Raw genomic sequence first — 57,671 nt, forward strand, 5'->3', positions numbered from 1 at the left:
CCGCGGTCTGCATCGACGCCATCCTGAACCAGAAGGCCAACTGGGAGACCGGCGACCCCACCAAGCAGGTTCGCTGCATCTACGTCGCGATCGGTCAGAAGGGTTCGACCATCGCCGGCGTCAAGTCCGCCCTCGAAGAGGCGGGCGCGATGGAGTACACCACCATCGTCGCGGCTCCCGCCTCGGACTCGGCCGGCTTCAAGTGGCTGGCCCCGTACACCGGCTCGGCCATCGGCCAGCACTGGATGTACCAGGGCAAGCACGTCCTCATCGTGTTCGACGACCTGACCAAGCAGGCCGAGGCCTACCGCGCCATCTCGCTGCTGCTGCGTCGTCCGCCGGGCCGCGAGGCATACCCCGGTGACGTCTTCTACTTGCACTCCCGTCTGCTGGAGCGTTGCGCGAAGCTGTCCGACGAGCTCGGCGGCGGCTCGATGACCGGTCTGCCGATCATCGAGACCAAGGCCAACGACGTCTCGGCGTTCATCCCGACCAACGTCATCTCGATCACCGACGGCCAGGTCTTCCTGGAGTCGGACCTCTTCAACAAGGGTGTTCGACCGGCCATCAACGTCGGTACCTCGGTGTCGCGCGTCGGTGGCGCCGCCCAGACCAAGGGCCTCAAGAAGGTCTCGGGATCGCTGCGTCTGGAGCTGGCCCAGTTCCGTGAGCTGGAGGCCTTCTCGGCCTTCGCCTCCGACCTCGACGACGCCTCGAAGGCACAGCTCGAGCGCGGTGCCCGCTGGGTCGAGATGCTGAAGCAGGACCAGTACAGCCCCTTCTCGGTCGAGGATCAGATCGTCTCGATCTACCTCTGCGGTGAGGGCCACTACGACTCGGTCCCGGTCGACGACGTGCGCAACTTCGAGACCCAGCTGCTGAGCCACCTGCACCACAACGCGACCGGTGTCTACGACTCGATCGCCGGCGGCAAGGTGCTCAGCGACGACCAGGCCGAGGCCCTGATCGCCGAGACCAACAAGTTCAAGAACGGCTACCTCACCCACGACGGCCGTCGCGTCGTCAACGAGGCCGAGGCCGAGGCGATGGATGCCGACAACGTCGAGAACGAAGAGATCAAGATCCGCAAGTGATCTCAGACGTCAACGGACATCGCGAAAAGGAAGGGGTGAGGGCTCATGGCCAGCATTCGTGAGCTGCGCTCACGCATCCGGTCGGTCCAGTCGACCAAGAAGATCACCAAGGCTCAGGAACTGATCGCGACCTCGCGTATCACCAAGGCCCAGGGACGGGTGGCGGCGGCCAAGCCGTACTCGCAGGAGATGACCGCCGTGCTCTCGGAGCTGGCGAGCAACTCGGGATCGCTGGACAACCCGCTGCTCAACGAGCGGGAGAACCCGAAGCGCGCGGCGATCCTGGTCGTGACCAGCGACCGCGGTATGTGCGGTGGTTACAACGCGAACGTGCTCAAGGCGACCCGCGAACTCATCGCGCTCCTGCGCGACGAAGGCAAGGAAGCGGTCCTGTTCGTCATGGGTCGCAAGGGTGTCGGGTTCTTCAGCTTCCGGGGTCTGGAGATCTCGGACTCGTGGACGGGCTTCTCGGAGTCACCGCAGTACTCGGACGCGGCGACGGCGACCAGCTTCCTGGTGGACCTCTTCCAGGCAGGATCGGGCACCGAGGTCGAGCGCCCAGAAGGAGACGGCACCCTCGAGGGTGTCGACGAGCTGCACCTGGTCTACACGCGGTTCCAGTCGATGCTGGCGCAGGTGCCCGAGGTCCGGCGGATCGCCCCGCTGGTCGTGTCGCACGACGAGGATTCGTCCGACGACACGCCGTCGCGCAACTACACCTTCGAACCCGGGGCCGACGCCCTGCTCGACGCGCTGCTGCCGAAGTACGTGGCGACGCGGGTCTACGCGGCGCTGCTGGATTCGTCGGCATCGGAGTCGGCCGCGCGCCGCACCGCGATGAAGGCCGCGACGGACAACGCCGAAGAACTGTCCAAGTCGTTGTCGCGCGAGGCCAACCAGCTCCGCCAGGCCCAGATCACCCAGGAAATCAGCGAGATCGTCGGCGGCTCGAGCGCACTGGCGAACTAGCGTGCGCGCCAGCCGAGTCCGGATCGACGAGAACCCATACTTCGATAAAGAGGAAGTGACCCAAGCACCATGACCGCAGCAGTAGAAACCCCCTCCGCGCAGTCGGCGGGTTCCGCCGACGGGCGGGTCGTCCGCATCATCGGCCCCGTGGTCGACGTCGAGTTCCCGCGGGGCTCGATTCCTGAACTGTTCAACGCCCTGCACGCCGAGGTCGCTCTCTCCTCGGTCGCCAAGACCCTGACCCTCGAGGTCGCGCAGCACCTCGGTGACAACCTGGTGCGCACGATCTCGATGCAGCCGACCGACGGCCTGGTCCGCGGCGCGGCCGTGTCCGACACCGGCAAGTCGATCGTCGTGCCGGTCGGTGATGTCGTCAAGGGCCATGTGTTCAACGCCCTCGGTGACTGCCTCGACAGCCCGGGCCTGGGTCGCGACGGCGAGCAGTGGAGCATCCACCGCAAGCCGCCGGCCTTCGACGAGCTCGAGGGCAAGACCGAGATCCTCGAGACCGGCATCAAGGTCATCGACCTGCTGACCCCGTACGTCAAGGGCGGCAAGATCGGTCTGTTCGGTGGTGCGGGCGTCGGCAAGACCGTCCTCATCCAGGAGATGATCACGCGTATCGCGCGTGAGTTCTCCGGCACCTCGGTGTTCGCCGGCGTCGGTGAGCGCACCCGTGAGGGCACCGACCTCCACCTCGAGATGGAGGAGATGGGCGTTCTCCAGGACACCGCGTTGGTGTTCGGTCAGATGGACGAGCCGCCGGGCACGCGTATGCGCGTGGCGCTGTCGGCGCTGACCATGGCGGAGTACTTCCGCGATGTGAAGCACCAGGACGTGCTGCTCTTCATCGACAACATCTTCCGCTTCACGCAGGCGGGCTCGGAGGTCTCGACCCTCCTCGGCCGTATGCCGTCCGCGGTGGGTTACCAGCCGACCCTGGCCGACGAGATGGGTGAGCTCCAGGAGCGCATCACCTCGACCAAGGGCCGTTCGATCACCTCGCTGCAGGCGATCTACGTCCCCGCCGACGACTACACCGACCCGGCACCGGCCACGACGTTCGCGCACCTCGACGCGACCACCGAGCTCTCGCGTCCGATCTCGCAGCTGGGTATCTACCCCGCCGTGGACCCGCTGACCTCGACCTCGCGCATCCTCGAGGCGTCGATCGTCGGCGACGAGCACTTCCGCGTCGCCAACGAGGTCAAGCGCATCCTGCAGAAGTACAAGGAACTGCAGGACATCATCGCCATCCTCGGTATGGACGAGCTCTCCGAAGAGGACAAGGTCACGGTGCAGCGTGCGCGCCGTATCCAGAAGTTCCTCGGCCAGAACTTCCTCGTCGCCGAGAAGTTCACCGGCCAGAAGGGCTCGGTCGTCCCGCTCGCCGACACCATCGAGGCCTTCGACCGTGTCGCCAAGGGCGAGTTCGACCACCTGCCCGAGCAGGCGTTCAACAGCTGCGGTGGACTCGACGACGTGGAGGCCGCCGCCGCCAAGATCAGCGGAAAGTAGCGGTTCGCCATGGCTGAGAAGTCCTTCCACGTCGAGGTTGTCTCCGCGGATTCGAGCCTGTACTCGGGAGAGGCCACGTTCGTGATCGCGCAGACCACCGTCGGTGAGCTGGGTGTCCTGGCCAACCACGAGCCGCTCCTGGGCCAGTTGGTCCCGGGTGGTTTCGTGGTCATCGTCGAGGAGAACGGCAACCGTCGTGCGGCAGCGGTCGAGGGCGGGTTCCTCTCCGTCACCGGCGAGGCCGTCACGGTGCTGGCGGAGTCGGCCGACTGGGCCGACGACGTCGACGTCAACGCGGAGAAGACCGCGCTCGACGAGGCGGAGCCGGATTCGCCCGAGTACCACCGTGCTCACGCGCGTCTGACTGCGGCACAACACCTTTCCCGGTAGAGCGAGCCGCGCGAGCGGTTCGGGTCAACGACCGACCTCGGCCGGCCATCGGAATTCTCCGATGGCCTGCCGAGGTCGTTTGGCGTCTCATGTGCACGTTCTGGCATGCTTGTTCCACAGCCCCCTGTCCCGCGTGTATGCAGCCCAAGCCGTCTGGAGCCCTACCGGGTTCGACGCTTCGCCTATCCGCGGTGACTGCACGAAGGAGTAGGTGATGTCGCTGGCGGTCGTGATGCTCAGTGTGCTGCTGGCGGTGGCGCTCCTGTTGTGTGGCTTCCTGGCGCTGCGTCTGGCGCAACTCCGACGCGCGGGTACTCCGGTCCTGCTGCGCACGGTGCCGGCCGGCGTCGACCAGGGATGGCGTCACGGCACCGTGCACTACAGCGACGACTCTCTGCGCTACTACCGGCTCACGTCGCTGAAACCGGGGCCGAACGTGACGTTCGCACGACAGGGCATGGAGATCTCCGGTCGTCGCGCCCCCGAGGGCACCGAGACGGATATCCTCGACGGCATGCTCATCCTGCAGGTGCAGACCGCCGGCCGCGCCGAGGACGACTACGAACTGGCGATGGGCCCGGGTGCGGTGACCGCGTTCCAGTCCTGGCTCGAATCCCGGCAGTCCGCGAGATCGCAGCGGCGCCGCAGCGCCTAGGATTCCGGCCGCGCCGGGGGACGTTGCCGGTTGCCGCCCGGAACCCACTTGACGTCGCCGGGCGAGTTCGCGCCCTGCTGGTCGCCTCCCGCGGCGGGGCGAGTGCGGTTCGCCACCCGCGACAGGATGAACAGCAGATCCGACAACCGGTTCAGGTATTTCGCGGGCAGCAGGCTGGTGTCGTCGGGGTGGGCGGCGACCGCGGCCCACGCCGAGCGCTCGGCCCGTCTGGTCACCGTACGTGCCTGATGCAGCAGGGCAGCCAGCGGTGTGCCGCCCGGCAGGATGAACGAGTCCAGTGCGGGCAGATCGACACCGAAGGAGTCGCACCAGCGCTCGAGGGCATCGATGTAATCCTGCGCGATGCGCAGCGGTGGGTACTCGGGGTCGTCGACGACCGGCGTGGAGAGGTCGGCGCCGGCGTCGAAGAGGTCGTTCTGGACGGTCGTGAGCACTTCCCGGAGGTCGTCGGGGACGTCACCCCCGAGTGCCAGGGCGAGACCGATGACGGCGTTCGCCTCGTCACAGTCGGCGTAGGCGACGACACGCGGATCGGTTTTGGGCACCCGGGAGAAGTCGCTCAGCCCGGTGGAGCCGTCGTCGCCCGTTCGGGTGTAGATCCTCGTCAGGTGTACCGCCATGCGTCGAATGTACTGCGCCGGACCCACGGGATCGGACGCACGGTCGGAGGACGTACTGGCCGGTGGGCCGGTGACCCCGGACGGTTAAGGTGGCAGTCGTGAGCGATCGGTTTCTGGTGTCCGGGGGAGCGCGTCTGTCCGGCGAGGTGGCAGTGGGGGGCGCGAAGAACAGCGTCCTGAAACTCATGGCCGCGGCCCTCCTTGCCGAGGGGACGACCGTGCTGACCAACGCACCCGAGATCGCCGATGTCCCGCTGATGGCGGACGTTCTCCGCGGTCTCGGTGCGGTCGTCGACATGGACGGCGAGACGGTCACCATCACGGCGCCGGCGGAGCCGAAGTTCCACGCCGACTTCGCGGCGGTCCGGCAGTTCCGCGCCTCGGTCTGTGTCCTCGGCCCGCTGATGGCGCGTTGTCACCGAGCCGTCGTGGCGCTGCCCGGCGGAGACGCGATCGGGTCGCGGCCGCTCGACATGCACCAGGCGGGTCTGCGCGCCCTGGGCGCCACCAGCTCGATCGAGCACGGCTGCGTGGTGGCCGAGGCCGACACGTTGGTCGGCGCACCGATCGCGCTGGAGTTCCCGTCGGTGGGGGCGACCGAGAACATCCTCATGGCCGCCGTGCTCGCCGAGGGACAGACCACCATCGACAACGCCGCCCGCGAGCCGGAGATCGTCGACCTGTGCGTGATGCTGCAGCAGATGGGCGCACAGATCGACGGCGCCGGCACCTCGACGCTGACCGTCGTCGGTGTGGACCGGCTGCATCCGACGACACACCGGGTGGTCGGAGACCGCATCGTCGGTGCCACCTGGGGGATTGCGGCCGCCATGACGCGCGGTGACGTCACCGTGCGCGGCGTGAAACCCGAACACCTGCAGCTGGTTCTGAACAAATTGGGCGACACCGGCGCGGTGGTCGACACCTTCGACGACGGCTTCCGGGTCCGGCACGATCGCCGGCCCACCGCCGTCAACGTCTCGACCCTGCCGTTTCCCGGATTCCCCACCGATCTGCAGCCGATGGCGATCGGCCTCGCCGCCATCTCCGACGGCATGTCGGTGATCACGGAGAACGTCTTCGAGGCCCGGTTCCGCTTCGTCGAGGAGATGGTCCGTCTCGGTGCGGATGCGCGGACCGACGGCCACCACGCCGTCATCCGCGGGATCGACCGCCTGTCGAGTGCGCCGGTCTGGTGTTCGGACATCCGGGCGGGCGCCGGCCTCGTGCTGGCCGGGCTCGTCGCCGACGGCGTGACCGAAGTACACGACGTCGAGCACATCGACCGCGGGTACCCGCACTTCGTGGAGATCCTGCGCAGTCTCGGCGGTGAGATCGAGCGCGTGCGCGACTGAACCCTGTCCGATCGGACAGGTACCGGCCCGTCCGGCCGGGTGCACTCTGGTCGAGGACGGGCAGGACCCCTTGTCCCGGTTGTGATCTGGACGACATTCTCGTTGTGACAGACCAACCGTCACAAGGAGTTCACCACCATGGCCATTGAGCTGAACCAGATCTGGGACTTCCCGATCAAGGAGTTCCACCCGTTCCCGAAGGCGAAGCTGGGTGTCGGCGCGCACGACATGCTCGGTGTCGAGGCCAAGGACCTGGGCATGACCCGTGCGCTCCTGATGACGACGGGTCTACGCGGCTCCGGCATCATCGAGGAGCTGATCGGCAAGATCGAGTACCAGGGCGTCGACGTGGTGCTCTACGACCAGGTGGAGTCCAACCCCAAGGACTACAACTGCATGGACGCCGCGGCCCTCTACCAGTCGGAGAAGTGCGACGGCATCATCTCGGTCGGTGGCGGCTCCAGCCACGACGCCGCCAAGGGTGCACGTATGGTCATCGCCCACGACGGCCGCAACATCAACGAGTTCGAGGGCTTCTCCAAGGCCACCAACAAGGAGAATCCGAAGCACATCGCGGTCTCGACGACGGCCGGCACCGGCTCGGAGACCTCCTGGGCCTACGTCATCACCGATACCTCGGACATGAACAAGCCGCACAAATGGGTGGCCTTCGACGACACCTGCCTCGTCGACCTGGCGATGGACGACCCGCTGCTCTACTACACGTGCCCCGAGCACTTCACCGCCTTCTGCGGTTTCGACGTGCTCGCGCACGCGAGCGAGCCCTACGTGTCGCGTCTGGACTTCGCACCCTCGCTGGGCAATGCCAAGTACTCGATCGAGCTGATCCGCGACCATCTGCGCACCGCCGTGTACGACCCGCGAAACCTGGCGGCCCGCACCGGGATGATGTACGCGCAGTACATCTCCGCGCAGGCGTTCAACTCCGGCGGCCTCGGTCTCGTGCACTCGCTGTCGCATGCGGTGAGCGCGTTCTATGACAGCCATCACGGGCTGAACAACGCCATCGCCCTTCCCCGCGTCTGGGAGTACAACCTGCCGTCTCGCTACGAGCGTTACGCCGAGATCGCCGCGCTGCTCGGTGTCGACACATCGAAGATGACGACGGTCCAGGCCGCCGACGCCGCCGTCGAGGAGGCCATCCGCTTGGGCAAAGACCTCGGCATCCCCGACAACTTCGGTCAGCTGTCGACGAGCAGCTACGACAAGAACCGGATGAACACCGGCAAGTACGAGGGCCGCGGCGAGACCATGGACACCTCGGACAAGCAGATCCGCGCCATCGCCGAGCACATGATGGACGACTGGTGCACGCCGGGCAACCCGCGGGAGAGCACCGTCGAGTCGCTGATCCCGATGGTGGCGCACGCCTTCACCGGCAGCTACTGATCCGCCCGCTCGCCCGCCTAATCCGAGATCCTGACTGTTCCGAGAACCGCAGGCCGACAAGGAGTCCGACATCCGATGACGCACGTGTGCGCACCTCGGGAAACCGCCGAGGACATCACCCGGGACATCACCCCGGACAGCCGTTCCTTCCCGTCCGTGGAGGAGCTGACCGACGCGTTGGGTGAGCAGGGCTACCTGATCGGTCCGGAACTGGCGGTCGTCGTCCATCTCGCGACGCTCCTCGACCGGCCCCTCCTGCTGGAGGGGCCGGCCGGGGTCGGCAAGACGGAGCTGGCGAAGGCGTTGGCGGCGGCTTCGGGGCGCGAGCTGGTACGGCTGCAGTGCTACGAGGGTCTCGACGAGTCGCGTGCCCTCTACGAATGGGATTACGCACGACAGCTTCTCCATGTGCAGATGCTGCGCGATCGCATCAGTGCGGAACTCGCCGCCGAGACGACCCTCTCGGCCGCGAGTTCGGCGCTGGCGCGCGCCGAGGTCGGCGTCTACACCGAGGACTTCCTGGTGGCCCGGCCACTGATGGCGGCCATCACGTCGCCCTCGCCGACGGTCCTGCTCGTCGACGAGATCGACCGCACCGACGAGGCGATGGAAGCGGTGATGCTCGAGGTCCTCGCCGAGCGCCAGGTGACGGTCCCCGAACTCGGGACGTTCACGGCACGGTCGTCGCCGTGGGTCATCCTGACCTCCAACGACACCCGCGAACTCTCGCCCGCGCTCAAACGTCGCTGCCTGCACTTCCAGGTCGACTACCCGGATCCGCAGACCGAGCGGGACATCGTCGCGGTCCGCGCCCCCGACGTCGAGGAGACGATCATCGGCGAGGTCGTCGACCTCGCCCGGCGGCTTCGCGATCTCCCGTTGCGCAAGAGCCCGTCCATCGCGGAGGTGATCGACGCCGCGCGGGCCGCCTCGTACCTCGGAGCACGGGACGGACAGGTGGGCACGCCGATCGACGCCGAGCATCGCAGCGCTCTGCTGGCGTTGCTCGTGAAGTTCGGTTCGGACGGCGAGATCGCCCGTCGCGCTCTGTCTTCCGAACACGGAGGACCGCCGGCGGAAGGCTCGCCGATCGGCGTGGACGGGACCACGCCCGGCGGGTCGGTGACCGCGCGCGCCTTCGGTGCCGGGCGCGCCCGCAGTGCGGGTGTCCGACCGGGACGATGACGCCGATGACTGCGGCGTCGGCCACCCCGGTACCCGTCGCCGCCGCGAGGCGGGCGGACCCGCTCGACCTGCTCGCGGTCGCGTTCGGAAGGGTCCTGCGGAGCTCCGGGATCGCGGCCTCGCCCGCCGAGGTCATCGAGATCCGGCGGACCCTGTCGATGATCGGCGCCGCCGAGCCGGCGGTCCTGCGTGCGGCGCTACAGAGCGTGTGCGTCAAATATGGCTACGAGACAGCGGGTTTCGAGCGGGCCTTCGAGCTCTTCTTCCTCGGCGCCGAACCCGATCGCGCCGACGAGGACGACCTTCCACGGGCCCGCGGCGTCGCGGCCGATCTGCCCGATGACGTGGTCTGGGACGAGGAATTCGAGGGCGCGGCCCGCCAGATCGGCGCCGACGAACACACCGACGAGATCGGCCACCTGATGGCCGACGATCCCGACGCCGCGCACCGGGACGCCGAGAGCGCTCACCGGGAGGAGAACGACTTCAGCGTCTCGGCCGGCGCCGAGCAGCTCGGCGTCGACCCGGACGGCGGCACGACCGGTGGGGGAGTGACCTACACGGTCGAGGTCGACACCGCCGACTCGTCGACCGTCGGCGAACTGACCGGATCGGCAGCCCGGGTCTCGAGCCGGCCGCTCGGGCTGACCGGGGCCCACGCAATCCTCGCCGCACTCGACGCCTACGATCCGCGCAAGGCATACGGCACCGACGGCAACGACGACCTCGGCGACGCCCGGAGGACCGAACTGGAACGGGCACTGGGTGCTTTCGTCGACGCGCTGGTCGCACGCCTGGACGCCGACGGCGGCGCCGAGGCGGTCTCCGGCGCCGACCGGTCGGCCGAGGGGTATGTCGACCAAGCTGAGATCGATCGCGCCTGCCACCGGCTGATCCAGCGCATGCGCGGCGCCCCGCGCCGGGTGGTCCGCCCGGTCGACCGGGGTGTCCTCGACATCCGGGCGACGATGCGCGCGTCGGTCGCGACCGACGGTGTGCCCGCCGAACTGTGGCGGCGCCGCAGGCGGCCCGGCCCGGTCCGGCTGCTGGTCCTCGTCGACGTGTCGTTGTCGGTCCGGCCGGTCACCGGGTTCATCCTGCGTCTCGCGCAGACTCTGCATCGCTTCGGCGACCGTTGCGAGGTCGTCGCGTTCGTCGATCGGCCGGTGCGCGTCACGACCGCACTGCGGTCCGCGGCGGCCGACTCGGCTCTCGCGGCGGTGCTCGCCGCCGACGGTCTGGATCTTGCCGCGACGAGCGACTACGGGCGCATGTTCGGCGAACTGCTGGGCGGCTGCGGGGACCTGATCAGCAGGCGGACATCGGTGCTCGTCGTCGGGGATGCGCGCAGCAACGGTCTCGATCCGCGTGTCGACCTGGTGGCCGAGGTCGGTCGTCGATCGCACCGAATCGCCTGGATCACACCGGAACCCGAGCGCTATTGGGCGCAATCCGGGTGCGCGATGGCCGACTACGCCGAGCACTGCAGCGGAGTCGTCAGCGTGCGTGACGGCGCCGAGATGCTCGCGCGTTGTGACGAGCTGGGTGCGGCGCTGAGGTGACCTGGGTAGCGTCGGGGTACCGCCGGGGCGAGGTGGTCGGACGGTGCGGTCGGAGTGGATGGAACGGAGGCGGGACGAATGGTGGGTGACGTCCGTCGGCGCGCATCGGGCCAGGTCGCCAAGTTCCACACCCCGGAGATCGTGCTGGGCCCGGGCGCCTTCGGGGAGGTGCCGGTCGCGACGGCGGGACTCGGGATGCGCCGACCGTTCGTGGTCAGCGATCGTTGTCTGGAACGCACCCCCTGGTACGCACAGCTGATGGCCGGGCTGCGTGCCGGCGGCCTCGACGCGGCGTCGTACCTGGATGTCTCGCCCAACCCACGGTCCGGCGAGGTCGCGGCGGCGTTCCTCGCCTACAAGGCACACGATGCCGACGGCCTCGTCGCCCTGGGCGGCGGTTCGGTGATCGACGCCGCCAAGGGTGTCGCGGTGTTGGCGGCCAACGGCGGTCACATCCTCGAGTACGAGGGAATCGACCGTGCCCGACGACCGCTCCCGCCACTCATCGCGGTGCCGACGACGGCCGGCAGCGGCGCCGACGTCTCCCAGTTCTGCATCATCAACGACGCCGAGCGGCGTACCAAGGTGACCATCATCGGGCGTTCACTCGTGCCGGACGTGACGGTGAGTGACCCGACCCTGCTGATGACCGCGCCCGCCGCGGTCACCGCCCAGGTCGGCATGGATGTACTCACCCACTGCGTCGAGGCCTACGTCTCGCTCGCGCACGGACGACTCACCGATTCGCTTGCGCTGGAATCCATTCGTGGCGTGTGGACGCATCTCGAACGCCTCGTCGACGATCCGCGGGACCGGGTCGCGGCCGAGGAGATGTCGCTCGCGGCGCTACGGGCGGGGATGGCGTTCACCAACGCGATCCTCGGCGCCACGCACGCGATGAGTCACCCGGTCGGCGGGCACTGTGACGCCCCGCACGGCGCGATCAACGCCGTCCTGCTGCCGCACGTGATCCGCTACAACGCCCATGTGTGTGCCGACGGCTTCGTCGACCTGGCCGACGCCATCGGGGTCGAGACATCCGGCGACGCCCGGACCGTCGCCGACCGACTGGCCGATGCGATCGCCGCGCTCGGCGCCCGGGTCGGCATGCCGGCGTCGCTCGAACCGCTGGGCGTGCGCAGCGCCGACCTCGACCGCCTCACCGCCCACGCGCTGGCCGATTCGTGCATGACAACCAACCCGCGGCGTCCGCAGGCCGCAGGCATCCGGGACCTCTACGCCGAAGCGCTGTGATGACCGGTCCGTCGCCCGAGCGAAGCGCTCTCCCCGAACAGGCCGACCTCGAGAGCCTGGTCGGACTCCGCAGCGTGAAGGGCAGCCACTACGCGGCGCTGCGCGGGGTCGAGGCGCGGCTGAGTCGGGTGGTCGGTGCGCTGGAGCGGATCTCGCGTGCTCTCGTCCGTACCGCCGAAGGGCCCGAGGCGTTGGTCATCGCGGTCGTCGAGGCGGCGCGGGACCATCTGGGCGCGGACTGGGTCGTCTTCGCGCTCGCGGACGGCCGGCTCGAGCAGTCGGCCCCGCGACACCTGATCAGCGCGAGCGGTGGTCGGCTCTACGCCTTCGAAGGGTCCGAGCGGGCCGCCACACCCGACGACCTGCCCGACGAGGTGCTCAACCGGCTCAACGACATACTCCGCGGACACGAGACCGTCCTGCACGGCGCGATCCTCCAGGAGGACCACGTCCACGTCCCCGTCGAACTCGACGGCAACGTCGTCGGGGGACTGTCGGCCTGGACACCGGTCGGTCGCATGGTCGATCCCACCGATCTCGTCGTGCTGCGCATCCTGGCCAGCCAGGCGATCGTCGCACTGCTCAACGCCGAGCTGTTCTCCGAGACCGACCGCCACGCAATGGAACTCGCCGAGCGCAACACCGAACTGGAACGTACCCAGCGCGAACTGTCGGCGGCGATGCGGGCGACCGTGCTCAACGAGGAGCGCGGACGGATCGCCCGCGAGCTCCACGACTCGGTCACCCAGTCGGTGCTGTCGGCGGGGGTGCAGATCGAACTGTGTCGCGGCCTCGTCGAAGGTCCCGCACTCGATCGCCTGGAGATGGCGGGCCGGCTGACCAAGGAGGCCGTGGAGCAGTTGCGGTCGTTCATCTACGCGCTCAACAACGCCACGAACGCGCCGTCGCCGAGTGTGCGCGACGTCCTGACCGAGCTGTGCTCGTTGCACATGCCGCCGGACCTGCGCACGGCGGTCCACATGCGCGGCCGGGAGCGCGATCTTGCCGATGAGGTCCAGCACGCCCTGCTGCGGATCGCCGGCGAGGCCCTCTTCAACACCGCCGTCCACTCGCGTGCCCACCAGGTCACGGTGACCCTCACCTACGCTGTGGACACCGTCGCACTGTCGGTCGACGACGACGGCGTCGGTGATCCCGAACATCTGCGCCGGGTGATGCGCACTGCGTCGCTCGGCGATCTCACGGCCGGACGGCACCGCGGCCTGGCCAACATGTCCTCGCGCGCCGCCGAGCTCGGAGGCGAACTGCGGATCCGCCGGTCGCGCATCGGCGGTATCCGCGTCGCGGTGGTGCTGCCGATCGGCACGGCCGGCTCCGCGACGCCCGACGACCCGCTCAGAACGAAGGAGTTCGGTTGAGCGACAACGACATCAGGCGCCCCATCCGGACGCTTCTCGTCGACGACCACGCCCTCCTGCGCCAGGGCATGCGGTCGCTGCTGGAGCGCGAGGACGTCGTCGACGTGGTCGGTGAGGCGGGATCGGCCGACGCCGCGCTGGCCGAGGTGAACGCCCGACACCCCGATGTCGTCGTGGTCGACCTCAAGCTGTCGGCGGGCACCGAGTACGAGGGGCTGCGGCTCATCGAGCAGATCGCGCAGCGCCACCCGGAGGTCGCTGCGCTGGTGCTGACCACGTTCCTCGACGACGATCTGGTCGTACGCGCCGTGCGGGCGGGAGCCCGGGGGTACGTGGTCAAAGATGTCGACACGACCGAACTCGTGCGCGCGATCCAGGCGGTGTCCGGCGGCGGCAGCGCCTTCGACCCGCGCAGCGCGGCCGTCGTCCTCCGCGCGGTGTCCGGCGAGAACGAGAAGTCCGAGGCACTCAGCGACCGGGAGCGCGAGGTCTTGCGGCTCCTCGCCGACGGGCTGTCGAACAAGCGGATCGGCGAGACGCTCTACATCTCGGAGTCAACCGTGAAGTTCCACATTCGCAACATCATTCGCAAGCTCGGGGTGTCCAAGCGGACCGACGCGGTGTACATCGCCAGCAAACGCGGGCTGATCTGACGCGGTCGCTCGGTACCGCGGCCGGACTCGAGGAATCAGGACCGGGGGGTGAGGACGAGCCATCCGCCGTGATCGACGACGACCTCGGCGCCGGCATGCGGGACGGCTCGAGCCCAGCCGCACAGGTCGTTCTCGGTGAGCCGGACGAGGTGGCCGAAGTGCGGGCTCGGCTCGTCTTCGAACGGCACGCCGATGACCACGCGCTGCCGGGCGACCCGGAGGGCCTCGCCGATCGCGGCGTGCGCCCCCGCGGGATCGAGGTGCTCGAGGAGGTGGATGAGCGTGACGGTGTCGGCCGAGTCGTCGGCGTAGGGGAGAGCGGTCGCGTTCCCGACGGTTGCGACGACGGGCAGTCGGAGTCGGTGAGCGGCGTCGGAGAGCAACGACACCGCTCCGGGCGAGATGTCGCAGGCCGTGACCTGGAGACCGTCCAGGGCGCAGGCGAGAGCGAAGACGCCGAAGCACGATCCCACCTCGAGGACGGCCCCGCCCGAGACCAGGCTCCGCGCGCGTTTGTGGACGGGAGCGAATGCCGATGTGCCCGTGCGCAGTTCGCGAAGCGAGTTGTCGTAGAAAGCCGCCCAGGCGTCGTCGGCCGTGCCCGCCGAGGTGCGGATGATCCCCATCGCGGCGCATTCGAACTGCGACTGGCCGGCCAGCACGCCGGCCTCGACGAGGGCGACGAGCCCGTCGACGACCACGCCGTCGGAGATGCTCTGCTCGTCGAAGGGATGGGCGATCTGCAGGACGCCGGCCTCCCGACGCCAGGAGAGGAGACCGCAACGCGTGAACCCCTCGGGGACAAGCGCGGACGAGACAACCCGCGGTGGGAGTCCGGGTACCGGCGATGAGCCGATGGGCGCGCTCGTCGGGGTCGTGGCCAGTTCGGTCGCGGTCATGTCTCGACCGTATGAGCGCTCTGACCTGCGCATAACTGACCGACCGGGGGTGATGACCTGTCCGAAAGGACGGTCTGCGACGCACGTCACATCGATGTGATTCACCGAAATCCGCGCGCAGCAGCGGGATTCGGTTCCGCGCGGCAGGCGATGACCTGCGCCGATGGCTGTTGGGGCGGGCGGCGAGCAGGCGATTTGACCCCGACGATCCGGTTGCGTAACTTTCTTCAAGTCAGCGAGCCACGGCGCCGCCCCGGAAGGGCCTGAGAGGGTCTGATGGTGGGGAGTGGAGACCGGGTTTCTTGGCTGGCCGCCCCTGAATGTTTTGGCTTGAGTCGTTGTGGCTTGGGTAGAGTGTTTGGGGTTGCTGGGTCTCTCAGTGGTTCGGAATTCTTCGGGGTTGCGGGCTGCGGGTGGGTTCTGGTAGGCTGGAAGAGTTGCCCCGGAGACGGGGTGGCTGGCAAGGTTGAATGCGAAGTCTGCTGGTGAGAGCCCTGTTGAGGGGTGGGTAGCTGGTGGGTGTGTGTTCTTTGAGAACTCGATAGTGTGATGATGAATTGTCTGATGCCAATGTGGCATCGTGCATCTTTGTGGATGTAGATGTTTGTTTTTTTGTGTGGCGTCCGGGCCCCGTCCTGGGTGTCACATTTTGCTAGGTTTATTTTGGTCAGGTTGTGCTTTCCTGATTGTGTTGAAACGCCGGCCTTTTTTGGGGTTGGTTTTGTTTCACGGTTTTTTCATGGAGAGTTTGATCCTGGCTCAGGACGAACGCTGGCGGCGTGCTTAACACATGCAAGTCGAACGGAAAGGCCCAGCTTGCTGGGTACTCGAGTGGCGAACGGGTGAGTAACACGTGGGTGATCTGCCCTGCACTCTGGGATAAGCCTGGGAAACTGGGTCTAATACCGGATATGACCAACTGTCGCATGGTGGTTGGTGGAAAGCTTTTGCGGTGTGGGATGGGCCCGCGGCCTATCAGCTTGTTGGTGGGGTAATGGCCTACCAAGGCGACGACGGGTAGCCGACCTGAGAGGGTGATCGGCCACACTGGGACTGAGACACGGCCCAGACTCCTACGGGAGGCAGCAGTGGGGAATATTGCACAATGGGCGCAAGCCTGATGCAGCGACGCCGCGTGAGGGATGACGGCCTTCGGGTTGTAAACCTCTTTCACCAGGGACGAAGCGTGAGTGACGGTACCTGGAGAAGAAGCACCGGCCAACTACGTGCCAGCAGCCGCGGTAATACGTAGGGTGCGAGCGTTGTCCGGAATTACTGGGCGTAAAGAGCTCGTAGGCGGTTTGTCGCGTCGTCTGTGAAATTCTGCAACTCAATTGCAGGCGTGCAGGCGATACGGGCAGACTTGAGTACTACAGGGGAGACTGGAATTCCTGGTGTAGCGGTGAAATGCGCAGATATCAGGAGGAACACCGGTGGCGAAGGCGGGTCTCTGGGTAGTAACTGACGCTGAGGAGCGAAAGCGTGGGTAGCGAACAGGATTAGATACCCTGGTAGTCCACGCCGTAAACGGTGGGTACTAGGTGTGGGTTCCTTTTCACGGGATCCGTGCCGTAGCTAACGCATTAAGTACCCCGCCTGGGGAGTACGGCCGCAAGGCTAAAACTCAAAGGAATTGACGGGGGCCCGCACAAGCGGCGGAGCATGTGGATTAATTCGATGCAACGCGAAGAACCTTACCTGGGTTTGACATACACCAGACGCGGCTAGAGATAGTCGTTCCCTTGTGGTTGGTGTACAGGTGGTGCATGGCTGTCGTCAGCTCGTGTCGTGAGATGTTGGGTTAAGTCCCGCAACGAGCGCAACCCTTGTCCTGTATTGCCAGCGGGTTATGCCGGGGACTTGCAGGAGACTGCCGGGGTCAACTCGGAGGAAGGTGGGGATGACGTCAAGTCATCATGCCCCTTATGTCCAGGGCTTCACACATGCTACAATGGCTGGTACAGAGGGCTGCGATACCGTGAGGTGGAGCGAATCCCTTAAAGCCAGTCTCAGTTCGGATTGGGGTCTGCAACTCGACCCCATGAAGTCGGAGTCGCTAGTAATCGCAGATCAGCAACGCTGCGGTGAATACGTTCCCGGGCCTTGTACACACCGCCCGTCACGTCATGAAAGTCGGTAACACCCGAAGCCGGTGGCCTAACCCCTTGTGGGAGGGAGCTGTCGAAGGTGGGATCGGCGATTGGGACGAAGTCGTAACAAGGTAGCCGTACCGGAAGGTGCGGCTGGATCACCTCCTTTCTAAGGAGCACACAACATCACCCATTTCTGCCGGCGTATGTCTGTGCGGTGGGTGTGTGTTCGAGGGTGAAACATCAGACAGGCCCACTCCTTCTACACCGGTAGAGGGATGGGGGGTCACCGCGGGTCCGTGAGGGCTGGCGGGTTCATTGTCACGCTATCGGGGTTCTGAGAGAACACACGCGTGTTGTCTCTGACCTAGCTGTTCGGCCGATCATGCTGTTGAGGTGTCCTGTGATGGGGTGCGGAGGTGTGGGAGGTGGGATGGTGTGTGTTGTTTGAGAAGTGCATAGTGGATGCGAGCATCTTTATTTCATATCAACGTTATGCGTTGGTCTGTGATTTAGCAGAAATTTGTAGTGTTTGTGATGTCTACATTCGATCCTCGTTCATGGCTGGTTTTGTGCTGGTTGTGGGTGGGGGGTTGTTTGTAGGTGTTGTTGTAAGTGTGTAAGGGCGTTCGGTGGATGCCTTGGTACCAGGAGCCGATGAAGGACGTGGTAGGCCGCGATAGTCCTCGGGGAGTTGTCAAACGAGCTGTGATCCGAGGGTGTCCGAATGGGGAAACCCAGCACGAGTGATGTCGTGTTACCACCAGCTGAATGTATAGGCTGTGTGGGGGGAACGTGGGGAAGTGAAACATCTCAGTACCCATAGGAAGAGAAAACAATTGTGATTCCGTGAGTAGTGGCGAGCGAAAGCGGAGGAGGCTAAACCATGCGCATGTGATACCGGGTAGGGGTTGTGTGTGTGGGGTTGTGGGGTTCGTCTTCTTCCATCTGCCTGTGGAAGCGTGAGTGAGAAAACTATGTGTTAGGTGAAGTGGCCTGGAATGGTCTGCCGTAGTCGGTGAGAGTCCGGTAGCTGAAAACACATGGTCTTGCGTGACGGTGTCCCCAAGTAGCAGCGGGCTCGTGGAATCTGCTGTGAATCTGCCGGGACCACCCGGTAAGCCTGAATACTTCCTGGTGACCGATAGCGGACTAGTACCGTGAGGGAAAGGTGAAAAGTACCCCGGGAGGGGAGTGAAATAGTACCTGAAACCGGACGCTTACAATCCGTCAAAGCCTGTGCCTTCGGGGCGGGTGATGGCGTGCCTTTTGAAGAATGAGCCTGCGAGTTAGTGCTCGGTGGCGAGGTTAACCCGTGTGGGGTAGCCGTAGCGAAAGCGAGTCTGAATAGGGCGTTTGAGTCGCCGGGTCTAGACCCGAAGCGGAGTGATCTACCCATGGCCAGGGTGAAGCGTCGGTAAGACGTCGTGGAGGCCCGAACCCACTTCAGTTGAAAATGGAGGGGATGAGTTGTGGGTAGGGGTGAAAGGCCAATCAAACTCCGTGATAGCTGGTTCTCCCCGAAATGCATTTAGGTGCAGCGTCACATGTTTCTTACTGGAGGTAGAGCTACTGGATGGCCGATGGGCCCCACAGGGTTACTGACGTCAGCCAAACTCCGAATGCCGGTAAGTGAGAGTGTGGCAGTGAGACTGCGGGCGATAAGGTTCGTAGTCGAGAGGGAAACAGCCCAGATCGCCGGCTAAGGCCCCTAAGCGTGTACTAAGTGGAAAAGGATGTGGGGTCGCGAAGACAACCAGGAGGTTGGCTTAGAAGCAGCCACCCTTGAAAGAGTGCGTAATAGCTCACTGGTCAAGTGATCCTGCGCCGACAATGTAGCGGGGCTCAAGTACACCGCCGAAGCCGCGGCACTCCACCATGACATCCGCAGAGGTTTACGGACTTCTGTGTAGTGGGTGGGGTGGGTAGGGGAGCGTCCTGCATCCGTGGAAGCGCCGGAGTGATCCAGGTGTGGAGGGTGTGGGAGTGAGAATGCAGGCATGAGTAGCGAAAGCAGAGTGAGAAACTCTGCCGCCGAATGACCAAGGGTTCCTGGGCCAGGCTAATCCGCCCAGGGTGAGTCGGGACCTAAGGCGAGGCCGACAGGCGTAGTCGATGGACAACGGGTTGATATTCCCGTACCCGTGTATCCGCGCCCATGCTGAATCAGTTGTACTAACCATCCTGATCCCCCGGGAGCACCTTCGGGTGCCGAGTGGGGTGATGCATGGGACCTTGGCTGGTAGTAGGCAAGCGATGGGGTGACGCAGGAAGGTAGTGGGGCCAGTCAGTGGTTGTACTGGTGTAAGCCTGTAGGGCGAGTGATAGGCAAATCCGTCACTCACATAGCCTGAGAGGTGATGCGTAGCCGTTGTGGCGAATTCCATGATCCTATGCTGCCGAGAAAAGCCTCTAGTGAGTTGGTACACGGCCCGTACCCCAAACCAACACAGGTGGTCAGGTAGAGAATACTAAGGCGATCGAGAGAACTGTGGTTAAGGAACTCGGCAAAATGCCCCCGTAACTTCGGGAGAAGGGGGACCCATCCTGGTGACGATCTTTTCGGTCTGAGCTGGTGTGGGTCGCAGAGACCAGAGAGAAGCGACTGTTTACTAAAAACACAGGTCCGTGCGAAGTCGTAAGACGATGTATACGGACTGACGCCTGCCCGGTGCTGGAAGGTTAAGAGGACCGGTTAATCACCTTCGGGTGGTGAAGCTGAGAATTTAAGCCCCAGTAAACGGCGGTGGTAACTATAACCATCCTAAGGTAGCGAAATTCCTTGTCGGGTAAGTTCCGACCTGCACGAATGGCGTAACGACTTCTCTGCTGTCTCAACCACAGACTCGGCGAAATTGCAGTACGAGTAAAGATGCTCGTTACGCGCGGCAGGACGAAAAGACCCCGGGACCTTCACTATAGCTTGGTATTGGTGTTCGGTTCGGTTTGTGTAGGATAGGTGGGAGACTGTGAAGTGGGCACGCCAGTGTTCATGGAGTCGTTGTTGAAATACCACTCTGATCGTATTGGACTTCTAACCTCGGACCCTGATCGGGTTCAGGGACAGTGCCTGGTGGGTAGTTTAACTGGGGCGGTTGCCTCCTAAAAGGTAACGGAGGCGCCCAAAGGTTCCCTCAGCCTGGTTGGCAATCAGGTGTTGAGTGTAAGTGCACAAGGGAGCTTGACTGTGAGACGTACATGTCGAGCAGGGACGAAAGTCGGGACTAGTGATCCGGCACCGGCAAGTGGAAGCGGTGTCGCTCAACGGATAAAAGGTACCCCGGGGATAACAGGCTGATCTTCCCCAAGAGTCCATATCGACGGGATGGTTTGGCACCTCGATGTCGGCTCGTCGCATCCTGGGGCTGGAGTAGGTCCCAAGGGTTGGGCTGTTCGCCCATTAAAGCGGCACGCGAGCTGGGTTTAGAACGTCGTGAGACAGTTCGGTCTCTATCCGCCGCGCGCGTAAGAAACTTGAGGAAACCTGTCCCTAGTACGAGAGGACCGGGACGGACGAACCTCTGGTGTGCCAGTTGTCCCGCCAGGGGCACTGCTGGTTAGCTACGTTCGGAAGGGATAACCGCTGAAAGCATCTAAGCGGGAAGCCTGTTCCAAGATGAGGTTTCTCACCCCCTTCGCGGGGTTAAGGCCCCCCACAGACCATGGGGTTGATAGGCCAGAACTGTACGCACAGCAATGTGTTCAGGTGACTGGTACTAATCGGCCGAGGACTTACCAACAACACCCACAACATCACCAAACCTCAGGTTCGGTTGGTGTTCGCATCCACTATGTACTTCTGAAACAACACACTCCTCCGGGTGGCTTCGCCCCCCGGACACCCCCCACAACACCACGGTGTGACGGGGTGGTGAGAGGTGACAAACAAACACACGCACACTACGTGAGCGTGTTGTTTCACAAAGTTACGGCGGCTATAGCGGAGGGGAAACGCCCGGCCCCATTCCGAACCCGGAAGCTAAGCCCTCCAGCGCCAATGGTACTGCACCCTAATCAGTGTGGGAGAGTAGGACACCGCCGAACACAACATCCCATTGTGGCCCCTCGCGATTCGTGAGGGGCCACAATGCTTTTCTGGGTCGAGACGAGATCAGTCGGTGCCCTTCGGAACGACGATCATCGGAACCGACACCGCGCGAAGGATTTTCGCCGCGGTTGTGCCGAGGAAGAGCGTGTTGGGCGCCGCCAGCCGGCTGGAGCCGACCATGACCACATCGCCGTCCTGCCAGTCCAGGGAGCCGACTGCCTCCTCGATGGTCGACCCCTGGGCGATCGCCGAGCTGACCGGGAAGTCCGGTGGCAGTTGTTCTCTGGCCGCCTCGAGACTGCGTCGCGCGTGTTCGCGAGCGTGGTCGAGGGCCCGTTCTTCCGGCTCGGTGCGCCAGGGTAGGACGTCGTCGACGGCGACCAGCGAGATCAGCCGGATGGGCCGATGTGCACGGACACCGCTGCGCAACGCCGTCTGGAACAACAGCTGGGTGCCGGGCCTGCTGCCGATCGCGACCGAGATCTCTCGCACCTCGTCGGCGCCGAGATGCGCGAACCCCGGTGGCGCCACCGCCACCGGGACCGGTGCGGAATGCAAGATGTCGTTGACCACGGTCCCGAGTGTGTGCCGGCCGCGGATACCGCCACCCGCGCCGCCGATGACCAGCATGTCCGCCGATGTGCGCCGGGCCTGCACGATGAGACCCTCCCCGGGGTTGGCGTGTTCGGCGATCGTCGTGGTGGTCTCGATGTCGTCGGGGAGTCTGGCGGCAGCGGCGTCGAGCCAGCGGCGGGCCGCATTGTCCAGGGCGTCGGAGAGGCGTTCGACCGAGACCTGTTCGGACGGGTCGGCGCTGTCCGGCTCGGGTGGGATGACGATGCAGAGCTCGAGTTCGGCGTCGAAGGTCCGCGCGAGGCATGCGCCGAGGGCGACCGCGTCGTCGCCTCCCGAGGTGGCGATGTATGCGACGAGCAGCTTCATCGGTACTCCCAGCGTCGGTGTCTCGGTCCCGGTCATCGCCAGCCTAGTCATCTCCGACGGGGTGCCGGGGGACACGCTTAGATGGGGTCATGGACTCCCTCGTCGACGGTTACCTCAGCCACATCATGGACGAATGCCATTCGGACCGATCCGGTCATGTCGCCGACTACATCCCGGAACTGGCCGCCGTCGACCCCGAGGGTTACGGCCTGTCGATGTGCGTGCACGACGGCCACACCTACTCACATGGTGACTCCGCGACGGCGTTCACCATCCAGTCGGTCTCCAAGCCCCTCACCTATGCGATGGTCCTGAAGAAGCACGGCACCGCGGCGGTCGACGCGAAGATCGGCGTCGAGCCGTCCGGCGAGGCATTCAACGAGATCAGCGTGGACGAGCGCCGACGCCCGAAGAACCCGATGATCAATGCGGGGGCCATCTTTGCCGCATCCATGCTGTTGCCGCCGACCCGGGACGTGGCCGAGGCGGCGGTCGACGCCGCCTTCCGGGAGGTGCTCGAGTTCTACTCCGGATGTGCCGGACGGCGCCTCACGATGGACGAGGGGGTCTATGCCTCCGAGGCCGCGACGGGTTCGCGCAACCGCGCGATCGCCTACATGCTAGACAGCTTCGGGGCTCTAGAGACCAGCCCGGACGCCGCTCTCGACCTCTACTACCGACAGTGCTCGATTCGGGTGACGACCGACGACCTGGCCGGGATCGGCGCGACGATCGCGAACGGCGGGATGAATCCCCGCACGGGTCGGACGGTCTTCTCCAACGAGACCGCGCAGCGGTTGCTGAGTGTCATGACGACGTGCGGGATGTACGACGGCGCGGGGGACTGGGTCACCTCCGTCGGCCTGCCGGCGAAGAGCGGCGTCGGTGGCGGGATCCTCGCGGTGCTGCCGGGGCAACTCGGCATCGGCGTGTACTCGCCGCGGCTCGACGGTCACGGCAACAGCGTCCGCGGCGTCGACGTGTGTCGGCATCTGTCCACCGATCTGGGCCTGCACATGTTCAACGTGACACGGGAGAGTCGGGTGACGATTCGGTCGGTCTACGACCTCGCCGACACCCCCGTCAGCGCGGAATGGGGCGAGCAGGAGCGCAGCTATCTGCGGACCTGTCGCGACCGGATCCGTGTGTACGAACTCCAGGGAGATTTGACCTTCGCCGGCGCCGAGAGCGTTCAGCGGCGACTGGAGGCCGACATCGACGCATACACCGTCGTCATCGTCGAGATCTCCCGCATCGGGGTGATCGACGCGGTCGCACGCACGATGGTGCTGAGCATCAAACGGCTGCTGGACGACAGCGGCCGGCGGGCCGCGCTCGTCGACCCGGACGGGGTCGTCCGCGCCAGCGTCGATCGGCACCGTGACGACGCGGCGGTGCCCGATCTCGATGCGCCGCCGGAACTCCGGGGATTCGACCCGGCGCTTCCGCACGTGCACTCGACGATGGACGACGCGGTCGTCGACGCCGAGACGTTTCTGCTGAAGCACTACTACGACGAGTGAGCGGGCCGCGCCGCCTGGTCCCGGGACACACCACTAGGGTGGGCACGTGCGTCTCGTCATCGCGGAGTGTCAGGTCGACTACGTCGGGCGGCTGACCGCCCATCTGCCCATGGCCCGGCGGTTGCTGCTGATCAAATCGGACGGATCGGTGAGCGTGCACGCCGACGACCGGGCCTACAAGCCGTTGAACTGGATGAGTCCGCCGTGCTGGCTCACCGAGGCGCAGGTTCCCGACGGCACGCAGGCGGAGGCGTACTGGGTCGTCACCAACAAGGCGGGCGAGGAACTCCGCATCACCATCGCGTCGATCGAGCACGACTCCCAGCACGACCTCGGCATCGACCCCGGCCTCGTCAAGGACGGCGTCGAGGCGCACCTGCAGGAGCTGCTCGCCGAGCATGTCGAGACGTTGGGTCCGGGTCACACGCTCATCTGCCGCGAGTACATGACCGCGATCGGGCCGGTGGACCTGCTGTGCCGGGACGCATCGGGTGCCACGGTGGCGGTCGAGATCAAACGTCGCGGGGAGATCGACGGCGTCGAGCAGCTCACCCGGTATCTCGAGTTGCTCAACCGCGACACCACACTTGCCCCGGTGGCCGGCGTCTTCGCCGCCCAGCAGATCAAGCCGCAGGCCCGCACGCTGGCCGAGGACCGCGGAATCCGTTGCGTGGTGCTCGATTACGACGAGCTTCGCGGCGCGGAGAGCACGGAGTTCAGGCTCTTCTGAGGGGCTTCGACAAGCTCAACCAGCGGAGGGGACAAGCTCAACCAGCGGAGGGGACAAGCTCGATTAGCGGAGGGCCGTCAGGCGTTGGAGCGGGCCTCCGGCGACCGCGCCTCGGGCGAGAGCTTGCTGTTCAGGAGGTCGAGATCGTCGGCGTCGGACAGCACGGAGTACTCGGAGTCGTCGGGCTGGGCGAGCAGTTCCGGCAACTCGGCCAGCTCCTCGCGGAGCCGGCCGAGGTTGGCGGCGATGTCCTGACGCGTGCGGTCAGCGGCCTGCGCGAGTTCGCGTGATCGATCGAGTCGTTCGGTCGCGATGTCGAGCGCGGTCTGACGGATGTGTGCCGCCTCGTCGAGTGCGCGTTCGCGCTGATCGGCGAGTTCGGCGTCATGGCGTTCCCGCTCGGCCCGGCGTTCGGCGGCGCTGACCGCCTCGAGTTCGGCGACCTCGGCTTTCGCCTTCTCCACCACTCGGCGGGCCTCGTCCTTGGCGGCCTGCATGGTCTTGGTGTGTTCGGCCTCCATCGCGGCGGTGCGCTCGGCGATGAGGCGGGCGGACTCCGACTCGTTGGCGGCCGCGGTCTCCTTGACCTGCCGTGCCCGGGCGGCGGCCTCGTCGACCAGCTTCTTCGCGGCCGTGCGTGCCTCGCCCCGGACGCGCTCGGCGTCGGCCGCGGCCGACGACCGCATGTCGGCGGCCTCCTGGCGCGCGATGGACAGCGTCTCGGCGGCTTCGGCGGCCGCTTCGGCGCGCATCTCCGACGCTTCGTCGGACGCCAGCTGCAGCATCCGCGACAGTCGCTCGCTCATCCCTTGCGCGGTGGTCGGCGGGACCGAGAGCTTGTCGACCTCACGGCGCAGTTCGGCTATCTCGTCGCGCGCGTCCTCGAGATGCGCGGCGAGTTCGTGTGCGTTGGCGGTGGCGGCGTCGCGATCGGCGGCGAGGACGCGCAGATCGGCGTCGAGGCGCTGGAGGTGATCGGCGACCTGCTCACGGTCATAACCGCGCATCACGATCGCGAAGGGCAATTGCCGTGCGGGACCTGGCATGGCGGCCAGTGTATCGGAGAGAGTGCGGGATCTCCTCGACGTCGGCGACGCCGTGCGTGGAGGTGCCGAGCCGGCCGGTCCACGGATGGGAGCGGCCGGCTCGGCATGTCGAGTCAGCTAGCGGCGCAACGGTTTTCGGCCGCTGCGGCGGATCAGTGTGCGGTGGCGGCGGGTTCCACGAGTTCGAGCAGCACGCCGCCCGCGTCCTTGGGGTGGACGAAGTTGATGCGGGAGTCCGCGGTGCCCCGCTTCGCGGCAGGATAGAGGACCCGGACGCCGGCTTCGGTGAGTCGTGCCGTGACCGCGTCGACGTCGGTCACCCGCACGGCGAGCTGCTGGAGCCCAGGACCGTTGCGGTCGATGAACTTGGCGATCGTCGACGACTCGTCGAGCGGGGCGAGCAACTGGATGACCGCACCGGTGCCGCCGGCCGGGCCGACCATGGCCTCCTCGACGCCCTGCTCGGCGTTCGTCTCCTGATGCAGCGTCTCGAACCCGAGGTGGGTGGCGTACCACTCCTTGGCGGCGTCGAGATCGGGGACGGCGATGCCGACGTGATCGATGGCGACGATCAGGTCGGAGATGAGTGCGGTGGCGCTGGGGTCCGTTGCTGAGGAAGACATGGGACAACGGTAGCGTTGAGGTGTTGAGCGCACAGAGCGGGCGCTCGGTTGGCCCCCTATCTAGACACTTCCCGGAGGTTCCCTCATGACTTCGACTGCCGACAAGACCACGGTCATCGTCGCCGGCGCACGCACCCCCTTCGGCCGCCTGCTGGGCTCCCTGAAGGACTTCAGCGGGGTCGATCTCGGCGCGGTCGCCATCAAGGGCGCACTCGAGCGGGCCGGCGTTCCGGCATCCGAGGTCGAGTACGTGATCATGGGCCAGGTGCTGACCGCGGGGGCCGGTCAGATGCCCGCCCGCCAGGCCGCGATCAAGGCCGGTATCGGCTGGGACGTCCCGACCCTGACCATCAACAAGATGTGTCTGTCGGGGATCGACGCGATCGCGCTGGCCGATCAGCTCATCCGGGCCGGAGAGTTCGACGTCGTCGTCGCCGGCGGCCAGGAGTCGATGACCCAGGCGCCCCATCTCCTGCCCAACAGCCGCGGCGGCTTCAAGTACGGCAACACCGAACTCGTCGACCACATGGCTTTCGACGGGCTCTTCGACGCCTTCACCGATCAGCCGATGGGGGCGCTGACCGAGCAGGGCAACGACGCCGACGGGTTCACCCGTGAGCAACAGGACGAGTTCGCGGCACGAAGCCACCGGCTCGCCGCAGCCGCGTGGAAGAACGGCGTCTTCGACGACGAGGTCGTGCCGGTGGCCATCCCGCAGCGTAAGGGCGACCCGATCGAGTTCGCCGAGGACGAGGGGATTCGCGCCAACACCACCGTGGAGTCGCTGTCCGGGCTGCGGCCGGCCTTCCGCAAGGACGGCACGATCACCGCGGGCAACTCGTCGCAGATCTCCGACGGCGCGGCGGCCGTCGTGGTGATGAGCAAGGCCAAGGCCGAGGAACTGGGCGTCACGTGGCTGGCCGAGATCGGCGCCCACGGCGTCGTCGCCGGCCCGGACTCCAGCCTGCAGGCGCAGCCGGCCAATGCGATCGTCAAGGCCTGTGACCGCGAGGGCATCGCACCCGCGGACCTGGACCTCATCGAGATCAACGAGGCCTTCGCGGCGGTCGGGCTGTCCTCGACCAAGCAGCTCGGCGTCGATCCCGAGATCGTCAATGTCAACGGTGGTGCGATCGCCGTCGGACATCCGATCGGGACCTCCGGGGCGCGCGTCGCGCTGCATGTCGCGCTCGAGCTGAAGCGACGGGGCGGTGGCGTCGGTGCAGCCGCGCTCTGTGGAGCCGGCGGCCAGGGTGACGCGCTGATCATCCGGGTTCCGAAGTCCTGAACGAACGAGATGTCTACGACATCTTGTAGTAGTTTGCTGTCCGATTCGGCACAATGAGGGCCATGCTGTCATTCTTCGACCTGACCACTCCCGCCAAGCGCTTCCGGTTCGTCGCCGTCGCCGAGGCGATCACCTGGGCGGTCCTGCTGGTCGCCATGGTCGTCAAGCGGGTCAACGACGACGACGAGGCCATCGCCAAGCCGGGCATGATCCACGGGATCGTCTTCGTGATCTTCGTGGTCGTCGCTCTGATCACAGCGATCCAGCTCAAGTGGAACGCGGTGAAGTGGGAGCTGCCGGTGGGTTCGCGGCGGATCGGAATCCCGATCGTCACCCTGCTGGCGCTGGTCTCGAGCCTCCCGCCGTTCGGCACGATCGTGTTCGAGTGGTGGGCGCGCCGTAACGGCCATCTCGCCGAACTGTCCGCCGACCGCGCGCCCAGGCAGGCCACGGCCTGACCGCCCCGATCCCGCCTTCGATCGCCCCGACGCTCCGGCGCTCCCGCCGCAGCGTCGGGGCGATCTTCGCGCTCAACGGGTTTCTCGCCGCGATGTGGGTGGCCCACATCCCGGTCATCAGTGCGCGCACCGGAGTCGATCACGACCAACTCGGCGGACTGTTGCTGTTGCTCGGCGCGTCGGCGTTCGTCGGCATGCAGGTCTGCGGCCGTCTGATCGACCGTCGGGGGTCCCGGCCGGTGACGATCGGTGCCGCGCTGCTGCTGTCGGCGGTCATCGTCGCCCCGGTGCTCGCCGCCGACGCCCTGACGCTCGCCGCCGCGCTCGTCGCCTTCGGATTCGCCAACGGTTGCCTGGATGTGTCGATGAACGCGCAGGCGGTCGTGGTCGAACGGGCCTACGGCCGACCGATCATGTCGTCGTTCCACGGGTTCTTCTCGTCGGGCAGTCTCGTGGGTTCGGGAGTGGTCGCGGCAACCCTGTGGGCCGACGTCGGTGTCGTCCTCACCGTGGCCTGCGCCGCGGCGGCCGGCATCGGCGTCGTGGCGTGGAACGCGCGCGGTCTGGCTGGTCGCGAGGTGGGGACCGACGATGCGAGTGCACGCGGTGCAGACGCCGACGGCCCCGCGTCCGGGAAGTGGTGGCACACCGTGGACCGGCGCCGCCTGGTCCTGCTGGCGGTGGTCGCGTTCGCACTCATGCTCGCCGAGGGCACCGCCTACGACTGGAGTGCACTGCACGTGGTCGAGACCTTCGGTTCCGCCGAAGCCGTCGGCGCCATCGCGTTCGGCGCGTTCAGCGCGACGATGACCGTTGCGCGATTCGTCATCGATCCGGTCGTCGGGTCGGTGGGACCGGTGGCGGTCGTCCGCTACGGCGGCCTGCTCGGCACCGCCGGAATCCTGATCGCGGTGCTCTCGCCCGTACCCCTCCTCGCCATCGTGGGATGGGGCGTGTTCGGATTGGGTCTGGCGGGGCTGATCCCGCAGATCTTCACCGCGGCGGGCAATCTGTCGGGGGAGTCGAGCGGCCGGACGATCTCCGCCGTCGTCGGATGCGGCTATCTCGGCATGCTCGCCGGTCCCGCGGTCGTCGGCTTCATCAGCAGCCGGACCTCGCTGAACACCGGGTTGCTCGCGGCCGTGGCGGCGCTCGTCCTCGCCGTCGTGCTCGCGCCGGTCGTTCGCCCGGACCGCACGCGCACCGCCGCGCCGGACGGAACGCGTTCGCCCGACGTCGTCTGATTCCGCGTGGGCGGTCGTGACACACTGGAGGGGTGACGCGACCAACCAATCGTCAGCAGGCCGCCGCCGCGGCCCGACAGCAGGCGGCAGCAGCCATGGCCATGTCCGGCGCGGTGGATCTCGGCGTACTCAAGGAGCGGGCCGAAGCCGAACGCGCACAAGCGCAACGGGCCCAGTCGCAGGCCGCAGCACGACCTGCCGCGCCCGGTGAGCCGCCCGCCGAGGGCGGGCAATCGCCGGCCGCCGGTGCGGGAACCGCGGCGGCCGCGGTCCTCGACGTCACCGAGGAGACGTTCGAGGCCGAGGTGCTCAACCGGTCGATGCAGCAGCTCGTGGTCATCGACCTGTGGGCGGAATGGTGCGGGCCGTGTAAGCAGTTGTCGCCGGTCCTCGAACGCCTCGCCGCGCAGTCGGGCGGGCGCTGGGTGCTGGCGAAGGTCGACGTCGACGCCAATCCCCGTATCGCACAGGCGTTCCGGGTGCAGTCGATCCCGATGGTCGTCGCGATCGTGCAGGGACAGCCGGTGACCGCCTTCAACGGGGTGCGCTCCGAGGCCGAGATCACCCAGTGGATCGACGACATCTTCGCCCAGATCGGCGACATCCTCCCGGGCGTTCCCGACGGGCCCGCACCCGAGCCGGAGCCCGAGGACCCGAGGCTGGTCGCCGCCGAGACGAAGCTGAACGACGGCGACTTCGACGGCGCACTCGCCGACTACCGGGCGATCGCCGAGGCCGAGCCGGAGAACCTCGAAGCGGTGTCCGCCGCGCGGAACCTCGAGTTCATCCTGCGGGCGCAGGCGCACGATCCCGCCATCGTGGAGTCGGCGTCCCTCCGTGACGTCGACGCGCAGCTCGCGGCCGCGGACGTCCTGCTGCTCAACCAACAGCCCGAAGCCGCGTTCGACCGCATCATCGACGTCGTGCGCGTGACCGCGGGGGAGGAGCGCACCCGGGCGCGCACCCGGCTGCTCGAGCTGTTCGAACTCTTCGATCCCGCCGAGCAGTTCGTCGTGAGCGCCCGCCGCAAGCTCGCCAGCGCCCTCTACTGACGGGCTGAGGCCACTGCCGCGGGAGTTTGAGTGATGTGTTTCGGAACCAGGCGACTGATTCCGAGACACACCACTACTCCCGCGGCACCAGCCAGATCGCCGAGTTGGCGGGCAGCATGACCCGAGCCGACACGGGACGTCCGTGATAGGACGGCCCGTCCGCCGTGATCGAACCCATGTTGCCGCGCCCGGCACCGCTGTAGGCGTCGGCATCGGTGTTGAGGATCTCGTCCCAGACCCCGGCCGAGGGCAACCCGACCTGATAGTCGGCGCGGTCGGAGCCGCTCAGGTTGAACAGGCACGCGACGACCGATCCGTCGGTGCCGTACCGGAGGAAACTGATCACGTTGTTGGCGGTGTCGTTGGCGTCGATCCACTCGTAACCCAGTGAATCGATGTCCTGGGTGTACAGCGCCGGTCGGGACCGGTAGATCCGGTTCAGGTCGGTGACGAGGGCCGAGATGCCGGAGTGCAGTTCGCCCTCCCAGCCCTCCAGCTGATGCCAGTCCAGACTCCGGTTGTCGGCCCATTCGCCGGTCTGCCCGAACTCCTGTCCCATGAACAGCAGTTGCTTGCCGGGGTGGGACCACATGTAGGCGAGGTAGACCCGCACGCCCGCGGCCTTGGCGAACGAATCGCCCGGCATGCGCGTCCACAGGGTGCCCTTGCCGTGCACGACCTCGTCGTGGGAGAGCGGCAGCACGAAATTCTCGCTCCACGCGTACACCAGCGAGAAGGTGATCTCGTGGTGGTGGAAGCTGCGGTGGATCTGATCGCGGGACAGGTAGTCGAGGGTGTCGTGCATCCAGCCCATGTTCCACTTGAAGCTGAACCCCAGCCCGCCGAGATCGGTCATGCGGGTCACGCCCGGCCATGCGGTCGACTCCTCGGCCACCGTGATCACGCCCGGGAAATGTTTGTGCACAGTCGCGTTGGTCTCCTGGAGGAACTGCACCGCCTCCAGGTTCTCGCGACCGCCGTGCACATTGGGGCGCCATTGCCCGGCCGGTCGTGAGTAGTCCAGGTAGAGCATCGAGGCCACCGCGTCGACGCGGAGACCGTCGATGTGGAACTCGCTGAACCAGAACAGGGCGTTCGCCACGAGGAAGTTGCGGACCTCGTGCCGGCCGAAGTCGAAGACGTAGGTGCCCCAGTCGAGCTGCTCGCCGCGCATCGGATCGGCGTGCTCGTACAGCGGGGTGCCGTCGAATCGGGCGAGCGCCCAGTCGTCTTTGGGGAAGTGGGCCGGCACCCAGTCGACGATCACGGCGATGTCACGGGAGTGGAGGTGATCGACGAGGTAGCGGAAGTCGTCGGGCGTTCCGAAGCGCGCCGTCGGCGCGTAGTACGACGTGACCTGGTAACCCCAGGAACCGCCGAACGGGTGCTCGGCGACGGGCAGGAACTCGACGTGGGTGAAGCCCTTCTCGACGGCGTAATCGGCCAGCTCGTGCGCGAGTTCGCGGTAGCCGAGGCCCTGACGCCAGGACGCGAGGTGGACCTCGTAGACGCTCATCGGCTCACGCTCGGGCGCGGACCGTTCCCGGCGCGCGATCCACGCGTCGTCGGTCCAGACATGTTCGGACACGGTGACCCGGGACGCGGTTGCCGGGGGCGTGCTGGTGCGGAAGGCCATGGGGTCGGCCTTGTCGCGGATGACGCCGTCGGCGCCATGGACGCGGAACTTGTAGTGGGTCCCGTCGCCGACGTCGGGGATGAAGACCTCCCACACCCCGCTGACCCCGACCTTGCGCATCGGCGCAACGCGCCCGGTCCAGTCGTCGAAGTCGCCGATCACGGTGACACCGTGGGCATTCGGCGCCCACACGGAGAAGGCGGTGCCGTGCACATCGCCGTCGGTGGTCGTGTACGACGTCACCCGCGCACCGAGGGCATTCCACAGTTCCTCGTGGCGGCCCTCGCTGAACAGATGGATGTCGACGTCGCCGAGGCTCGGCAGGAACCGGTAACCGTCGGCCACGACGAATTCCGACGTGCCCCCGGTGGAATCGGGGTAGACGACGCGGTACCGGTAGTCCATCAGGTCGGCCATCGGCACGGTGACCACCCACAGGTCGTCGGTCTGACGGGTCATCGGATGATCGACTCCGCCGATGACCACCGACACCGAGATCGCGTTCGGGCGCAGGGTGCGCAGGATCGTCGCGCCGCCGGGCGCGTCGTGGGCGCCGAGGAAGGCGTGTGGATCGGGATGGGTCTGCGCCGCGAGCCGACGCAGGTCGTGGTCGGTCGCGTAGGGGTCGGGCAGGTCTGGCGGATCGGTGCGATCGGTCACTGATACCTCACTGGATCCGATAGGCGAGCTGTTGTGCGGCAACAGGTTCGAGGGGCGGCAAGGCGAGGATGTGCGCCACCGCCCGCCATGGCTCGAGCCGGACGTAGTTGTCCTGGCCCCACCAGTACTCCTCGCCGGAGACCTCGTCGCGGACGGGGAAGCGGTCGTACCACTCGAAGCCGAGCTTCGGCAGGTCGAGCCAGACCGTGGAGTCCTCGGGACCGAACGGGTTCAGGTTGATCACGACGATGACCCGGTCGCCCGACACCGGGTCGATCTTCGAGTAGGCGATCAGCGACGGGTTGTCGACATGGTGGAAATGGATGTTGCGCAGCTGCTGCAGTGCGGGGTGCCGGCGCCGGATCTCGTTCAGCGAGGTGATCCACGGCTCGAGCGACTCGCCGCGGCTCGCCGCCGCCTTGTAGTCACGGGGCCGCAGCTCGTACTTCTCCGAGTTGAGGTACTCCTCGCTGCCCTCGGTCACGGCGACGTGCTCGTACAGCTCGTATCCGCTGTAGACACCCCATGTTGGGGCCAGGGTCGCGGCGAGCGCGGCGCGCAGTGCGAACATGCCCGGACCGCCGTGCTGAAGACTCTCGTGCAGGATGTCGGGGGTGTTGACGAAGAGGTTGGGGCGGGCCTCGTCGGCGTGGTCGGCGATCTCCCGGCCGAACTGCTCGAGCTCCCACTTCAGCGTCTTCCAGGTGAAGTAGGTGTAGCTCTGGCTGAAGCCGAGCCGGGCGAGGCCGTAGAGCCGCGCCGGCCGGGTGAAGGACTCGGAGAGGAAGAGCACGTCGGGGTGGCGCTTCTTCACCTCACTGATCAGCCACTCCCAGAAGTTCGGCGGCTTGGTGTGCGGATTGTCGACGCGGAAGATGTCGACTCCGAGCCCGACCCAGTGCAGGACGACCTTGAGGACCGCTCGGTAGATGCCGTTGCGGTCGTTGTCGAAGTTCAGCGGGTAGATGTCCTGGTACTTCTTCGGCGGGTTCTCCGCGAAGGCGATGGTGCCGTCGGGCTGGGTGGTGAACCACTCCGGATGCTCGAGCGCCCACGGATGATCCGGTGCGCACTGCAGGGCCAGATCGAGCGCGACCTCGAGGCCGAGTTCGCGAGCCCGGCCGACGAAGTACTCGAAGTCCTCCTCGGTGCCGAGGAGGGGATGGATGGCGTCGTGCCCGCCGTCGGATGATCCGATGGCCCACGGCGAACCGACATCCTCGGGTCCCGCGACGAGGGTGTTGTTGGGGCCCTTGCGGTTGATCTCACCGATCGGGTGGATCGGTGGCAGGTAGACGACGTCGAAGCCCATGTCCGCGATGCGCGGCAGATCCTGGGCGGCGGTGAGGAACGTGCCGTGGACGGGATTGCCCTCACCGTCCCAGCCGCCGGTCGAGCGCGGGAACAGTTCGTACCACGAGCCGAACAGTGCGCGCTTGCGATCGACCCACACCCGGTAGGTACGGCTCTTGGTGACGAGCTCGCGGACGGGATGGGCGGTCAGCAGTTCGACGACCTCGTCGGAGACCGCCAGACCCACCCGGTTCTCGACACGGCGCCGACGTGCCCGGAGTTGGCGCGCGGCGTCGAGCAGGAGTTCTCGGTCATCACCGGCGACCAGGTCGGCTGCGGTGTCCAGTACCCGCGCGCCGGTCTCGATGTCGTTGGCGAGGTCGGCGGCGCCCTGCCCGGCGTCGAGCTTCTTCAGAACGGCCGAACGCCACGTCGCGTAGGGGTCGCTCCAGGCCTCGATCCGGTACGACCAGAATCCGACGGCGTCGGGGACGAAGGCTGCGTTGAAGGTGTCCGGTTCCGGCGCGGGAACCATCCGGACATCGAACGGCCCGCGTCGCGGAGCCTCGACGTGCAGTGTGACGCCGAGCGCGTCGTGTCCTTCGCGCCAGGCCGTGGTACTGACCGGGAAGTATTCTCCCACAACGGCTTTGGCAGGTTGCTGGCCCGCTGACACAAGGGGTGCGATGTCGTCGATACCCATGCGCCCGATCACGTGGAGCCTCCTGTCGTCAGCTCCCGTGAGTGGCCGGGGTGCGCTGTCGGTCTCGCCTTCGTTGGTATCACCGGTACCCAACCTAGTGCCCCGCGGACGGGATTGTCTTGTCATGGATCGCCCGCCGTGTCGGGCGGGCGGGGCGCGGCGGGGTCGGTCGAGGTCAGCCCACCGAACGGGCGGGATCGGTCAATCGGGTCAGTGCCGAACGGACGACCGCGGGGTCGGTGGTACGCCACATCGGGGGCAGCGACGCGAGCAGATAACCGCCGTACCCCGCCGTGGCCAGTCGGGAGTCGAGGACCGCGACGACCCCGCGGTCGTCGACCGAACGCAGCAGGCGGCCGGCGCCCTGGGCGAGCAGCAGCGCGGCGTGGTTGGCCGCCACCGACAGGAATCCGTTGCCGCCGCGCGCATCGACCGCACGCTGCCGGGCGGTCAGCAGCGGATCGTCGGGACGAGGGAAGGGGATGCGGTCGATGAGCACGAGGCTCAACGACGGGCCCGGCACGTCGACCCCCTGCCACAGGGACAAGGTGCCGAACAGGCAGGTCGCCGGGTCGTCGGCGAACCGCCGGACCAGGGTGGACGTCGTGTCGCCACCCTGGCACAGCACCGGGTGGTCGGTGCGGTCGCGGATCGCGTCGGCGGCTTCGCGCGCCGCGCGCATCGAGGAGAACAGACCGAGCGTGCGTCCGCCGGCGGAGTTCACGAGCTCGGCGATCTCGTCCATCGTCCGCGACGAGATGCCCGAGCGGTCGGGTCGGGGGAGGTGACGTGCGACGTAGAGGATCGCCGACCGCGGATAGTCGAAGGGCGAGCCGGCATCGAGGCCGGTCCAGCGTGCCGAACCCGAATCGGACGGGACCGCCTTCCCGCTGGCGGTGACGTCGGCTGTGCTCGACCCCGCTGCGGGGCTCGTCTCGTCTGTCACCGGACGGTCGGTCCCGCGCCCCGATGCCGGGAGTCCCCAGGTCGCGGCGAGGGCGTCGAAGGAGCCGCCGATCGTGAGGGTCGCCGAGGTCAGGATGACCGTGGCGTCGGCGAACAGGGAGGCCCGCAGCAGGCCGCCGACCGACAGCGGTGCGATGTGCAGGATGGGCCGGGGCTCGGCCCCGCGGCGTGAGGTGTCCAGTGACGCCCACACGACGTCGCGCCGCTTCGCCTCGTCGGGTTCGTCGAACGCACCGAGTACGCGGACGACGGTGTCGTGCATGTCCTCGAGTGAGGTCAGGGCCGCCGAGCGGGCGGCCGCCGCGCCGTCGTCGGCGCCGGCCATCCGTACCGGTCCGATCGCGGTGCGCGCCTGCCACAGCCGGTCCCGCAGCATCACGAGGACAGCGGTGGCGTCGGACGGCAGGCCGGTCCACTGGCGCATCGGCGCGTTGTCGAGCAATTCGCCCAGCTGTTCACCGGCGCCCAGGAGGGCGTCGGCGGTCTCCTCGTCGACGAGCTTCCCGCACCGGCGTGCGACGAGCGCCACCGAGGCCGCCGACAGTTCGTCGGTGGCCACCGACGTCATCCGGTCGACGAGCTCGTGGGCCTCGTCGATGACGACGACGTCGTGCTCGGGCAAGACGTTGGCCGGGCTCGTGGCGTTGATGGCCAGCAGCGCGTGGTTGGTCACCACCACGTCGACCTTCCCGGACCGACGGCGGGACTGCTCGGCGAAGCAGTCCTCGCCGTAGGAGCAGTTGGCCGCGCCCAGGCACTCGCGGGCGGTGACGCTGACCTGTCGCCACGACCGGTCGGAGACGCCGGGGACGAGGTCGTCCCGGTCGCCGGTCTCGGTCTCGCTGCTCCACTCCCGCAGACGCGTGACCTCCCGGCCGGTGCGCGACAGCTCGAACGGGTCGAACAGCTCGGTGTCCGGCTCGTCGGCGGTACCGGAGTGGATCTTGTTCAGGCACAGATAGTTTCCGCGCCCTTTGAGAATTGCGAAGGTGGGCTCGCGGCCGATCGGCTTCTTCAGCGCCTTGGCCAGGCGGGGGAGATCGCGCTCGATGAGCTGGCGCTGCAACGCGATCGTCGCGGTGGACACCACGACGGTGCGGCCGCTCTCGACGGCGTGCCGGATGGCCGGCACGAGGTAGGCCAGCGACTTGCCGGTGCCGGTGCCGGCCTGGACCGCGAGATGCTCGCCGGTGTCGATGGCATGCGCCACCGCGGAGGCCATCGCGACCTGACCGCCGCGGCGGTGACCGCCGAGTGCGGTGACCGCCGCGTCGAGAAGGTCGGTCACCGGGGGTGTGTTGGGCATGAGGTGTGTTCCGGTTGTCCTTGCTGGGTTCGCCGTGCGCGGGAACGGTGTTCTTTCAGACGTATCGCGGGCCCGGTCGGTTCCCGCTGTCGAGATCGGGATCGTGGTCGGGACCGCGGCGCTGCTACCCGGTCCGACTCGACCCGTCGTAGAGCAGGTCGCCCACGAGTTCGACACCCGCCTGCCGCAGCGCCGAGAGAGCCTTCGACGTCGTCTCGGGCGCGACACCGGCGGTGAAGTTGAGGAGGACGCGGGTGCTGAAACCGGCCTCCACGGCGTCGAGCGCGGTTGCCCGCACGCAGTGGTCGGTGGCGATGCCGACGATGTCGACCGACTTCACCTTCCGTTCCCGCAACCACACGGCGAGGGTGGAGCCGTCGTCGGCCGCGCCCTCGAAGCCGGAGTATGCGGCGCTGTACTCGCCCTTGGAGAAGACCTCGTGCGCCGCCGCGGCGTCGAATTCGCGGTGGAACGCGACACCGTCGGTGCCGACGCGGCAGTGCGGTGGCCAGGTGTCGACGTAATCGGGGTCGTCGGAGAAGTGCGCACCGGGGTCGATGTGATAGTCGCGGGTCGCGACGACGGTCTGGTATTCGTCGAGGATCGACGTGACCGCCCGTGCGACCGCGGCGCCACCGTTCACCCCGAGGGCGCCGCCCTCGCAGAAGTCGTTCTGCACGTCGACGACGATCAGCGCGTCGGCGGGACGGGTGCCGTCGCTGCGTTCGGCGCTCATCCAATTCTCCTGTCGTCGGGGGACATCGGTTCCGGGCGTCGGGGTGCGGTCAGCCGAGCTCGTAGCGGGTCGGAACCGCGGGATCTCCATGGGACAGGCCGAGACCCTCCCAGGGCAAGCTGACCAGGCCGGCCGCGAGGTGCGCGCGGGCATCGGTGAGAGTGGGCAGCGACGCCACGGGCGTCCCACCGCGGACGAGCGGGATCTGCAGGTCCCGGATGCCGAGCCCGTCCGGCGCGGGGCGGGTGCCGTCGGCGCGATACACGATCTCCTCGACGATCGTGCCGCTGGACCGGGCCGCCCGCACGGCCGACTTGGCGCCGCCGCGTGACTCCTTGTGACTCGCCCGTTTGGCGACCGGCAGGCCGTCGACCTCGACGAGTTTGTAGACCATCCCCGCCGTCGGCGCCCCGCTCCCGGTGACCAGGGATGTCCCGACCCCGTAGGTGTCGACCGGCTCGGCGCGCAGCGAGGCGATCGCGTACTCGTCGAGATCGCCGGACACGACGATCTTCGTCTCCGTCGCGCCCAGGTCGTCGAGTTGCGCGCGGACCTGGCGCGCCAGCACCCCGAGGTCGCCGGAGTCGATGCGCACGGCACCGAGTCCGGGGCCGGCCACCTCGATGGCGTTGCGCACGCCCTGGGTGATGTCGTAGGTGTCGACAAGCAGCGTGGTACCGATCCCGAGGGCCTCGATCTGCGCGGCGAACGCGGCCTTCTCGTCGGGCCCGTCCGGGCCGGTGAAACCGAGGGTGAAGGCGTGGGCGGCGGTGCCGGCGCTGGGCACGCCGAAGCTCCGGGCCGCCTCGAGGTTCGAGGTGGCGGCGACGCCGGCGATGTAGGCGGCGCGCGCACTGGCGACCGCGGCGCGCTCATGGGTGCGCCGCGAGCCCATCTCGATGATCGGGCGCGACCCGGCCGCGCTGACCATGCGGGCCGCGGCCGACGCGATCGCGCTGTCGTGGTTGAGGATCGAGAGGATCAGGGTCTCGAGCAGGACCCCCTCCGCGAAGGGCGCGCGGACGGTGAGGATCGGCGAACCGGGGAAGTAGAGTTCGCCCTCCCGGTAACCGTCGATGTCACCGGAGAACCGGTAGTCCCGCAGCCAGGCCACCGTGTCCGCGTCGAGGAATCGCTCGACCACGGCGATCTCCTCGTCGCCGAACCGGAACGCTGCGAGTTCGTCGAGAACGCGGCCGGTTCCGGCCACCACGCCATAGCGCCGGCCGTCGGGGAGGCGGCGCGCGAAGACCTCGAATGCGCACTGGCGGTGCGCAACCGGGTGGCGAAGTGCCGCTGCGACCATCGTCAGTTCGTACTGATCGGTCAGCAGCGCGGTGTTGTCGTTGCTCACAATCGCCTACCCTGTCCTCATGGCGCCTGACGAAACTCGTGCGCACGAGGCTACCCCCGGCGGTACGGCGGTTGCCGAACCAGAGGTCGCCGACGGCGCGGCGGGACTCGACAAGCCCTGGATGACGATCGTGTGGGACGACCCGGTCAATCTGATGCGGTACGTCACCTTCGTCTTCCAGAAGATCTTCGGCTACTCCGAGTCCCGCGCCAACGAACTGATGATGCAGGTCCACACCGAGGGCAGGGCAGTGGTGTCCTCCGGAGACCGGGACAAGGTCGAGGCCGACGTCGCGAAGCTGCACGCCGCGGGGCTGTGGGCGACGATGCAGCGGGATTCGTGACCCGGACCGGCCGCGGACGACTCCGAACCGGTCGGTCGGCCTTCGCGGCGCGGCAGGCACACTGAGACGCGTGCGCACCTGGAAACGCAAGGGGCGCGGCGAGACGATGCGCATCGCATCGCAACTCGACGCGCACGAAGCAGAGCTGCTCGCGTCGATGGTCACGTCGATGTGCGAATTGCTCACCGAACGAGCCGATTCCGCGCCCCGCGACGACCTCGCGAGGCTGACCGGTATCGACGTCGGGCACTCGCAGGCACCCGACGATGTGACCCTGGGCCGTCTCCTCCCGGATTTCCACCGGCCCGACCAGGACGACGAACTCTCCGCCGAGGTCGTCAACGGCGAACTGAACTCGGCGCTGCGGAGCGTGCACGAACCACAGATCATCGACGCCAAGCTCGGCGCCGCCCGGGTGTTGCTCGACACCCTGCCGGCCGGCGGCGGGGACTTCGCCCTGACTCCCGACGAGGCCGCGGCGTGGCTCACCTCGCTCAACGACGTGCGACTGGCACTCGGCGCGATGCTCGGGATCTCCGAGGACACGCCCGAGCAGTTGCCACCCGACCACCCGCATGCGGCGCATCTCGACGTCTACCACTGGCTCACGGTGATGCAGGACCTCCTCGTCGAAGCCCTGATGTGATCTAGGGTTCCGTTCGGGAACTTCGTCCGCTTCGACGTCAGGGGTCTCGTGAGCACACTCGGCCGACCGGCCCCGGCCGGCAATCGCATCACCGACATCGCCGGCCTCGCCGTCGGGCACGCGCACCGCGTCGACCCCGACGCCCGGGTCGCCGGTGCACCGGAGGCCCCCGACGGTCACGGGTGGGCCACCGGGACCACCGTCGTACGGGTGTCGGCGCCGGGCGCCATCGCCGCCGTCGACGTCCGCGGTGGCGGTCCGGGTACCCGCGAAACCGATCTCCTCGACCCGTCGAACACGGTCCAGACCGCGCACGCCATCGTGCTCAGCGGAGGTAGTGCCTACGGACTGGCCACCGCCGACGGGGTCATGCGCGCGCTCGAGGCCGACGGGATCGGACTCCCGCTCGACGACCGCGGGCACGTGGTGCCGATCGTCCCCGCCGCGGTGATCTTCGACCTCCCCGTCGGTGCCTGGGACCACCGACCCGACGCGGACTTCGGAGTGGACGCGGTCCGCGCAGCGGACACGGAATTCGCCGTCGGGTGTGTGGGTGCGGGTGTCGGCGCCCGGGCCGGCGCGCTCAAGGGCGGGGTCGGGACGGCGTCGATGACGTTCGACGCCGGTCCCGCGGCCGGCATCACCGTCGGCGCAGTGATGGTCGCCAACCCGGTCGGGGCGGTCATCGACCCGCAGACCGGGCTGCCGTGGGACCTCGGCGAGACCGAACTGGGCCGCCTGGGGTTGCGCCGGCCGTCGGCCGCCGACATCGACTCGCTCGCCGACCTCGCGGCGAAGCACACCGTGCTCAACACGACGATCGGTGTCGTGGCCACCGATGCCGCGCTCGACGCGCCGATGACCAAGCGGCTGGCGATGGCCGGACACGACGGTCTCGGGCGGGCGATCAGGCCCGCGCACTCGCCGCTCGACGGGGACACGATCTTCGGCATCGCCACGGGTGCGGCCCGGCCGTCGACACCGGTGCCGGCGCCGGCGGGTATGCATGCCGACGTCGCCGTGGTCGCCGAGGTGTGCCGGGCCGCGGCCGACGTCGTCCAGCAGGCCATCGTGAACGCGGTCCTCGCGGCGGAACCGGTCGCATCGATCCCCACCTACGCACAGACGGCGCCGTCGGCGTTCCGCTGACCGGGGTCGTCGCGAACGGCGAACGGAATAGGTGCCGCGGCGACGATGTTGCGCCTCGGGGAACCCCGGGGTCCCGGGTGTGGACACGTCTGGACAGGAGAATGCGACACCGATGCTGAAGATCGGGCAGGAGCTGGTCGACGCCATGGTCGCGCACGCGCGCGCCGACCATCCCGACGAGGCCTGCGGGGTGATCGCCGGGCCGGAGGGTTCCGACGATCCGCAGCGTTTCATCGCGATGATCAACGCCGAGCGGTCGCCGACCTTCTATCGTTTCGACTCGGCCGAGCAGCTCGCGGTCTGGCGGGAGATGGACCGCCGTGACGAGGAACCCGTCGTGATCTATCACTCGCACACCGCCACCGAGGCGTACCCGAGCCGCACCGACATCTCCTACGCCGGCGAGCCCGGCGCCCATTACGTGCTGGTGTCCACGCGCGACCCCGAGACCGCCGAGATCCGTAGCTATCGCATCGTCGACGGTGCGGTCACCGAAGAAGAGATCGAGATCAGGAGCTGAGCATGTCTGTCACCGTATCCATCCCGACGATCCTGCGTACTCACACCGGCGGGGAGAAGCGCGTCGAGGGGTCGGGTTCGACGCTGGCCGCCCTGATCGACGACCTCGAGACGGGCAACGCCGGGCTGAAGGAACGACTCGTCGCGCCCGACGAGAACGGCACCGCCAAACTGCACCGGTTCGTCAACATCTACGTCAACGACGAGGACGTGCGATTCTCCGGCGGCCTCGACACCCCGATCGACGACGGTGACGAGGTGACCATCCTGCCCGCGGTCGCCGGCGGCTGAGCGTGGCCCGCTACGACTCCCTGATCGACTCGGTCGGCAACACCCCGCTCATCGGTCTGCAACGGCTCTCGCCGCGCTGGGACGACTCCGACGAGGGCCCGCACGTCCGCCTGTGGGCCAAGCTCGAGGACCGGAACCCGACCGGATCCATCAAGGACCGCCCCGCGCTGCGGATGATCGAACAGGCCGAACGCGACGGATTGCTGCGGCCGGGCTCGACGATCCTCGAACCCACGAGCGGCAACACCGGCATCTCGCTCGCGATGGCGGCGAAACTCAAGGGCTATCAACTGATCTGCGTGATGCCCGAGAACACCTCGGAGGAACGGCGCTCGCTGTTGCGGATGTTCGGCGCGCAGGTCATCTCCTCACCCGCGGCGGGCGGCTCCAACACCGCGGTCGCGGTGGCCAAGGGCCTCGCCGCGGACAATCCCGACTGGGTGATGCTCTACCAGTACGGCAACGCGGCGAACGTCGCGGCGCATTACGAGGGCACCGGCCCCGAGTTGTACGCCGACCTGCCCGAGATCACCCACTTCGTCGCCGGGCTCGGCACGACCGGAACGCTGATGGGCGTCGGGCGGTTCCTGCGCGAACGCAACCCCGATATCGAGATCGTCGCCGCCGAACCCCGGTACGGCGACGAGGTCTACGGCCTGCGCAACATCGACGAGGGTTTCATCCCCGAGCTCTACGACGACTCGGTGCTGACCCGCCGCTTCTCGGTGACCGGCGTCGACGCGGTCGCGCGGGTGCGGGAACTGATCGACCTCGAGGGCATCTTCGCGGGGATCTCCACCGGTGCGATCCTGCAGGCCGCGCGCGGTATCGGCCGACGGGCACTGAAGGCCGGGACCCGCGCCGACATCGGCTTCGTCGTGCCCGACGCGGGATGGAAGTATCTGTCGACCGGGGCGTACGAAGGTAGTCTCGACGACGCGGAGCAGGCACTCGAAGGCCAGCTCTGGGCCTGACCCCGCTACCGAGGACTTTCCAGCCATGAGCTCGTACACCCCGCCGGTCGGGCAGCAGCCCGCGCGACGCGCGCGTCCGCTGTGGCTGCGTTCGGCGATCATCACCGCGTGCATCGTCGCGGTGCTGTTCGTCATCGAGGCCATCGACGTGGCGACCCACTACGACCTCGACCAGAACGGCATCGAACCACGACAGGTCGACGGACTGGACGGCATCCTGTGGGCGCCGATGCTGCACGGCGACTGGCAACACCTGTTCGCCAACCTGATGCCCGGCGCGGTGCTGTGCTTTCTCGTGTTGATGACGCGGCGGTTCCTCATCGTCACCGGCATCATCTGGGTGGTGTCGGGGGTCGGTGTGTGGCTGTTCGCAGCGCCGTACTCGATCACCGTCGGGGCGTCGGGCATCGTGTTCGGCTGGCTCACCTTCCTCATCGTCCGCGGCCTGTTCAACCGCGATCTGTGGCAGATCCTCGGCGGCCTTGTGCTGTTCCTCGTGTACGGATCGATCCTGTGGGGCGTCCTGCCCTCGGATCCCCTGGTCTCCTGGCAGGCCCACCTGTTCGGCGCGATCGCCGGCGTGTTCGCGGCGTGGGCACTCGCGGCCCGGGATCGACGGAAGCCGGCGGTCACCGCACCGGGGGTTGCGCCATAATCCCGGCGGGCGGCCAGGACGCACCCATCGGGATCTTCGACTCGGGTGTCGGGGGACTGACGGTGGCGCGCGCGATCATCGATCTGTTGCCGGACGAGGACATCGTCTACATCGGCGACACGGCCAACGGGCCGTACGGTCCGCTGACGATCCCCGAGATCCGACGCCACGCCCTCGCGATCGGCGACGACCTCGCCGAGCGAGGGGTCAAGGCCATCGTCATCGCCTGCAACACCGCCTCGGCCGCCTGCCTCCGCGACGCGCGCGAGCGATACGCCCCCATCCCGGTCATCGAAGTCGTGCTGCCGGCGGTGCGCCGCGCGGTGGTCGCCACCAAGACGGGCCGAATCGGCGTGCTGGGCACCGAGGCGACGATTTTCTCACGGGCATATCAGGATTCGTTCGCGGCGGCACGCGATGCGGTGATCACCGCGGTGCCCTGTCCGCGGTTCGTCGACTTCGTCGAACGCGGGATCACCAGCGGCCGACAGATCCTCGGGCTCGCGCAGGGCTACCTCGAACCACTGCAGCAGGCCGGCGTGGACACCGTGGTCCTCGGCTGCACCCACTACCCGCTGCTGTCCGGGGTCATCCAGCTGGCGATGGGCGACGAGGTCACCCTGGTGTCGAGCGCGGAGGAGACGGCGAAAGACCTCTTCCGGGTCCTCACCGAGGCCGACCTGCTGCACCCGCACACCGGCCGCGACGCCACCCGCGTCTTCCAGGCGACCGGTGACCCGGAGCTCTTCGCGAAACTGTCGAACCGATTCCTGGGGCCGGTGATCGGAGCCGTGCAGCACGTGTGAGGGGTCAACCGCGCATCGCCGCGCACTTGTGACCCGTATGCCGCCGCCCGCGCGCGGAATCGTGGCACAGTGGGGCCTATGCGTCTCACGGTCCTCGGGTGCTCGGGCAGTGTGGGCGGACCGGGAGCCGCGTGCTCCGGCTACCTGCTCTCCGTACCCGGTGAACAACCGGTCCTCGTGGACTGCGGCCCGGGTGTCTTCGGCGAACTGCAGCGCGTCACCGACCCCAACAATGTCGCCGTCGTCCTCAGTCATCTCCACGCCGATCACTGCCTCGATCTGCCCGCGATGCTCGTCTGGCGTCGGTACGCACCACAGCCGGCACGGCGGCGGGCGCCGCTCTACGGCCCACCCGGCACCGCCCTCCGGATCGGCTACGGGTCGTCGGAATTCCCCGGACAGCTCGACGACATCACCGACACCTTCGACGTCCACGAGTGGAGCGACGACCAGGAGATCACCCTGGGCGGGATGCGAATCCGGGCGATGAACGTCAATCATCCGCCCGACACCTTCGGTCTGCGGATCACCGGTCCCGACGGCCAGGTCATCGCCTACAGCGGAGACACCGCGCCGTGCGACGAACTCATCGACCTCGCGGCCGACGCCGACCTGTTCCTGTGCGAGGCGTCGTGGACGCATGCGCCCTCGGAGCGCCCACCGGATCTGCACATGTCGGGCATCGAGGCGGGGGAGGCCGCGACCAAGGCGAACGTCCGAACACTCGCGATCACCCACGTCGCCCCGTGGTCCGATTCGGCGGAGATCCTCGCCGAGGCCCGCAGCACGTTCTCCGGTCCGACGGAGCTCGTCAGCCAGGGACAGGTCTTCGACCTCACCTAGCTGTCGTGTCCGCGCCGGTCGTTACAGTGAGACCCGTGACCACACGAGCTGACGGCAGAGCCGACGACGAACTCCGTCCCATCACGTTCACCCGCGGTTTCACCAGCCATCCGGCGGGTTCGGTCCTGGTGGAATTCGGCAAGACGCGGGTGATGTGCACCGCGAGTGTCACCGAGGGTGTCCCGCCGTGGCGTCGTGGTTCAGGCTTGGGCTGGCTGACCGCGGAGTACGCGATGTTGCCCGCCGCCACCCACGACCGGTCGTCACGTGAATCGGTCAAGGGCCGGGTGGGTGGTCGCACCCACGAGATCAGTCGACTCATCGGCCGGTCGCTGCGTGCGTGCGTCGATCTCGGTGCCCTGGGCGAGAACACCATCGCCCTGGACTGCGACGTCCTGCAGGCTGACGGCGGTACCCGCACCGCAGCCATCACCGGTGCCTATGTCGCGCTGGCGGACGCGATCACCTACCTGCGTGCCGCGGGCAAACTGTCCGACCCGCAACCGCTTTCGTGCGCGATCGCCGCGGTCAGCGTGGGGGTCGTCGACGGCCGCGTCCGACTCGACCTTCCCTACGAAGAGGATTCGCGCGCCGAGGTGGACATGAACGTCGTGGCGACCGACGCCGGCACGCTCGTCGAGGTGCAGGGCACCGGCGAGGGTGCGACGTTCCCGCGCTCGACGCTCGATGCGCTGCTCGACGTGGCCGCGATCGGAACCGAGAAGCTGTTCGAGGCGCAGCGAGCCGTACTCGCCGAGCCGTACCCCGGCGAACTTCCCGGACGGGCCTGATGTCCTCGGTGCTTCTCGCGAGCCGCAACGGCAAGAAGCTCGCCGAGCTCCAGCGCGTCGTCGACGCCGCGGGCATCACCGGGGTCGAGATCGTCGGCCTCGACGCGGTGCCGGACTACCCGGAGGAGCCCGAGACCGGTGCCACCTTCGAGGACAATGCGCTGATCAAGGCCCGCGCGGGTGCGAAGGCCATCGGAATCCCATGTCTCGCGGATGATTCCGGTATCGCGGTGGATGCCCTGAACGGCATGCCGGGCGTGTTGTCGGCGCGTTGGTCGGGCCGGCACGGGGACGACCCGGCCAACAACGCGCTGCTGCTCGCCCAGCTGTCGGACACCCCGGACGAACGACGCGGCGCCGCGTTCGTCTCGGCCTGCGCGCTCGTGCTGCCGGGCGGGACGGAGACGGTGGTGCGCGGCGAGTGGCGTGGGCGGGTCCTGCGGGAGGAGCGCGGGCCGCACGGTTTCGGGTACGACCCGTTGTTCGCCCCGGACGACGAGATCGCCGACGGCCGGTCCGCGGCGGAACTGTCGCCGGCGGAGAAGGACGGGCTCAGTCACCGCGGAAAAGCGTTGGCGCAGTTGGTTCCGGCGCTGCGGGCGCTCGCGGGCTGACCCCCCCTTGCGTCGGCGTCCGGACTCCGATCAGCTCGCGGCGCCGGTGTAGATGTAGACCCCCAGCGTGTGCGGTTCGCCGTCGAGCAGGATGTCCATATCGTCGGCGCCGGCACGTGACATGCCCTGCCGCTCGTAGAATCCGAAGGTGCACAGCGAGTCTGTGTACAGGTGGAAGTCGGAGCGGCCGCGGCTTCGGAGATGGTCGAGGAACGCGCCGTACAGCGCCGCTCCGACGCCGTGTCCGCGTGTCGTCGAGGCGACGGCGAACAGGGTCAGTTCGTCGTCGAGCGACGTGCCCGTCGCGGCGCCGAGCCGGTGGGCCACCGACTCGAAAGCGAACAGGGCCCGCAGCGACTTCCACTGGGGTAGTCCGAGAATCGCGCCTCGAGCGGTGTGCGCCCAGAGCAGCGCTCGGTTCTTCGTCCGTTCGCGCAGGTGCGGCTCGCCGGCGACCCGTCCGAGAATGATCCCCACCACGTGGCCGCCCTTCACCGCGACGCGACTCCAGGTACTCGCGACGAGTTGATCGCGGAGGTAGACCTCGAGTGCCGCGTCCAGGACGTGTTGTCCGTGGACGTATCGGTGGATGTAGAACGCCTCGTCGATGATCTTCTTCACATCGTCGGCGTCGGTGGAACGGTAGGGGCGATAGGTGATGTCGGTCATGACCCCTTCTTTGCGTGTGTGTGGGTGAGAGCGATCAGGTCCGCTTCGAGGGTGGCCCGGTCGGAGTCGTCGAGGACGGCTCCCCACAGGGGAGCGGTGTTCGAGCCGTCGGCGGCCGCGATGATGAGTCGCGTGACCGCCGGGTCGAGACCGTCGTCGGACAGCGCGGCGCGCCAGTGATTGGCGTCCTGCTGGGCGAGGGCGGCCGGGCCCGGTTCGTACATCAGGCTGGCGGCCAGCGCGATCTGGTCGCGGAGGCCGGCGGAGTCCCGCGCGTCGGCGAAACTCACCCGGATGTAGGCCCTGGTCAGCCGTCCCGGCGCGTCGTCCTCCTCGTCGGCGAGTCGCTCGACGGTCGACCGGAACTGGGCCATCAGGTCCGCCGCGAGTTCTTCGAGCAGGCCGTCCTTGGCGGGGAAGTGGTAGAGCAGCCCGCCCTTGGACACCCCGGCCGCAGCGGCGATCTCGGACACCGACACGGCGGCGCCGTGTCGCGCGACCAGACGGGCCGCGGCGTCGAGGATCAACCGTCGGGTGTCGGCGGCGGTGCGTCCGGTCGTGCGAGCCATCGAGTCCTCCCAATGTGGTGCCGTCATCCCACCCCCCGAATCCAGGGACCGCATAACCCGTGGTCCCTGAGGTGTGAGGAGCGATAGCGACGAGCCACGAAGGGCCTGGTGAGACGAGTTGCGAACACTTTCGTGCTCGCATCGCTCGCACCTCGGGGAGCAGGGATGGGCGCCTACGAGCGTCTGTGAAAGAACTATACCGTCCAGACGGTTTAGTTTCAAGCTCAGGTCGGTGCAGGGCGCTGCCTGCTCGTACAGGCGGCTCAGACGCCGGCGTGAACACCCAACATCCGCGCGACCGAGTCGGGCCAGGGGTACTGGGTCGCTCGATGACGCGCCGCCCGTTCGCGGTCGACGCGGGGGAGGCTGAGGACCTGCCGGATCGCGCTCGCGAAGCCCGGGCCGGAGTCCTCGGCAGCCGCGCCACACGTGTCGTCGACCAGGGTCGCGACCGCCGACGACTGCGACCCGATGACCGGTGTGCCGGCGGCCAGTGATTCCAGCGCGGAGAGGCAGAAGGTCTCGTGCGGACCGGGGGAGAGGGAGATGTCGGCGCTGGCGAGGAGGGCGGCGACCTGACTCCGCTCGGAGAGATGGCCCAGGAAGGTCACGGGCAATCCGCGGGCCAGATGCTGCAGCGGGGCTCGCATCGGCCCGTCGCCCGCGATCACCAGGTGCGCCGGCGTTCCCGACCGATGGAGTCTGCCGAGCGCGGCGATGCTGCGGTCGGCGCGCTTCTCCACCGAGAGGCGTCCGCAGTGGGCGATGAGCGCACCGGTGCCGTCGGACCACCGTGCGCCCAGGTTCGGGTCGAGGTGCCGTGGGTCGAAGACATCGAGGTCGACGCCGAGCGGGGCGCGTACGACGTTGGTCGCCCTCACGCGATCGAACTCCGCGGCCGCGAAGTCGGTGGTGCACACGACGGTGTCGTAGTCACGGGCGGTGGCCGCGTTCGCGCGGTCGGCCAGAGCACGTGCGGAGCGGCCGGGCATGACCTGGCCGAGCAGACGGTCGAGGCGTTCATGGGACACCATCGTCGAATGGATGTCTCGCGCGCGAGCCCACCGGCCGAAGCCGCGCAGGGTGAGGCGGTCGGACACCTCGAGGGCGTCGGGACGGAGATGGGCGAGGACGTCGGCGACGCGGCGGGCCGACGCCAGGCGGTAGCCGCCCGAGGCGGGAATCCGCGGTGCGGCCACGGTGATCCGCGTGACCCCAGAGTTCAGCGTCTCCTCGCCGGGATCGGCGCCGGGAACGATCAGGACGACGTCGTGACCGGCCCCGGCATACCCGGCGCCCCAGCGGTCCACCGCGGTGCGCAGACCGCCGGAGCGGCCGCCGTAGAAGTTCGCGAGCTGGACGATCCGCACGGGGTCCAGTCAGCCCGACCCGGGTGAACGGCCGACCAGCGCGAGAAGATCAGAGGTTGAACTGCGCCTTCACTTCCTTGGTGCGCTTGTGCTCGAACCAGAAGGACAGGAAGGGGATGGTGCCCGCGATCGCGGTGATGATGGTCTTGCCGACGCTCCAGCGGACCTTGATAGCGAGGTCGATGGCCATGATCAAGTAGACGAAGTACACCCAGCCGTGCACGAACGGTACGAAGTCCAGAGCGTGGTTGTCGTAGCCGTAGGTCAGGACGAGTTCGACGACGAGCAGCAGCAACCACACGCCGGTGATCCAGGCGAGGACGCGATACCGCAACAACGCGCCGCGGACCTTCTCCACCGGGGCGGCGAGGGCGGGGGCGGTGGGGTCGGTCTCGGTCACTGCGGGCCTTTCGATGAGGGGGTGGGTCGAGCGTCGGTGGTGTGAGCGTCCGCGTCGCGGAGCTCGGCGAGATAGCGGTTGTATTCGACCAGGGCGACATCGTTGGCGGGGTCCGGCGATGCCAACGACGACGCGCTGGGGGTGGTGGGTCGCTCGGGCAGGATGCCCTCCGGGATCTCGGCGACGGAGTTCTTCGCCGCGACCTTGCGGGCTTCCTCGGGATCGCTCTCCAGGATGACGAAGCGGCGATAGGCATAGATCACGGCCGCGGCGAACGCCGGCCACTGCAGGGCGTAGCCGAGATTGAGTCCGGAACCGGATGCGGACTCGTACCGTGACCACTGCCACCACGCGAGCACCAGGCACACCACCGCAGCGGATACGGCGAGCACCGTGAGCGCGGGCCGGTGGGTGCGGCGACGGGTGGGGGACATGGCTACGACGGTACCTGGCCTGCGATGATCAGAACGCGGCCGGTAGGGTGGTCGCCGTTACACTGCGTGACTCACACTCCGGCGAGTCGCGCCCACGCGCGAGTGGCGGAATTGGCAGACGCGCTGGATTTAGGTTCCAGTGTCTCAGGACGTGGGGGTTCAAGTCCCCCCTCGCGCACCATAAACTCGCACCCGCAGTTGCGCTCGAAAGCCCTGCATCGTGAGTCGACGGTGACAGTGCTCCTCGCGCCTGGTGCAGCCTTGCCTAGGTAACAGCTCAAGTCGCGGCGCACTCGGCGCAGCAGAACTACCGACGCGCCGAGCACCCGTCGGCATCCGGCATGCCAACATTTCAAGCCTTCTCAGAACGGAAACACTTGCGGCAACGGTTGGCAGTGACGCCCGCTGGGCATCTCAGATTCCGCCCATCTAGATTGTCAATGACTGCGACTGTCTGGATGTTGGACATAGTTTGGCGGTAGCGAACCGTCGCACAGAGAAGAAACTCCGATCTGGGAACGGCGCCGGCAAGGTCTGTTGTCGGGACTGGATCGACCTCAACAGACGGAATTGTGTCGTCGAGTGCAGCGCCGATGACGTCGTCGAATTCAGTCGACCGGCGTGCATATCGAGATTGCGCTCAACATGCTCGTCGCCCGTTCTTCGATCATCTTGGGCGGACGGTCGCGAACCCTTGGAGCGCCGTGGCCGCTGCATGCATCTCGCGGAGTTCCGCTTTCGATGCCATGACCCGTTCTCAATGGACGCGGACTCGGCGGCCGGCTAGCGCCTTCGACTGGCGGCGCCAGATCACTCCATGAATGTCAGGGGTCTTCGATATGGTCACCTTTCCAATCAGTTGCAACTTACCTTTGCGGTTTCTGCGTCGCTTTTAGGATGCAAGCCGCACTCGACGGGAAGAGCGGTACAGAATGACTCGAACAAGAGCGCAACGTCTGCTATTGACGATGATCGCTCTACTTTGTCTGCGTTTTGGATTCCTACGACCGCGTCTAGAACGAAGAAAAAAGCCTTGCGCCGATGAAGCCCGTCTCGAGGCCCGAAGACTGTCAGCGGAAGCCAGGCGCCACGTCCGCGATCGATTTCGCTCTCGCGTAATCGGGGACGTGATCGGAGCCTTCGTAGTCACCTACGGCGCAGGCTATTTGGTCTGGCTTTTGGGACACCCGGGGCAGACGGACGCTCAGATGTTTGAGCCGTATCAGTGGGTTCCTGACATCCGACCACACTTAGATGGCCTCGTAACACCTGAGACCGCGCGAAACTGGATCGGTATCGCGCTGGCTGCTTCGGTGTCGATAAGCATCACACTGTCGATGCGAAACAAGGGGAGCGAATCCTACATTGAGCAAGCCGCAATGGCCCTATGGCGACAGTGTATGGATGCGATGACATCGGCGTTAGCATGCGCGTGCGTTGTAGTAATGACAGTCGGTTGGCTTGGTGTGCATGACAAGTCAGACGTCGGCGCGATGGTGCTGGCGACTTTTGGGACGATCGCTATCTTCTTGATGAGCAGCATCCTGCTCGATGACTTCAGCTCGGCGAGTCGCTACCGCCGCCAGGAAGTACTAGAGCAGCGACTCGACCGACTGCACAAGTGGCGGACAGTCCTGCGAGACAAGGGAGTGCCAAGTGTCTCGAACGGCCAGCGGCATTCCCTTGTCGGCGCCCTCTTCGTTAGGACCGCAGCGGTGAGTGCCCCGTTATGGGTGGGCGTTGTACTGTATGTCTCAGTCGTGAGGGTGCTTCGGGATCAGGCGATGGCCGGGAGTTACCTCTGGCAAACGGCGATACTCGTACCCACCGTCGTCACATTCTTTCTGTTTGTGATCGGATTCTGCGCTCTTACATCCTGGTCATCATTCAACACGAAGAGAATGAAGCTGCATTTTGTGTTGCAGCCATTCGCAGCCTGGATTCTTTGGGGTAGCGTAGCCCTGCCGACTACCATGGTCGCAGCCGTAGAGCGCGGGATCTCCTCTGGCGCATTTGTCGGTTTTCTGCTATTCGGTCTCCCACTAGCAATACTCAGTCTTTTTAGAGCTTCACGGGCCGGCAAGGTTCACCTACGCCGACGTCGGCTCTATCAGTTGGCCGTATGGTTCTCGCTGCCCGTTTGGGTACGAGTTCACGCGAGGCTGGACCAATCCGAACTGTTGTCACGTGCTGACCTGCAGCGGGAGTCTGCGAACCCCCTATACCGGGCGGTAGATCCGTGCGGAGAAGGAGACCCTGCATCGTCACCGTCTTCGCATACGATCGCGCGGGCGGCGAGTAGGTCAGTGAAGAAACATGTTCATGGTGGTTGGCGACCAGGCCGGGGCGTTGATGATAAGCCGGAACCCGTGGGTCGTGATGGCGTGTTCGGGTGCGAGGGTGGTTGAGAGTCCATGCGGCGAGGGCTCATGGCTCGTGTAGGTCGCGCGAGCGGGCGTTGGCTCGGGGGCTTCATGAGCGCTATAAGCAGGGTGTGGGCTTCGGTACTGCACCGCTGTGCATTAGGCGGCCCATTGTGAACCCAGACGGCTATCGCGACCGTCTGTTGGCCGGCAGCGATGGCGTCACCCTCACGGCTGTCGACGTGACCACCGGCGAGGTCGCGTGGACAGCACCGTTCCTCGCCATCGATTTCGACGCGGATGCGTTAGTCACCGGCAAAGCACTCGAGCCCTACGGCGACGGGTGGATCTTCTCGTCGGACCGTCGAATGATCGGGCTCGCGCCGCTCTGAGTCACAGCTCGGCCGAGATGACCTCGACCGCGTCGTCGTCGGCGAAGACGATCTGGTGATCGTCGGTCGAGATCGCCCAGCGGCGTAGTCGTGCGGTGTGCTCGTCGTCGATACGGGTCTCGACGGTGGTGTCGCCGGCCAGGTCCGCGAAGTCGTCGACGACCTCGCCCTCCCTTGTCGAACCGTCGTCGAGCGTGACCCTGACCCGGGCCGCCACGGCGACCTCCCCTGGGGCCTCGCCGTCAGCGTGGTCGGCGTCGACCGACTCGTTCTCCGTTGTGCTCATCCGGTTGTCCTGTCCCCTCGGGTGGCCTCCGACGGTGACTGCGTTGCACGTCGGTGGCACACCATGCGTGGACATCAGTTTATCAAAGATGTCCATTGACAGGATGAAGACGGGGAAGGTGCTGATCGGTGGCGGAATCCGCGCGGCATCTCGATTCGACGCCGCCGCAGGGTTTTTCCGCCCTGCCGGCGGAAATCCTTAGGGCAGAACGTAATCGGCGGGGGATCGACAATCAGCCCCGCGGAAGAACAATCGCCAGAGTCCGAAGAATCGGGCTCTGGCGATCAATGTGACAATACGGTGGGCTATATCAGTGTGCGGAGTTGTAGGCCTCGACGATGTCGTTCGGAATGCGGCCGCGTGCGGACACCTCATATCCGTTCTCCGCTGCCCAGTCTCGAATCGAGGCATTCACCGACGCACCACTCCCGGCGGAATTGGTCTTCGTCCGTGCTGATGGCGACCGTCGTCGGCCGCCGACCCGGGTCGATGCCTTGAGTAGTTTCGCGACTGTCACCTTGCCCTGCTCGATCTTGTCGAGATTGGCCGCGGACACGTCGAGCTCGTAGTCGACGCCGAGCCACGACCACGAAACGGTCTGTGCGTCTTGGGGATCGAGTTCGCGACCGTCCAGGTCGTCGACAAAGGTCACCGTCTGAATTTTCGACACGCCCCCAACGGTAGTCGATAGACGCGCGGGAAGCATGAACCTGCGCTTTCCCGGTGTCGGGATTCTCGGGCGAATCGTCCGACATCGCGATTACCGAATGCGCAACACGGAGTCAATTGCGGCCGGGAATGGCGAATCGGGGCGGTTCGGGATGGCGAATGGATTCTTCCGGACGTGACGGTTCCGATGTTCTCGACGCCGATGACCGGGAGGCTTCCGGCTTTCGCGTCGGCTTGATGCGGGGAGTCGAGTCGGTTGTCGTCCGCCGATTGGCCTCCGCGCCGAGTCCGCTGCCCGTCGTGTCGTCGACGCGTAGGCACATCGACCGGATTACGTGGTGCGCGGTCACCAGTCCGTAGGTCATCGGCAGGCCCAGGGCCGTGACGAGCAGTCTGGTGGGTCGTAGCGGGCTGTCACCGACGATCGACGGCTCGATGACATTGCCTACTTCCCGGATCAAATGCAGCGCCAACTTGTACGCATAATGCGCCGCGGTGATCGGCTTGCTGACGGTGAGCTCGTCGAGCGACACCGTCTCCCATGGATCCGCGCCGTGGCCGAGGTTGTGTCCGATGCCGAGGAGGATGTCGAGCGGAGCGCCACCAAAGACCGGAATCAGCGAACCGAACAGCGACGCGCCCATCTCGCCGACGGAGCGGTCCTCCGCCGGGTCGAGCGGAATGAGGTTGTGGTGAATGCGAATTCCGCGCATGGCACCGAGAATTCTGGTGGTCTCGGCCCGGATGCGGGGTGCGTCGGCGGGGTTGTTCTCCTGCGCCTGCGCAGACACATACCGCACCAACCGGCCGAGTGTGAGCGACCCGATCGGCGTACACGTCTCGACATCCGCCAGTGCGAGGTGTTCGGCGATCTCGGCCACCATCGGCGGGATGGGGATGTCGAAATGCACGGTGTCGCTCGCGCGTCCGGCGAGGGCGCGCTGTTCATCGGTGACGCGTGCGAGGCACTGCTCGAGGACCGTTCTCGCGGTGGCCCGCAACAGGGCCTTCACCGCGAATTCCGACGAGAAGACGAAGGCCGTGATGAGCCAGTTGTAGGTGACGAACTGGGCGAGGCCGTCGGCCTCGGTCCCGGCGAACGGGCTCCCGAGGTCGGGTGCCGAGCCGATGAGGAGCCGTGCCGGGACCAGGACGGTGGTGAACATGTAGAGCCACACCGTCTCCACTGCCTGGATGACGGTGATGTTCCCGAGCGGAATCGCCTCGGTGTGGCGGCCGTCGCGGATCTTGAGGAGGTTCGAGACGAGCAGTTGGGAGATCGGGTCGCGGTAGTCGAGTGCGGGATCGTCGTCGTCCGCCCCAAGGGTCAGCGGATGTTCGGTGACGGCGAGGGTCGAGATGTGCAGGCGCCGCATGTCGCGGTGCGCCGCTATCCGACTTGCCCGGGCCGACGCGTGCATAGATGGCGGCAGGATGTCGTACACCGCATCGAAGATCGAGTCGTACACCACTGCAAGGGTCGTGAAATCACCGCTCGCGCAGCGTGTCTCGACGCCTTCGAGTGATTTCGGCGTCGGCAGCAGCGGGCGCGTCAGGGTCTCGATGCGCTCGAGTCGTTCAGGGTAGGTCTCGGTCTCCGGGTCGACGGTCGGAGTCAGTTCGTGGACCGGCGTCGCACGCAGGGGTGACGCGGAGAAGGGTGCCGGGCTGCCGAGCACCGCGGCGGTGCCCGACCCGCCGGCAAGTGTGGGCAACGACATCGCTAGTGTGAACACGGCGATCATCCGCAGAACCCATGGCGGTACACCCCGCGCCGCATTGCCCCGACCTGAACTCATGCACCCACTACCCGAATAGTCGTCCGATGACCCGGCGACGCCGCCGGCGATCGTGCGCCGCGGCGGCGTCGTGCGTGACCACAGCAGTCCGCGAAGGGAAAGTTAGTCGAACGAAGCTTAAGGTGCGCGGCGAGAACCCGCGCACCGGGTCGGCGAACGGGGATGTCGGCGCGCCGTGCAACGATTCCGGGGTGAGGCGTCGAGCGGCATGGTTGTCGGGAGTACTCGCCGCGGTGCCGGTCGCCGTGGCGCTCGTGTCGTGCGTCGACGTCGAACCCGCCCCGGGCCTCGAGCGCCCCTCATCCGAGCGCACCCAGTCCATGCCCTCGACGACGGGGCCATCGTCACCGCCGGCTGGTGTGTCACCCGATATGCCACCACCGGCGGCCGGCCGTGAACAGGCCGATCTCGCGTCGCTGCAGGTGAAGGGTCGCGCGCCCAAGACCGGATATGAACGGTCGCGATTCGGTAGGGCATGGGACGACGCGGTCGACGTGCAGTACGGCCGCAACGGTTGCCGGACCCGGGAGGACATCCTGCGGCGAGACCTCACCGGCATCACCTTCCACGCCGACGGGTGCCGGGTGCTCGCCGGCACACTGGCCGACCCGTACACCGGTACAACGATGCCGTTCACCCGAGGCGAGGACACCTCGGCGCTGGTCCAGATCGACCACGTCGTCGCATTGTCGGACGCCTGGCAGAAGGGCGCGGCCGGGTGGACCGCGGTGAAGCGCATCGAGTTCGCGAACGACCCGCGAAACCTCCAGGCCGTGTCGGGAGCCGTGAACCAACAGAAGAGCGACGGCGACGCGGCGACCTGGCTTCCCCCTAACAAGTCCTACCGGTGCACCTACGTGAGCCGGCAGATCGAGGTCAAGAAGTCCTACGGGCTGTGGGTGACGCCTGCCGAACGCGACGCCATGAGTCGGGTCCTCGCGTCGTGCTGAACCCGTCGAGCCGCGGGCGCGCCGGTCGTCGGTAGCCTTGGGGACCGTGACCGCGGACCAGGGACGACCCCAGCCACTCGCCGACCGCGCGGATCGTCATCCTCTGTCCGAGCCCGCCGCCGTGGCGGCCCTCGGTGCCGATCTGCGGTCGGCGGGATACACGAACGACGGTGTCACCGAACTGCTCGGCGAAGGCGCTCACGATGCCCTCGTCCGCGGCACCTGGTGGCCGGCCCTCGCCGCGACGCGTGATGTTGCCGGCGAGCACCGCCGGCTGGCGACCCTCATCCGACTGTTCCTGCTGGGCTCGGACGAACCCGAAGCCGCTGTCGCGGAGGCGTTTCCGACGACGGGCACGGACGCACTGGTCACGCAGGGCGTGCTGGCCCGGGTCGATGAATCGCTTCTGCGGGCCCGCCTTGACATCCGTCCGCACGCCGACGACACCCGCGACTACCTCGTGATCGCCGACCAGGATGCCGCGATGCGACCCGGACCCGTTGCCCACGACCACGTCCTGGGGATCGGCGGCGCGTCGATCTCGCTGGCCCGGGCCGTCATCCGCGAACCCGTCCGCCGCGCTCTCGACATCGGAACCGGATGTGGCATCCAGGCGCTGCATCTCGACGCGCACTGCGAGCAGATCGTGGCCACCGACACGAACGACCGGGCGCTGGCGCTGGCCGCCGCGACGGCCCGCCTCAACGGGATGTCGTGGGATCTGCGGGCGGGGAGCATGTTCGAACCCGTCGCGGGGGAGCGGTTCGACCTCATCGTGTCCAACCCTCCGTTCGTCGTCGGCGCGGGCGGGCGGGACTACATCTACCGCGACTCGGGCGTCGTCGGAGACGGGTTGTGCGAGCAACTCGTCCGCGAGTTGCCTGCCCATCTGAATCCTGGTGGCACCGCCCAGATCCTGGCCAACTGGGTCATCCGCGAGGGCGAGGACTGGCCGGAACGGGTCCGCTCCTGGCTCGCGGGCACCGGACTCGACGCCTGGGTCGTCCAGCGGGAGGTCGCCGACCCCATCAGCTATGTGTCGCTGTGGTTGTCCGATGCCGGTGAGGACGAGGCGACCGCCGCGCGGCGAGGTGCGGAGTGGCTCGAATGGTTCGAGGCCAACGGCATCGTCGCCATCGGGATGGGCTCGATCACCGCCCGCGCCCCGCTCGACGGTGAGCACCGCGAGCCCGACGTCGTGATCGAGGAGATCACCGGCGCCGGTGAAGAGGTGACCGGGCCCGAGGCCCAGGCGTTCCTCGCGCGACGGCGCTACCTGCGGGAGACCTCCGACGAACAGTTGCTCGCTCGGCGGCTGTCGGTGGCCCCGGTCATGCTCGAGGAGCTCTCGCTCCCGGGGGACGAGGGCTGGCAACAGGTGTCGGCCGCCGTCCGCCGGCCCGGGGGTCCCGGCGCCGTTCTCGGTGTCGACGAGGTCTCGCGCGCACTGCTCGCCGGCAGTCGGGGGCAGGTCCCG

At 67.1% G+C, this 57,671-nt stretch carries 50 protein-coding genes, 1 tRNA gene and 3 rRNA genes (2 of these 54 running past the window's edge); 36 read left to right on the top strand and 18 right to left on the bottom strand.

The window, feature by feature from the left end; genetic code table 11:
* The 5 genes from atpA to GR168_RS09085 form a co-directional block, all read left to right on the top strand.
* Window positions 1-1,094: the 3' portion of a F0F1 ATP synthase subunit alpha gene (atpA, locus tag GR168_RS09065; RefSeq protein ID WP_055474989.1), read on the top strand. The gene continues 535 nt to the left of window position 1, outside the view; the window shows 1,094 of its 1,629 coding nt (coding positions 536-1,629); the start codon falls outside the window, past its left edge; its stop codon occupies window positions 1,092-1,094.
* A gap of 45 nt (window positions 1,095-1,139) precedes the next feature.
* The gene (locus tag GR168_RS09070; protein WP_055474988.1) at window positions 1,140-2,063 is read left to right on the top strand and encodes a F0F1 ATP synthase subunit gamma; all 924 of its coding nucleotides are present in this window, start codon (window positions 1,140-1,142) and stop codon (window positions 2,061-2,063) included.
* Window positions 2,064-2,132: 69 nt separating this feature from the next.
* Entirely contained in the window at window positions 2,133-3,581 is a 1,449-nt protein-coding gene (gene atpD / locus GR168_RS09075; RefSeq protein ID WP_010842985.1) for a F0F1 ATP synthase subunit beta, read from the top strand.
* Between the two features lie 9 nt (window positions 3,582-3,590).
* Window positions 3,591-3,971 (top strand): F0F1 ATP synthase subunit epsilon, encoded by a 381-nt coding sequence (locus GR168_RS09080; RefSeq protein WP_055474987.1) that lies wholly within the window; start codon window positions 3,591-3,593, stop codon window positions 3,969-3,971.
* Between the two features lie 214 nt (window positions 3,972-4,185).
* Complete coding sequence (locus tag GR168_RS09085; protein WP_055474986.1) at window positions 4,186-4,626, top strand: DUF2550 domain-containing protein; 441 nt, start codon at window positions 4,186-4,188, stop codon at window positions 4,624-4,626.
* On the opposite strand, the gene GR168_RS09090 is transcribed toward GR168_RS09085, so the two are convergent.
* Window positions 4,623-5,267 carry a cob(I)yrinic acid a,c-diamide adenosyltransferase gene (locus GR168_RS09090; RefSeq protein ID WP_055474985.1) on the bottom strand — a complete coding sequence of 215 codons (645 nt, stop codon included), beginning with the start codon at window positions 5,265-5,267 and terminating at the stop codon, window positions 4,623-4,625. The two genes, GR168_RS09085 and GR168_RS09090, sit on opposite strands and share 4 nt — an antisense overlap.
* A 98-nt stretch (window positions 5,268-5,365) precedes the next feature.
* On the opposite strand from GR168_RS09090, the gene murA reads away from it, so the two are divergent.
* From murA to GR168_RS09125, 7 genes are all read left to right on the top strand, one after another.
* Window positions 5,366-6,622 (top strand): UDP-N-acetylglucosamine 1-carboxyvinyltransferase, encoded by a 1,257-nt coding sequence (gene murA / locus GR168_RS09095; RefSeq protein WP_058252773.1) that lies wholly within the window; start codon window positions 5,366-5,368, stop codon window positions 6,620-6,622.
* Window positions 6,623-6,760: 138 nt separating this feature from the next.
* Complete coding sequence (mdo, locus tag GR168_RS09100) at window positions 6,761-8,032, top strand: NDMA-dependent methanol dehydrogenase (RefSeq protein WP_004021262.1); 1,272 nt, start codon at window positions 6,761-6,763, stop codon at window positions 8,030-8,032.
* 75 nt (window positions 8,033-8,107) lie between these two features.
* Window positions 8,108-9,217, top strand: coding sequence for a MoxR family ATPase (locus GR168_RS09105; protein WP_068969907.1), 1,110 nt, complete (start codon window positions 8,108-8,110; stop codon window positions 9,215-9,217).
* 5 nt (window positions 9,218-9,222) lie between these two features.
* On the top strand, window positions 9,223-10,779 hold the full coding sequence (locus GR168_RS09110) for a VWA domain-containing protein (protein ID WP_159370581.1): 1,557 nt from the start codon (window positions 9,223-9,225) through the stop codon (window positions 10,777-10,779).
* A gap of 78 nt (window positions 10,780-10,857) precedes the next feature.
* The gene (locus GR168_RS09115) at window positions 10,858-12,033 is read left to right on the top strand and encodes an iron-containing alcohol dehydrogenase (protein ID WP_065632850.1); all 1,176 of its coding nucleotides are present in this window, start codon (window positions 10,858-10,860) and stop codon (window positions 12,031-12,033) included.
* Window positions 12,033-13,412, top strand: a complete 1,380-nt coding sequence (locus GR168_RS09120; RefSeq protein WP_068969906.1) for a GAF domain-containing sensor histidine kinase — start codon at window positions 12,033-12,035, stop codon at window positions 13,410-13,412. The genes GR168_RS09115 and GR168_RS09120 overlap by 1 nt, the downstream gene beginning before the upstream one ends.
* The gene (locus GR168_RS09125) at window positions 13,409-14,065 is read left to right on the top strand and encodes a response regulator transcription factor (protein WP_058252764.1); all 657 of its coding nucleotides are present in this window, start codon (window positions 13,409-13,411) and stop codon (window positions 14,063-14,065) included. The genes GR168_RS09120 and GR168_RS09125 overlap by 4 nt, the downstream gene beginning before the upstream one ends.
* A 35-nt stretch (window positions 14,066-14,100) precedes the next feature.
* Here GR168_RS09125 and mftM read toward each other — a convergent pair whose 3' ends face one another.
* Window positions 14,101-14,964 carry a mycofactocin oligosaccharide methyltransferase MftM gene (gene mftM, locus GR168_RS09130; protein ID WP_159370582.1) on the bottom strand — a complete coding sequence of 288 codons (864 nt, stop codon included), beginning with the start codon at window positions 14,962-14,964 and terminating at the stop codon, window positions 14,101-14,103.
* Between the two features lie 736 nt (window positions 14,965-15,700).
* Between mftM and GR168_RS09135 the strand changes: the two genes are divergently transcribed.
* The 3 genes from GR168_RS09135 (at window position 15,701) to rrf (ending at window position 21,098) form a co-directional block, all read left to right on the top strand.
* Window positions 15,701-17,223, top strand: a 16S ribosomal RNA gene (locus tag GR168_RS09135).
* Window positions 17,224-17,663: 440 nt separating this feature from the next.
* Window positions 17,664-20,794: ribosomal RNA gene (locus GR168_RS09140) — 23S ribosomal RNA — on the top strand.
* A gap of 187 nt (window positions 20,795-20,981) precedes the next feature.
* A 5S ribosomal RNA gene (rrf, locus tag GR168_RS09145) occupies window positions 20,982-21,098 on the top strand.
* Together the 16S, 23S and 5S rRNA genes form the textbook arrangement of a ribosomal RNA operon.
* Window positions 21,099-21,165: 67 nt before the next feature.
* Here rrf and GR168_RS09150 read toward each other — a convergent pair.
* Window positions 21,166-22,044 (bottom strand): universal stress protein, encoded by an 879-nt coding sequence (locus tag GR168_RS09150; RefSeq protein WP_159371882.1) that lies wholly within the window; start codon window positions 22,042-22,044, stop codon window positions 21,166-21,168.
* Between the two features lie 89 nt (window positions 22,045-22,133).
* Between GR168_RS09150 and glsA the strand changes: the two genes are divergently transcribed.
* Both glsA and nucS read left to right on the top strand, forming a co-directional pair.
* Entirely contained in the window at window positions 22,134-23,567 is a 1,434-nt protein-coding gene (glsA, locus tag GR168_RS09155; RefSeq protein WP_159370583.1) for a glutaminase A, read from the top strand.
* Window positions 23,568-23,613: 46 nt separating this feature from the next.
* A complete protein-coding gene (gene nucS, locus GR168_RS09160; protein ID WP_159370584.1) occupies window positions 23,614-24,297 on the top strand; it encodes an endonuclease NucS in 684 nt (227 codons plus the stop codon).
* A gap of 77 nt (window positions 24,298-24,374) precedes the next feature.
* On the opposite strand, the gene GR168_RS09165 is transcribed toward nucS, so the two are convergent.
* Together GR168_RS09165 and mce are read right to left on the bottom strand one after the other, a co-directional pair.
* Window positions 24,375-25,343: a hypothetical protein gene (locus GR168_RS09165; protein ID WP_065629063.1), complete on the bottom strand. Its 969-nt coding sequence runs from the start codon at window positions 25,341-25,343 to the stop codon at window positions 24,375-24,377.
* 152 nt (window positions 25,344-25,495) lie between these two features.
* Window positions 25,496-25,966: a methylmalonyl-CoA epimerase gene (mce, locus tag GR168_RS09170; protein ID WP_058249978.1), complete on the bottom strand. Its 471-nt coding sequence runs from the start codon at window positions 25,964-25,966 to the stop codon at window positions 25,496-25,498.
* Between the two features lie 85 nt (window positions 25,967-26,051).
* Between mce and GR168_RS09175 the strand changes: the two genes are divergently transcribed.
* The 4 genes from GR168_RS09175 (at window position 26,052) to GR168_RS09190 (ending at window position 30,008) form a co-directional block, all read left to right on the top strand.
* Window positions 26,052-27,254: an acetyl-CoA C-acetyltransferase gene (locus GR168_RS09175; RefSeq protein ID WP_065629062.1), complete on the top strand. Its 1,203-nt coding sequence runs from the start codon at window positions 26,052-26,054 to the stop codon at window positions 27,252-27,254.
* A 62-nt stretch (window positions 27,255-27,316) separates the two neighbouring features.
* Window positions 27,317-27,712 (top strand): DUF3817 domain-containing protein, encoded by a 396-nt coding sequence (locus tag GR168_RS09180; RefSeq protein WP_058249980.1) that lies wholly within the window; start codon window positions 27,317-27,319, stop codon window positions 27,710-27,712.
* 92 nt (window positions 27,713-27,804) lie between these two features.
* Window positions 27,805-28,956, top strand: a complete 1,152-nt coding sequence (locus tag GR168_RS09185) for an MFS transporter (protein WP_203235917.1) — start codon at window positions 27,805-27,807, stop codon at window positions 28,954-28,956.
* A 95-nt stretch (window positions 28,957-29,051) separates the two neighbouring features.
* A complete protein-coding gene (locus GR168_RS09190) occupies window positions 29,052-30,008 on the top strand; it encodes a tetratricopeptide repeat protein (RefSeq protein WP_203235941.1) in 957 nt (318 codons plus the stop codon).
* A gap of 73 nt (window positions 30,009-30,081) precedes the next feature.
* On the opposite strand, the gene glgB is transcribed toward GR168_RS09190, so the two are convergent.
* The 5 genes from glgB to GR168_RS09215 all read right to left on the bottom strand — a co-directional run bounded on the left by glgB (window position 30,082) and on the right by GR168_RS09215 (window position 38,662).
* Window positions 30,082-32,304 carry a 1,4-alpha-glucan branching protein GlgB gene (gene glgB / locus GR168_RS09195; protein ID WP_159370585.1) on the bottom strand — a complete coding sequence of 741 codons (2,223 nt, stop codon included), beginning with the start codon at window positions 32,302-32,304 and terminating at the stop codon, window positions 30,082-30,084.
* A 7-nt stretch (window positions 32,305-32,311) separates the two neighbouring features.
* Window positions 32,312-34,312: a maltotransferase domain-containing protein gene (locus tag GR168_RS09200; RefSeq protein WP_058249983.1), complete on the bottom strand. Its 2,001-nt coding sequence runs from the start codon at window positions 34,310-34,312 to the stop codon at window positions 32,312-32,314.
* 163 nt (window positions 34,313-34,475) lie between these two features.
* Complete coding sequence (locus GR168_RS09205; protein ID WP_159370586.1) at window positions 34,476-36,572, bottom strand: ATP-dependent DNA helicase; 2,097 nt, start codon at window positions 36,570-36,572, stop codon at window positions 34,476-34,478.
* A 124-nt stretch (window positions 36,573-36,696) separates the two neighbouring features.
* Complete coding sequence (locus tag GR168_RS09210; RefSeq protein ID WP_159370587.1) at window positions 36,697-37,308, bottom strand: isochorismatase family protein; 612 nt, start codon at window positions 37,306-37,308, stop codon at window positions 36,697-36,699.
* A gap of 49 nt (window positions 37,309-37,357) precedes the next feature.
* Window positions 37,358-38,662 carry a nicotinate phosphoribosyltransferase gene (locus tag GR168_RS09215; RefSeq protein WP_065629058.1) on the bottom strand — a complete coding sequence of 435 codons (1,305 nt, stop codon included), beginning with the start codon at window positions 38,660-38,662 and terminating at the stop codon, window positions 37,358-37,360.
* A gap of 19 nt (window positions 38,663-38,681) precedes the next feature.
* Between GR168_RS09215 and clpS the strand changes: the two genes are divergently transcribed.
* The 11 genes from clpS (at window position 38,682) to rdgB (ending at window position 46,293) form a co-directional block, all read left to right on the top strand.
* Window positions 38,682-39,005, top strand: a complete 324-nt coding sequence (gene clpS, locus GR168_RS09220) for an ATP-dependent Clp protease adapter ClpS (protein ID WP_033203522.1) — start codon at window positions 38,682-38,684, stop codon at window positions 39,003-39,005.
* A gap of 70 nt (window positions 39,006-39,075) precedes the next feature.
* Complete coding sequence (locus GR168_RS09225; protein ID WP_137810879.1) at window positions 39,076-39,651, top strand: DUF2017 domain-containing protein; 576 nt, start codon at window positions 39,076-39,078, stop codon at window positions 39,649-39,651.
* A gap of 48 nt (window positions 39,652-39,699) precedes the next feature.
* On the top strand, window positions 39,700-40,800 hold the full coding sequence (locus GR168_RS09230) for a P1 family peptidase (RefSeq protein ID WP_159370588.1): 1,101 nt from the start codon (window positions 39,700-39,702) through the stop codon (window positions 40,798-40,800).
* A 112-nt stretch (window positions 40,801-40,912) separates the two neighbouring features.
* Window positions 40,913-41,320 carry a M67 family metallopeptidase gene (locus GR168_RS09235; protein WP_065629055.1) on the top strand — a complete coding sequence of 136 codons (408 nt, stop codon included), beginning with the start codon at window positions 40,913-40,915 and terminating at the stop codon, window positions 41,318-41,320.
* Window positions 41,321-41,322: 2 nt separating this feature from the next.
* On the top strand, window positions 41,323-41,610 hold the full coding sequence (locus GR168_RS09240) for a MoaD/ThiS family protein (protein ID WP_065629054.1): 288 nt from the start codon (window positions 41,323-41,325) through the stop codon (window positions 41,608-41,610).
* A 2-nt stretch (window positions 41,611-41,612) separates the two neighbouring features.
* On the top strand, window positions 41,613-42,584 hold the full coding sequence (locus tag GR168_RS09245; protein ID WP_065629053.1) for a cysteine synthase: 972 nt from the start codon (window positions 41,613-41,615) through the stop codon (window positions 42,582-42,584).
* A 25-nt stretch (window positions 42,585-42,609) separates the two neighbouring features.
* On the top strand, window positions 42,610-43,239 hold the full coding sequence (locus tag GR168_RS09250) for a rhomboid family intramembrane serine protease (RefSeq protein ID WP_137810875.1): 630 nt from the start codon (window positions 42,610-42,612) through the stop codon (window positions 43,237-43,239).
* A complete protein-coding gene (gene murI, locus GR168_RS09255) occupies window positions 43,239-44,045 on the top strand; it encodes a glutamate racemase (protein WP_203235942.1) in 807 nt (268 codons plus the stop codon). The genes GR168_RS09250 and murI overlap by 1 nt, the downstream gene beginning before the upstream one ends.
* Before the next feature lie 78 nt (window positions 44,046-44,123).
* Window positions 44,124-44,888, top strand: coding sequence for a cyclic nucleotide-degrading phosphodiesterase (locus GR168_RS09260; RefSeq protein ID WP_058249993.1), 765 nt, complete (start codon window positions 44,124-44,126; stop codon window positions 44,886-44,888).
* A gap of 35 nt (window positions 44,889-44,923) precedes the next feature.
* Window positions 44,924-45,679, top strand: coding sequence for a ribonuclease PH (rph, locus tag GR168_RS09265; protein WP_058249994.1), 756 nt, complete (start codon window positions 44,924-44,926; stop codon window positions 45,677-45,679).
* Window positions 45,679-46,293, top strand: coding sequence for an RdgB/HAM1 family non-canonical purine NTP pyrophosphatase (rdgB, locus tag GR168_RS09270; protein WP_159370589.1), 615 nt, complete (start codon window positions 45,679-45,681; stop codon window positions 46,291-46,293). Before rph ends, rdgB begins: the two co-directional genes overlap by 1 nt.
* A gap of 30 nt (window positions 46,294-46,323) precedes the next feature.
* On the opposite strand, the gene GR168_RS09275 is transcribed toward rdgB, so the two are convergent.
* The 5 genes from GR168_RS09275 to GR168_RS09295 all read right to left on the bottom strand — a co-directional run bounded on the left by GR168_RS09275 (window position 46,324) and on the right by GR168_RS09295 (window position 49,735).
* Window positions 46,324-46,962: a GNAT family N-acetyltransferase gene (locus tag GR168_RS09275; RefSeq protein ID WP_159370590.1), complete on the bottom strand. Its 639-nt coding sequence runs from the start codon at window positions 46,960-46,962 to the stop codon at window positions 46,324-46,326.
* Window positions 46,959-47,531, bottom strand: coding sequence for a TetR family transcriptional regulator (locus GR168_RS09280; RefSeq protein ID WP_159370591.1), 573 nt, complete (start codon window positions 47,529-47,531; stop codon window positions 46,959-46,961). Before GR168_RS09280 ends, GR168_RS09275 begins: the two co-directional genes overlap by 4 nt.
* Before the next feature lie 263 nt (window positions 47,532-47,794).
* The gene (locus GR168_RS09285; protein ID WP_068971348.1) at window positions 47,795-48,901 is read right to left on the bottom strand and encodes a glycosyltransferase; all 1,107 of its coding nucleotides are present in this window, start codon (window positions 48,899-48,901) and stop codon (window positions 47,795-47,797) included.
* 49 nt (window positions 48,902-48,950) lie between these two features.
* Entirely contained in the window at window positions 48,951-49,301 is a 351-nt protein-coding gene (locus tag GR168_RS09290) for a DUF3817 domain-containing protein (protein ID WP_058249999.1), read from the bottom strand.
* Entirely contained in the window at window positions 49,298-49,735 is a 438-nt protein-coding gene (locus GR168_RS09295) for a hypothetical protein (protein WP_058250000.1), read from the bottom strand. Before GR168_RS09295 ends, GR168_RS09290 begins: the two co-directional genes overlap by 4 nt.
* A 96-nt stretch (window positions 49,736-49,831) precedes the next feature.
* Here GR168_RS09295 and GR168_RS09300 point away from each other — a divergent pair.
* A tRNA-Leu gene (locus GR168_RS09300) sits at window positions 49,832-49,916 on the top strand.
* 2,355 nt (window positions 49,917-52,271) lie between these two features.
* A complete protein-coding gene (locus tag GR168_RS09305) occupies window positions 52,272-52,490 on the top strand; it encodes a hypothetical protein (protein ID WP_058250001.1) in 219 nt (72 codons plus the stop codon).
* Window position 52,491: 1 nt separating this feature from the next.
* Here GR168_RS09305 and GR168_RS09310 read toward each other — a convergent pair whose 3' ends face one another.
* From GR168_RS09310 to GR168_RS09320, 3 genes are all read right to left on the bottom strand, one after another.
* The gene (locus tag GR168_RS09310; protein WP_159370592.1) at window positions 52,492-52,776 is read right to left on the bottom strand and encodes a hypothetical protein; all 285 of its coding nucleotides are present in this window, start codon (window positions 52,774-52,776) and stop codon (window positions 52,492-52,494) included.
* A 310-nt stretch (window positions 52,777-53,086) separates the two neighbouring features.
* Window positions 53,087-53,446, bottom strand: a complete 360-nt coding sequence (locus tag GR168_RS09315; protein ID WP_226513021.1) for an Lsr2 family protein — start codon at window positions 53,444-53,446, stop codon at window positions 53,087-53,089.
* A gap of 112 nt (window positions 53,447-53,558) precedes the next feature.
* Window positions 53,559-55,166: a hypothetical protein gene (locus GR168_RS09320; RefSeq protein ID WP_083229406.1), complete on the bottom strand. Its 1,608-nt coding sequence runs from the start codon at window positions 55,164-55,166 to the stop codon at window positions 53,559-53,561.
* 269 nt (window positions 55,167-55,435) lie between these two features.
* On the opposite strand from GR168_RS09320, the gene GR168_RS09325 reads away from it, so the two are divergent.
* Both GR168_RS09325 and GR168_RS09330 read left to right on the top strand, forming a co-directional pair.
* Window positions 55,436-56,194 (top strand): HNH endonuclease family protein, encoded by a 759-nt coding sequence (locus GR168_RS09325; RefSeq protein WP_238995059.1) that lies wholly within the window; start codon window positions 55,436-55,438, stop codon window positions 56,192-56,194.
* 46 nt (window positions 56,195-56,240) lie between these two features.
* A protein-coding gene (locus tag GR168_RS09330; protein WP_159370594.1) for a methyltransferase crosses the window boundary here: on the top strand, window positions 56,241-57,671 show its 5' portion. It continues 123 nt past the right edge of the window; only the first 1,431 of its 1,554 coding nucleotides appear in the window; its start codon is at window positions 56,241-56,243; the stop codon falls past the right edge of the window.

It is taken from the genome of Gordonia sp. JH63 (assembly GCF_009856645.1).
GTDB lineage: Bacteria > Actinomycetota > Actinomycetes > Mycobacteriales > Mycobacteriaceae > Gordonia > Gordonia hongkongensis.

Excerpts from the sequence above, each read along its gene's own strand:
- GR168_RS09070 (WP_055474988.1), top strand. The coding sequence starts at position 1,140 with ATGGCCAGCATTCGTGAGCTGCGCTCACGCATCCGGTCGGTCCAGTCG.
- atpD (WP_010842985.1), top strand. The coding sequence starts at position 2,133 with ATGACCGCAGCAGTAGAAACCCCCTCCGCGCAGTCGGCGGGTTCCGCC.
- GR168_RS09080 (WP_055474987.1), top strand. The coding sequence starts at position 3,591 with ATGGCTGAGAAGTCCTTCCACGTCGAGGTTGTCTCCGCGGATTCGAGC.
- GR168_RS09085 (WP_055474986.1), top strand. The coding sequence starts at position 4,186 with ATGTCGCTGGCGGTCGTGATGCTCAGTGTGCTGCTGGCGGTGGCGCTC.
- GR168_RS09090 (WP_055474985.1), bottom strand. The coding sequence starts at position 5,267 with ATGGCGGTACACCTGACGAGGATCTACACCCGAACGGGCGACGACGGC.
- mdo (WP_004021262.1), top strand. The coding sequence starts at position 6,761 with ATGGCCATTGAGCTGAACCAGATCTGGGACTTCCCGATCAAGGAGTTC.
- GR168_RS09105 (WP_068969907.1), top strand. The coding sequence starts at position 8,108 with ATGACGCACGTGTGCGCACCTCGGGAAACCGCCGAGGACATCACCCGG.
- GR168_RS09110 (WP_159370581.1), top strand. The coding sequence starts at position 9,223 with ATGACTGCGGCGTCGGCCACCCCGGTACCCGTCGCCGCCGCGAGGCGG.
- GR168_RS09115 (WP_065632850.1), top strand. The coding sequence starts at position 10,858 with ATGGTGGGTGACGTCCGTCGGCGCGCATCGGGCCAGGTCGCCAAGTTC.
- GR168_RS09120 (WP_068969906.1), top strand. The coding sequence starts at position 12,033 with ATGACCGGTCCGTCGCCCGAGCGAAGCGCTCTCCCCGAACAGGCCGAC.
- mftM (WP_159370582.1), bottom strand. The coding sequence starts at position 14,964 with ATGACCGCGACCGAACTGGCCACGACCCCGACGAGCGCGCCCATCGGC.
- GR168_RS09150 (WP_159371882.1), bottom strand. The coding sequence starts at position 22,044 with ATGAAGCTGCTCGTCGCATACATCGCCACCTCGGGAGGCGACGACGCG.
- glsA (WP_159370583.1), top strand. The coding sequence starts at position 22,134 with ATGGACTCCCTCGTCGACGGTTACCTCAGCCACATCATGGACGAATGC.
- GR168_RS09165 (WP_065629063.1), bottom strand. The coding sequence starts at position 25,343 with ATGCCAGGTCCCGCACGGCAATTGCCCTTCGCGATCGTGATGCGCGGT.
- mce (WP_058249978.1), bottom strand. The coding sequence starts at position 25,966 with ATGTCTTCCTCAGCAACGGACCCCAGCGCCACCGCACTCATCTCCGAC.
- GR168_RS09175 (WP_065629062.1), top strand. The coding sequence starts at position 26,052 with ATGACTTCGACTGCCGACAAGACCACGGTCATCGTCGCCGGCGCACGC.
- GR168_RS09180 (WP_058249980.1), top strand. The coding sequence starts at position 27,317 with ATGCTGTCATTCTTCGACCTGACCACTCCCGCCAAGCGCTTCCGGTTC.
- GR168_RS09185 (WP_203235917.1), top strand. The coding sequence starts at position 27,805 with ATGTGGGTGGCCCACATCCCGGTCATCAGTGCGCGCACCGGAGTCGAT.
- GR168_RS09190 (WP_203235941.1), top strand. The coding sequence starts at position 29,052 with ATGGCCATGTCCGGCGCGGTGGATCTCGGCGTACTCAAGGAGCGGGCC.
- GR168_RS09205 (WP_159370586.1), bottom strand. The coding sequence starts at position 36,572 with ATGCCCAACACACCCCCGGTGACCGACCTTCTCGACGCGGCGGTCACC.
- GR168_RS09210 (WP_159370587.1), bottom strand. The coding sequence starts at position 37,308 with ATGAGCGCCGAACGCAGCGACGGCACCCGTCCCGCCGACGCGCTGATC.
- clpS (WP_033203522.1), top strand. The coding sequence starts at position 38,682 with ATGGCGCCTGACGAAACTCGTGCGCACGAGGCTACCCCCGGCGGTACG.
- GR168_RS09235 (WP_065629055.1), top strand. The coding sequence starts at position 40,913 with ATGCTGAAGATCGGGCAGGAGCTGGTCGACGCCATGGTCGCGCACGCG.
- GR168_RS09240 (WP_065629054.1), top strand. The coding sequence starts at position 41,323 with ATGTCTGTCACCGTATCCATCCCGACGATCCTGCGTACTCACACCGGC.
- GR168_RS09250 (WP_137810875.1), top strand. The coding sequence starts at position 42,610 with ATGAGCTCGTACACCCCGCCGGTCGGGCAGCAGCCCGCGCGACGCGCG.
- GR168_RS09260 (WP_058249993.1), top strand. The coding sequence starts at position 44,124 with ATGCGTCTCACGGTCCTCGGGTGCTCGGGCAGTGTGGGCGGACCGGGA.
- rdgB (WP_159370589.1), top strand. The coding sequence starts at position 45,679 with ATGTCCTCGGTGCTTCTCGCGAGCCGCAACGGCAAGAAGCTCGCCGAG.
- GR168_RS09275 (WP_159370590.1), bottom strand. The coding sequence starts at position 46,962 with ATGACCGACATCACCTATCGCCCCTACCGTTCCACCGACGCCGACGAT.
- GR168_RS09280 (WP_159370591.1), bottom strand. The coding sequence starts at position 47,531 with ATGGCTCGCACGACCGGACGCACCGCCGCCGACACCCGACGGTTGATC.
- GR168_RS09295 (WP_058250000.1), bottom strand. The coding sequence starts at position 49,735 with ATGTCCCCCACCCGTCGCCGCACCCACCGGCCCGCGCTCACGGTGCTC.
- GR168_RS09310 (WP_159370592.1), bottom strand. The coding sequence starts at position 52,776 with ATGAGCACAACGGAGAACGAGTCGGTCGACGCCGACCACGCTGACGGC.
- GR168_RS09320 (WP_083229406.1), bottom strand. The coding sequence starts at position 55,166 with ATGTCGTTGCCCACACTTGCCGGCGGGTCGGGCACCGCCGCGGTGCTC.